This window comes from Flavobacterium aquidurense (assembly GCF_002217195.1).
Classification (GTDB): Bacteria; Bacteroidota; Bacteroidia; order Flavobacteriales; family Flavobacteriaceae; genus Flavobacterium; species Flavobacterium frigidimaris.
Map to the genome: position 1 here is coordinate 1 of NZ_MUGR01000060.1, position 57,671 is coordinate 57,671.

The following is a 57,671-nucleotide window of genomic DNA, read 5'->3' on the forward strand; positions in this document are numbered from 1 at the left end:
TTTAACTTTAAAAAAACACAATTTAAAAAAACAACTTCTTAACAATAGATATTTACAAAACAAAATCGGATTTTACCGAGCATATTATTAAAAACAAAAATATCTAATGCAAAAAAATTCATTATTTAAATCACATAAGAAAATTTAAGTAAAGCCTAAAAAAATCGCACAAAAACACGAAACCGCAAAGAGATATAAGAAAAACTTTGAGACGAGCTATTCTATAAATCTTTGCGGCTTCACGTCTTTTTGAGCAAAAAAAAACTTACGCACTTTTGTTAAAAAACAAAAAAACCGGGAAATCTAATTAAAGACCCCCGGTTTCAAAAACAGAAAACTAATTCAATTTAAAATCTGTCCCAAAATATTTTTGTTGTCATTGCATCTCCTCCAATAGCAGTAGCTGCTGCTTCATAATTATCTTTATTCAGCGTTTTATCAAAAAGTGAATAAATAACACGAACCGGCACCTTTCCCTGTGCCGCATCGACTGCGGTAGAAGGCGCTTTCAAAATAGGAAAATCTAATCTTCTGTATTCTGTCCAGGCTTCAAATCCTCTATTGTAGTACGCGATCCAGAGTTGGTAGGCAATTTTTTCTTTAGGTGTTCCGGTGGCTGTTGCAAAATCAACATCAGTTCTACTGGCATAAGTGTGCGCATCGGCATCGGCAATTCCCCAAAAATGCATACTTGCCAAAACTCCTTTTTTATAATACTCATCTGCAGTTCCTCCTACATTAAAACCTCTATTCGCGGCATCAGCCAATAAAAAACAAGTTTCTGTATAGTCAAAAATAACTCCCGGATTCGTTTTCTCCTTTAATCTTGGCCCTACATTAGAAAAATCATTATACGCTACCTGTTTCGCATAAGGAGCTCCTTTATAAACTCCTCCTTTTTTAGAAAGCGGATTAAAGAAAACATCACGCCTTGGATCTTCTTTGGCATTCAGTTCATTAACAAAAAATTCTGTAGGCACAGTCTGTTGTTCGTTTACCAAAGTATTGTACAAAGGATTCATATCCGTAATTGATGAAAAATACTGAAACAATGCAGTCTGGCTTTCATTTGTCATTACGCCTGAATTGTAGGCACTTTCTATTATGCTTTTGGCTTTTGCAGGCTCTACGTCAGCAAGATGCAATCCTAGTTTTAGTTTCACACTATTGGCTAGTGTTTTCCAGTTCGCTACATTTCCTTTGTATATCAAATCTGCTTTGCCAAAACTTTCCTGAGAACCATCCATATTTGCAATTGCAGCATCTAATCGGGATGCCAAATCCAGATAAATGGTTTTCGCATCATCATATTTAGGAAGCGGATGCCCTACAATGTCTAAGGCTTCGCTATACGGAACATCCCCAAACAAATCGACAAGCGTTTGATATGCCATAACAATCTGAACTTCAAGAATTGCAATTTTATTTTTCTTAATGGCGATATCAACCGCACCAAGTGCTTCTTTCTCCTTAATTTGCTTTTGCGCTTTTGTCAAATCCTGCAAAACATCTCTATACAATATAACCGAATGGGAGTTCCCTAAATTCCTTCTTTCCTGATTGTAATTCACCTCATCTGTATAGGTTGTGCTTGTCCAATATTGTGCATATCCTCTAAAATTGTTGTCATTTACAGAGGCATTCGTTAGGAAATAGGCATAATTTACCTGGGAACTCGTCATTAAAGCGCCGGGCAAAACAGTTGTATAGGCTTTTTTATCCTGATTTAACTCCTCTAAATTATCACACGAAGCAACAGAAAGTAAAATGGCTCCTGCAAAAAATATTGTTTTTACTATTTTCATCTTGTTTGTTTTTTAGAATTGAACTTTCATATTAAAGTTGTACTCTTTTGATGTAGGCAAAACTCCGGTTTGAAATCCCTGAAGATTTCCTGAAGACATTCCCGCTTCCGGATCTGCATAAGGTAAATTTTTACTAATGATCCATAAGTTAGATCCGTTTACGGCAAAAATTATACTGCTCATAAAAGTCTTTGAAAGGTATTTTGAAGGCAATCTGTAGCTCAATCCAACCTCACGTAATTTTACATAAGATGCATCGTATACATATTGCTGCTCCGGCATCGAGTCATAGAAAGAATATCCGTCAGCGCCTGTTACACTTACCACTTTATTATTTGGGGTTCCGTCTTCTTTTACACCCGGCAATAAAATTCCTCCGCCATCTGCCAGCGGATCTCTTTGCGGATTTCCTAAATGATTATTACTTACTGTACTTTCATATATTCCGGTAGTATGTCCATAACGTTGGTCTAATGAATACACATCTCCTCCTTTTTTAACATCGATTAAGAAATTAAATGTGAAGTTTTTATAGGTTAAAACGTTATTAACCCCACCAATCCAATCCGGATTTATGTCACCAATTGTCGCTCCGGCAGTTTGTAAATATTTTCCATTGGCACGAATCACTTTTTCTCCGTTTAAATATGTAAATCCTGAACCAATAAGCTGTCCAACCGGTTTTCCAACCTCAGCAACATAACCTACCCCCTGAAAAGATCCTAACGATATTCTGTCAGCTCCTCCTAATGAGATTACTTCATTTTTATTGGTAGACCAGTTTACTTTTGCTTCCCACGAGAAGTCTTTGGTTTTTACCGGAACTATTGTCATTGTTGCCTCAAATCCCTTATTCTGAACATCACCTGCATTGATATAAGCTCTCGTATATCCTGTTTGTGATGGTGTTTCGATAGAAAGAATTTGATTTGTAGTATTCGTTTTGTAGTAAGAAAAATCAAAACCTAATCTGTTTTTAAACAATTTTACCTCAATACCTGCCTCAATACCTTTTGTTAGCTCGCTTTTTAAATTAGCGTTACTTTTTTCATTTTCTGTAGAAAAACGAATTCCGTCAGGACCAAAATTATCATTCTTGGGATACGTTGCAATCGTTTTTCCAAAAGGTGCATCATTTCCTGTTTCTGCATAATTCAGACGCAGTTTTCCAAAAGACAACCAATCTGTTTTGATATGATTACTGAAGATATAAGTTCCCGTGATAGAAGGATACGAATAGGTATTATTATCTTCCGGCAATGTTGATGACTGATCTACACGGTAAGTTCCTTCTAAGAAATAAGTGTCTAAAAAGTTAAAACTTGCATTGGCATAGACACTATTTGTTCCTAAAGTTGTCTGAAACTCTTCAGGACTATTTATTTTATCAATCGAATTATTCAAAGCATAAATTCCCGGCACCACTAATCCTCCATTAGTTCTGGCGTATATAGAAGTGGCAATGGAGCGTCTTGAATTTCCTCCAATCATTCCGTTGAATTTGATTCCTTCTGTAATATCAGTTTTGAAATTCAAAATCAAATCAAAATTGACTTCTCTAAAATTTTTATCATATCTTGAGTATTGTCCAAGTGCATTTGGAGTTCTTTTTGATCCCACTGCAATGCGCTCTTCCTGCATCTGATGATAATAATCAACCGCGCCTTTACCAGTAATATCAAACCAGTCGTTTACTTGTGTAGTCAAAGCTACGTTTCCAAAAAAACGATCACGATTTAAACTGTTGTAGTTGTTGTATCTTTGAAAATAAGGATTATCGTGAAACTGTAATGTTAAATCAGTAGGTCCTGCCACACTCCAGGTTGTATTTGCTCCTGTCAGATTATAGGCATCTCTTAATTCCTTAAAATCTACGCTTGTTGAATACCATTGTCTGATACTACTTAAAAAATTATTTCCTCCATCACCATACCCTGTTTCATTCATTCCTTTTGCATTTGCCTTTAAGTAGTTGGCAGAAGCTGATATTTTGGTCTTAGGCTTCAGGTTGTAACTCGCTGAGAAATTAAAATTATCTTTACGATTCTCACTATTGGGTAAAATTCCCTGATCCTGGTTGTAATTGGTGTAGCCAAATCTCAAATCACCATTTTCATTAGATCCTGCAACTGCTACATTATTAACAAACGTTACACTATTCTGATAGAAACTATTTGGATTATTCTGCACGGCTTTCCATGGTGTTGCTTTTCCATAACCCGGTAATTCAGGATAAAATGAACTCCAATTGTAAACCAATAAATTAGGATCAAACTTTGGCCCCCATGAAGCATCATCAGTTGCAGCATAAGGATGCACGCCACTACCCAAATTTACCGTCCCGTAAAAATCACCGTATCCACCGCCATATTGATTTTGATATTCCGGTAATGTTTTTTTATCAACTACACCAATAGTTACTCCGGAGCTAAAAGTTACTCCCAAACCACCTTTAGATTTACTTCCTTTTTTTAGGGTTACTAAAATTACGCCGTTTGAAGCTCTTGAACCGTACAATGCTGAAGCCGCAGATCCTTTTAGAACGTTCATGGTTTCGATATCATCGGGATTAATATCTGCAGCAGCATTTCCGTAATCATACCCACCGGTGTTTCCTCCTCTTTTTTGATCATCACTATTGGTATTATCATTATTTAGCGGAATCCCGTCTACGATCCACAATGCCTGATTGTTTCCAGTTAGCGAAGTAGTACCACGAATAATCACATTGGTTGAACCTCCAATATTATTATTTCTTCTGATTTGAACACCGGCAATTTTACCCGAAATTGAGTTGGCTACATTACCTGTATTTACTTTTGTGAGATCCTCACCTTTTATTTCCTGAGTGGCATATCCAAGAGATCTCTTTTCTCTTTTAAGCCCTAAAGCCGTAACAACAACTTCTTTAAGATTTTCAGATTCTCCGGATAAAGCGACATCTAGAGTGTTTTTTACAGCTTTTATTTCCTGGGTTTTCATCCCGATATAATTAAAGACCAGTACAGCATTCGGATTTGCCTTAATAGAATATTTTCCGTCAAAATCTGTTTGAGTTCCTGTTTTGGTTCCTTTGATCAACACACTTGCACCCGGTAAAGGCACCCCCGCATTATCTTTAACAATTCCTGATACAATCCGCTCTTGTGCAAGCGCAAATTGTGCTAGCAGTACAAAAAAAAGTACTACCGTTTTTCTTTGAAAAAACTTGAGTTTCATAAAATGGTTTTATAATTAGTATTGGCAAATATTTTGCTTTTTTGATAATTTTTATGATAATATATTACCACAAAAACCGATTATATTACCCTTTAATTACATAATTATTATTTTTACATGTATTATCTTATCATTTAAAAACAACTCGTTTTTTTATTGAAATTTTCTTAATTCGAATACATTGCAAAACAAAAAAGGGAGGATTTCTTTTTACAGAAATTCTCCCTTTTTTTATCAGTATAAAAGTATTTTTATTTTGCTCCAGGCGGACATTTTTCTTCGATAAATTTTATAAATGTATCTATTAAATGCTTTCTTGTTCCTTCTCCTTCATAAATAGAATGAGAACGATTTGGGTAAACCATCAGATCAAACACTTTATCGTATTTTATAAATTCATTAATCAGGACTTCAGCGTTTTTGTAATGAACATTATCATCGCCAGTTCCGTGAATGTAGAGCAGGTTTCCCTTTAAATTCTTTGCATACGTTATGGGTGAAGCCTGAATATAGGCCGCTTCATTTTCATCTGGCAGCCCCATATAACGTTCTGTATAAATATTATCATAAAAGTGCTGATCTGTAACGGCCGCAATAGCTACGCCGGTTTTGTATATTTCAGGATACTGAAACATCAGGTTCAGGGTAACAGCACCGCCGCCGCTCCATCCGTGAACAGCAACTCTGTTGGTATCAATAAAATTCCATTTCAAAATTTCCTTTGCCGCCATCGCCTGGTCGCGGGTATTGATAATTCCTATATTTTTATAAATTGACTTTCGCCATTTGGTTCCTTTTAATACCGGCGTTCCCCTGTTGTCCATCGCAATTCCAATATATCCTTTTGGAATTAGCAAATCTATAAATCCGTTAAAATAAGGCATATCATTCGCTACGGAAGCCATTGGTTCTCCATAGACATAAAAAAATAACGGGTATTTTTTTGACGGATCAAAATCAAGAGGTTTTGCCATAATTCCATCCATTCCAACACCATCAATAGTCGTCACTTTAAACTTTTCCAAAGAAAAATTACGGGCAGGTTTCGTAAAAACATCTGCTTCTTTTGGCAGTATTTTTTTATGTCCGGACAGTAAAACTAAGCGCGTATTTAAATCCCTGTTGATATTAGAATTGGTATGCCTGGCATACGCACCGTCTGTAGAAAACTCATATTGATTAGTTCCTTCAAATATTTCAGGAGTTACTCTTTTTGTTTTACGGGAATTCAGATTTGTTTCATACAAATAGCGCTGCGTTGCATCTTTAGGACTTGCGATATAGTAAATTGATTTTGTTTTATCATTATAGGCTTTAAAATAAGCATCGAAATTTCCGGTTGTAACGAGTACTTTTTTCTTTCCGTCAAGGCTGATTTTATAAATCTGCATCCAGCCATCAGCATCAGAACTCCATAAAAAAGCTTTGCCATTGTCTACAAACTGACACGGAAAACCATCATAAACTCCTGAGGAAATATCAAAAACATCGATCCACTGAGCTGATTTTTCCTGATAAATCAAATTTGCTTTTCCCGTTTGTGCATTGCAATTGTAAATCGAAGCCTGATTTTGATGTCTGTTAAGCTGAATCACCATTACCGCATCTTTGGCAACCCACTCCATACGAACCAAATAATTATTATCAGGCTCTCCCGGAATATCCAGCCAATTTGTTTTTAAAGAACCAATATCAATAACCCCAATTTTTACAGATGACGGTTTTTCACCCGCTTTAGGATATTCTACAGGAACCACGAACGGATACAAAGCATCCGTGTTATTGATCATTAAATGAAATTTTGTCTCTGAAGCATCAACACGCCAATAGGCAATACTTTTTCCGTCAGGGCTCCAACGAAAACCGTCGCGAGCAGCAAGTTCTTCTTCATAAACCCAGTCAAAAGTTCCGTTGATTACCTTATCACTTCCATCTGTTGTCAAAGGAATTATTTTACCCGAAGCCAGATTCTCCAAATAAATATTGTGTTTAGAAACGTAAGCAACGTTTTCATTATCATTAGAAAATTTAGCAAACATTAATGAAGACTCTTCTAAATTTGCACCTAATTTTCTTCCTTTTCCTGTAGCTAAATCAAAAAACCAGTAATCACCTCTGGTATTGGCTCTCCATACTTTTTTTGAATTGGTGTAAACCAGCACTTTTGTCTTATCCTGATTCCATACCAAATTTTCAATTGCTCCGCTGAAACCTGAATTTTTCAATTGCTGACCGGTTAAAACGGTCCTGTTTTCATTTAATTTATCAACATCATAAACGAGTACATTCTGATCTGAATTTACCCAGAATGAATGTGAATTAGGCAGCCATTTTAATTCATTAATATCAATACCTGTTTGGGCAAATAGACTTGTACAAACAAAAAAGAGCAGTAAAAAGTGTTTTTTAATCATGGTTTATTACGTATTTATAAGCTGTTCTATTTCTATAATTTCGATTGGTATTTCTTCAGATAAATTGATATTTCCGTTTTCTGTCAGTAAATAATCATTTTCTAAACGGCAGCCAATTCCTTCTTCACGAATATAAATTCCGGGCTCACAAGTTAAGACCATTCCTTTTTCGAAAGGTTTTGAATACAAGCCAACATCGTGAACATCAAGCCCTAAATAATGTGCTGTTCCGTGCATGAAATATTTTTTGTAAGCCGGTTTTTCAGGATCCTGAGAAGCTATTTCTTCTAAAGTAATCAATTTCAGTTTAACCAATTCTGCCTCGATCAGATTGGCCATCTGCAATTCGTAATCTTTTGACAAAACGCCGGGTTTCAAAAACTTTGATCCTTCTTTTAAACAATACAAAACCGATTCGTAAACTTCTCTCTGACGTGCTGAGAATTTTCCGTTTACCGGAAGACAACGTGTGATATCTGAATTATAATTGGCATAACAAACACCAAAATCTACCAAAATCATTTCACCATCTTTACAAACAGAATCATTGGTATTATAATGAAGCGCACAGGCATTTTTTCCTGAAGCCACAATAGGTTTGAACGCATGGCGATTTCCTCCGTTTTTTATATATTGATACGCCAGTTCTGCTTCTAATTCATATTCTTTTACCTCCGGTTTTACCGCTTTCAAAAGTCCTTTGAATCCTTTTACACTTATCGAAATTGCTTTTCGAATCAAATCAACTTCTTCATCTGATTTTATTGGCCGTAAGTCTCGGGTAATTTTAGCCACACGCTCGTAGTGGTGCAATGGATATTTTTGTTTGCACCACTGAATCATTCGATCCTGACGCGTATTCATTTCTGAAGTTATTCTTTTGATGTGCTCGTTATGCCCTAAATAAATTGTATCTGCTTCAAAAGCAAAAAGCTGTATCGTCTTTTCGAATTCATGAATCCATTTGACATTTTTAATTCCAGAAATAGCCGAAACTTTTTCTTTGCTCAAAAAATCGCCATCCCAAATCAACGTTTGTTCACTAACTTCTTTTACAAATAAAATGGCCCGGTTTTCTTCTTTAAAAGCATCCGGATAAAGCACTAAAATCGTTTCATCCTGTTCAATTCCTGACAAATAAAACAAATCATTGTTTTGCGCAAAACCCATTACGTCATCTGCATTGTTAGGCATTACATCATTCGAAGTAAGGATTGCCAAACTGTTATTTTGCATTTTTGCTATAAACCGTTTTCGGTTATTTTCAAACAAAGAAACCGGAATTGAATCGTATCTCATATTTTATAATTGAAACATTTTAGTATCTACAGAAGTTGTTTTGCCTGAAATAATCTCCGTGATTATTTTTCCTGTTGCCGGCGCGAGGCTTAAACCCATCATGGCGTGTCCGGTGGCAAAAGTCAAATTTACAACTTTTTTCGATCGGGTAATAATGGGCATTCCGGAAGGCGTACAAGGCCGGAATCCAAACCAGGTTTCTTTTTCTTCGGGCATTCCAATTTCCAATTCCGGATAAAAATCGTTGATACTATTTACAATTCCCTGCAGTCTGTTTTTATTGATTTTAGTATCTCCGGTATGGGTGATTTCCATAGTGCCTCCAAAACGAATATCATTATTCATAGGGGTTACGGCAACTTTTCCTTCGCATAAAATAGACGGAATTGAAGGCTTATGGCTTTTATCTTTTAAAGTAAAACTGTATCCTTTTCCCGGTAAAATTGAAATCGAAATTCCAAGTTTTTTTGCCAGTGAAGGACTCCACGAACCGGCTGCCAAAATCACTTCGTCTGTGTCAAATGTACCTTTGTCCGTTATAATTTTTGTAATTTTATTGTGGTCAAAAACAAAATCCTGTACCGTTGTGGCCGAATGGATTGCGACTTTTAAGTGTTCTAATTCCTTTTTAATAAACTGAAGGAATTTTTGAGGATACAAATGCGCATCACTTTTATAATGAACAGCTCCAAGAACATCCGTTTTTGTCCCTTTCTCTAATTTAGAAACGTCCGCTGCTGAAAGATAATCGACTTTCAAACCCAGCTTTTCAGCTTCTCTTCCTTCAAGAAACATTTCATGTCCCACTTTTTCTGTTTTGTACAACATCAAAAGCCCTTTCTCTTCATAGAAAAAAGAATTATTTTCTTTTGCAAAATCCTGATACAATTCTTTACTTAATAAAGATAAATCTCTTAATGCAGGCATTGCTTTTTCTACATGTTTGGCATTCGCATGTTTATAGAACTGAAGCCCCCACTTGATTAAATCTGCATCTAATCTTGGTTTTACATAAAACGGACTTTGACTGTTAAACATCCATTTCATTCCCTGGGCAATCATTCCGGGTTGCGCCAGCGGAATAATATGCGACGGCACAATCATTCCGGCGTTTCCATAAGAACAGCCGTCATCCATCTCCGACTGATCGAAAATGGTCACCTCATATCCTTCTTTGGCAAGATAATAAGCTGAACACAATCCTATTATACCTCCTCCAATTATACTTACTTTTTTCATTGAGACAGAATTAAAAAATTCATTGAAGGAAATCTTATATTCCCCTTCAATGAATCTAAATTTTTAATAATTTTTAAATTACCTGAAAACCGTATGCATACGGATCATCAGTTTCATCGATCATAATGGTATTGTAGCCGTACACTTTTGCCCAGCCCTGAATGCTTGGTACAATTGCAGGAATTTCTCCAATACTGGTTTCTTCTACAGCTCTGCCAATAAATTTACTGCCAATATAACTTTCGTGAATAAAATCTTCACCTAATTTCAGTTTTCCTTTAGCGTGCAATTGGGCAATTCTTGCTGAAGTTCCGGTACCGCAAGGCGAACGATCTATGGCTTTGTCTCCATAAAAAACGGCATTTCTTCCTGATGACGACGGGTCTAAAGGTTCACCTGTCCATAACATATGTGTTACATCACGAATGGTATCATTTTGCGGATGGATAAAATAATCCGGATATTTTGCATTGATGCGCTTGCGGACTTCCTGACTGAACTGAATTATTTTGCTTGCAGTAAAATTATGAATTCCGGAGAAATTTTCCTGCGGATCTACAATCGCATAATAATTCCCGCCATACGCCACATCAAAAGTAATTTCGCCCAATTCAGGACAGTCAATAGTCAAACCTTCTGCTGCCAGATATGACTTTACATTGGTCAAACGTACCCAATCTACTTTTCCTAAAGTTTGTTGGTATTCGATATTAACCAAACCTGCCGGAGCTTCCATTTTTATTTTTCCGGGTATTTTTGGCGTTATCAAACCTTCTTCAATGGCAATTGTGATGGTGCCAATTGTTCCGTGACCACACATGGGCAGGCAACCGGAAGTTTCGATAAACAAAATTCCAAAATCATTCTCAGGATCGCTTGGCGGATACAGGATGCTCCCGCTCATCATATCATGACCGCGGGGCTCAAACATTAATCCTTTGCGAATCCAGTCAAATTCTTTTAAAAAATGCTGACGTTTTTCGCTCATATTAGCGCCTGTCAAATTGGGACCTCCGCCAGCCACAACTCTCACAGGATTTCCGCAAGTGTGTGCATCTACACAAAAAAAAGTTTTCTTTGCCATTATTTTACCTGAGATTTTGTTTGAATATTATTTAGCGTTCTTAAAATTTGCAGTGGATTTTCGTTTTGTAATTCCGCAGGCAACAACTCATTTGGCCAATTCTGGTAACTAAATGGCCGCACCCAACGATTAACAGCATGAATACCAACTGCAGTAAATCTTGAATCGGAAGAAGCCGGATAAGGACCTCCGTGAATCATTGCCGGACAAACTTCGACTCCTGTAGGAACGCCATTAAAAATCAAACGCCCTACCCGGTTTTGCATTGCCGCAATCAATTTATTGTATTGCTTTAATTCATTCAGTTCTCCGATAATCGTTCCTGTCAATTGTCCGTCTAATTGATTGATAATTTTCAGTAACTGCTCTTGATCGTCGCATTGTACCAGTATCGAAAATGGTCCAAAAACCTCATGACTTAATGTTTTATTCTCTAAAAAGCTTTTACCGTCTACAGTCAAAATTTTCTGCACTCCATAATTAGCAGGTGCTCCACCTTGATACTCTGCAATTTTCGAAACCCCTTTTTGAGCCATCATAGTTGCAGTTCCTTCTTCAAAACTATTTTTCATTGAAGGATGCAACATACAAAACGGTTCTATTTTTTCAATGGCTTTTGCTAATTCTTCTGCAAATTTATTTAACTCAGCCCCTTTGATTCCAATTAACAAACCCGGATTGGTACAAAACTGACCTGCACCAAGGGTAATTGATCCTGCGTAAGCAGTTGCCCATTTTTGACTATTCATTGCTAATGCTTTAGGCAAAAACACAACAGGATTTACACTTCCCATTTCAGCAAACACCGGAATTGGTTCAGGTCGTTGTGCAGCAAGATCGAATAAGGCTCTTCCGGCACGAATACTTCCTGTGAAACCAACCGCTTTTACCAAAGGATGTTTTACCAAACTAGTGCCAAGCGTTGTTCCGCCTCCTACAAGATTAGAGAAAACTCCTTCGGGCATATTTGTTTTTTGTGCTGCTTTAAGGATTGCCGAAGCAACCATCTCACCTGTACCCACATGCATCGAGTGACTTTTTACAATTACAGGACAACCCGCAGCCAAAGCCGAAGCTGTATCTCCGCCCGCTGTTGAAAATGCAAACGGAAAATTACTTGATCCAAAAACCACAACAGGTCCTAAGGGCACCAGCATTTTGCGTAAATCTTCTTTTGGAGCCGGAACTCTCTCCGGTATTGCAGTATCAATTGCAGCCTGAACCCAGCTCCCTTCGGCAAGCATTTGAGCAAATGAACGCAACTGACCAACCATTCTGCCGCGTTCCCCCTCTGACCGACCCATCGGGAATCCGGATTCACTGCAATACTGTACTAACAAATTATCTCCTAAAGCTAAAACTTCATCTGCAATAGCGTTCAAAAAATTAGCTTTTTCAAGGCCGGAACAATTTTTATAAGTTCCAAACGCCTGATGAGCCAACGTAACAGCCTCTTCTATTTCGTCCTGAGTTGCTTCTGTAAAGACCCAGGGATTTTCGATATCTAACTGCGGATTATATGTTTTGAATTTTTTTTCTCCTGCGGCTTTAAGTTTACTTCCCACATAATTTTTTCCTGTAATCATATTTTCTTTTTTGTTTTTTGAATCCATACTTTACCATTCTTAAAAGAAGAAAAATGCAAAAGCAATGCGATCCACCTGTGATTACAAATTTTTATAATCCGGCAATTCCGGTCTCGACTCTAATGATCTGGCAATAATTCCTAAAACATGTTCTCTTTCAGCTCCACGAAGCGGCAATCTTGGCGCACGAACATTTTCTGTTCCAATTCCTGTTGCTACTTCTGCAAGCTTGATATTCTGAACTAAAAAAGAAGTGATATCTAATTCTAACAAAGGCAAAAACCATCTGTATATTTTCAGCGCTTCATCAATTCGGCCTGCTTTGGCCAATTTGTAAATCGCAACGGTTTCTCTCGGAAAAGCATCTACCAAACCTGAAACCCATCCGTGAGATCCCATCAATAAACTTTCTAAAGCCAGTGTATCTACTCCTGATAATATCTTTAAACGATCTCCAAAACGGTTGATCATTCTTGTAACATTCGAGATATCCCTTGTCGATTCTTTTACGGCCTGAATATTATCGAATTTCAAAAGTTCTTCAAACATATCCAGCGAAACTTCAATTTTATAATCAACTGGATTATTGTAAACCATTATTGGAAGTGAAGTATTTTTAGCTACTTCAGAGAAAAAAGTGACTGTTTCATAATCAGAAGCTTTATAGCGCATTGGAGGCAGCATCATCAATCCTTTTGCTCCATCCTGTTCTGCTTTATTGGCTGCCAGGATTGCTCCGCGGGTAGTTTGTTCCGCAATATTCATTATCACCGGTACCCGATTGTTGACCATGCTAACAGTGCCTGTAACCAACTCTCTTTTTTCTTCTTCTAAAAGTGTGCTGGCTTCTCCCAAGGTTCCGCCAAGAATTATTCCTTCAACGCCTGCGTCTAATTGTGCTTTTAAATTTACCTCAAACATTCTGAAGTCTAATTTGTCATCTGCAGTAAATTTTGTCGTTACTGCCGGCATTACGCCTTTCCATTGAATACTCATAATATTGATTTTAATTATGACCAAAATTATTTATATTGAACAAAGCAGGAGACTTGTAAATTACCTTAAAATGATATTATTTTACCACATATATAACATTTACGCAAAAAATTAACCAATATATTACCATTTTCTTATTGAAATAAAATATATTTGAAGTAACTAACCCAACCAACCCATGAAAGTTTTTCCATTCAAAATCCCAAAATCGGGAGAAGATCCGCTTATATATCAAGAAGACAGAGAACTTGTTTTTTACGACAAACTTCACCAGCACGAAGAGATCCAGATCAGTTTTATAGAAAAAGGTGAAGGTGCTATTTTTGCAGGTGATGCCATTTCGCACTACAGAGAAGGCAACATATTAGTAATTGGAAGTAATTTACCGCATGTTTTCAGAAGTGAAGTCAGAGAAAATGAAGGATCAGTAATGCATACCTTATTTTTTACAACGAACTCTTTTGGAAAAGATTTTTTTAATTTGAGTACTTTCAAAAATATACATCCTTTTTTAGAGAACAGTAAAAATGGATTTATCATTCATAATGCCCCAAAAAAAATAACAAAGTCTTTTAAGAAATTAAAAGGAGCTGATAATTATGAGCGCTTCATTCTATTTTTAGAAATCATGAAGTGGCTTTCGAACAACGATAAAGAATACCTTTCGAATCATTTATACGATAAAAAAATCACCGATAATGAGGGGAAAAGGATGCAGACCGTTTTCGAGCACGTAATGACAAACTTTAGCAAAAACATAAATTTAGACGAAATTGCCTCGATCGCCAATATGACTAAAAATGCTTTTTGCCGGTATTTTAAAGTCCGGACGAACAAGTCTTTTTTTCAGTTTTTAATAGAAGTAAGAATTGAGCATGCTTCAAAGTTATTAGCCAATAACAGTGAACTTTCTGTTCTGGAAATTGCTGAATTGTGTGGTTTTAATAACATCTCAAATTTCAATAGAAAATTTAAAGAATTAAAGCAAAACTCTCCTTTACAATATCGAAAGTTAAACTTGTAAACTACCTCACGATTTTTACCGCAAAATACGTTAAGGTTTAATTTTACATTGTGTTTTATAAAAAGCTTGTATGAAAAGACTTTGCGCCGTTTTGCGGTTAAAAAACTATTCCATCGAAAGCCTTGTCATTATAGGATAATGATCTGAATTTTCGAAATCGGGAAAGCTTTCAAATTGCTTCACTTTCATTTTACTGTCTGTAAAAATATAGTCGATTCGCGCAGGATAATAACGAAACTTATAAGTTGCTCCAAAGCCTTCTCCTGCTTCTTCAAAAGCATCTTTTTGTTTTCCTTTTATACTTCTGTAAACGTATGAAAAAGGACTATTATTCATGTCTCCGCAAATAATAAATGGAGTTTTACATTTTTTAATATTTTCCTTAAAAATTTCAGCCTGTTCTTGCTGCTGTCTGAAACCTTTACTGATTCGGGTATAAATAAGCTGTGATTTTTCCTGATTGACATTATCAATATCATTGGAGATATCACTAACATCGGGTGAAATTTTAATCGATTGCAAGTGCATATTATACACCCTGATTACATCTTTCCCTCGCTTGATATCAGCATAAATTACGTTATTATCAGAATTCGGAAAAATGATTTTTCCTTCGAATATAATAGGGAATTTTGAAAAAATCGCCTGACCGGTTTTAATTTGTTTTCCGTCAATAAAAATATAACGGTGCGGATATACTTTTAAATCGATGTGTGCTGAATTTGAATATTCCTGAATACAGAGAATATCCGGATCTTTCTCATCGATAAAAGCCTTGATATTAGACGGAATATCGTCACGATCCAGCCATTTAAACACATTAAAAAGACGCACATTATAACTCATTACGGAGAAGTCTTTTTCATCGCGAACATATTCTTTAGCCGAAAATTTATAAAACTTACTGATAAATGTAATTCCGGTTAATAATACCAAACCAGACAATATAAGGCGTTTTTTAAACTGAATCGCCCAATAAATGAAGAACAATCCATTCAGTACAAAAAAAACGGGCATAAAGAGGGTAAGCACCGATAAAAGCGGAAAACTTTTAGGTGCAAGAAAAGGTAAAATATAGATACTAAAAGTCACTACAGTCAGTACTATATTCAAAAAGAACATTATTTTATTAAACCACGAAAGGTTTTTCATATTTTCTTGCTAAAAGGATTATTTTCCAGCTTTAAATAAAAACTCTTTTTCTTCTTTTGTCAGACAGTCATATCCGGACTGGCTAATTTTGTCTAAAATTTCATCGATTTGTTGCTGCGTTTTATCTTTCGTAACAATTCTTGACGTCACTTTTTCTGTAGGTTTTTGATAATTCTTATGAACTTTTGTAAAAGGGGTCTTAGGGGATTTTTTGAAAAGATTGGTAAAAAAATCCAGTGTTCTGGAAACTATTATACTCAGATCTGTACCATTTTGAAGCAATTTTATAAATATAAAACCAAAAAGGGCTCCCGCTAAATGCGAAATATGCCCGCCGGTATTCTCCAGTCTGAACTGCATCAGATCAAGAACAAGAATTACAGCTGTAATATGCCAAAGTTTAACATTACCAATAAGCAATAAACGAACACCCATTAAAGGCTGATAAGCCGTTACCGCAACTAAAATTGCCATTATCGCAGCCGAAGCACCAACAATAATACCCGGCATATCCAGAAAGTAAAAACTCAGAGAAAACACAACACCGGAGAAAACAGCTCCTAAAATATACAAGCCTAAATATTGTTTCTGAGTAAAAAAGGTCAGGAATAAATTGCTTGCAAAATTCAACACCATCATATTGAACAGCAAATGAAAAAAGGAGGAATGAAAAAACGCGTACGTCAAAAAAGTCCAGGGCTTAAACATAAACACATTTGGATCTGACGATAATGCCAGCCAGTCTGGATATGCAAAACCGCCACCGGAGTATTGATAAAAGAACACTAATGAGATCGCAAAACAGGCAACGTTCCAGTAAATAACACGCATTGCTATACCGCCTAATTTGTACTGTAGTTTTAAATCATCAAGAATATTCATACTGTCTCTTTTCGTTTTTATTTTTCGCTATTAAAATTAAAAATTAATTCCAACGATTACCATTAAACTGATTCTTTTTCCAGTACCACATGATTAAAAATCCAGTCAAAGCGCCTCCAACATGCGCAAAGTGAGCAATTCCGGTACCGCCGTTTCCAAACAAAGAATTTCCTTTGAATCCCAAAAATAAATCTATTGCTAAAATAACCGGAACAAAATACTTCGCCTTAATTGGAATTGGAATAAACATTAAAGCCAGCTCAGCTTTAGGAAACATAAAGGCAAATGCCGTTAACAATCCGTAAATAGCACCTGATGCACCAACAACTGTCCCGATATAAGCACTCGTAAAACTATTGAATTGAGAAACCGAAACTAAATCCTGCCATCTGGTATCTATTTTTCCTTCACTCAGAAGTTTCAGAATCTCCTCTTTATGATATCCGTTTGCCATTAAAGTACTTAATGTATCCTGAAAAGAATAGTAATTTACCAAAGTATGCAATAATGCAGAACCTAAACCACACGAAATATAAAAAAACAAGAACTTTTTACCTCCCCAGAAATGCTCTAAAGCTGATCCAAAAGAAACCATAGCAAACATATTGAAAGCAATATGCATAATACTGCCATGCATAAACATATGCGTGATAGGCTGCCATGCCTTGAAACTTGGATTTTCAGGAAAAAACATAGCAAAATACTCGTACGATACCGGCACTAATTGTGAACCAATAAAAAAGATGATATTGATTATCAATAATTGTTTTACAACGGGAGTCATATTCATCATAAGGCAAACTTTTTATCTATATCTTCAACACGCATAGTGATGAAAGTAGGTTTTTGAAAAGGTGAAATATTTGGATCTTTACAAGCAAACAAACCGTTTACCAGATTATCTTGTTCTTTCTCGGTTAAGTAAGATCCTGTTTTAACCGCTAAACTTTTAGCCATCGATTTCGCGATAGTATCATTCTGACTGTAACTGCTTGCCGGAATTCCGTCTTGCAAATCACTTAATAATTGTTCTATTACCATCGAAACTTCACTTTCTGTAATATTTACAGGAATTCCTGAAATCACGATATGATCTGTTTTTGCCTCTTCAAAAACAAAACCGGTTGTTTCTAATGAAGGTTTCAATTCTTCGATTAATGTCATTTCATCAGAAGAATAAAACAAATCCAAAGGAAATAACAATTGCTGACTTGAGGCCTGATTCACCGTCATATTCAATAAAAACTGCTCGTATAAAATGCGTTGATGCGCACGTTGCTGATCAACGATTACCATTCCTGATTTTATTGGCGAAACAATGTATTTTTTATGAATCTGGTACGTTCCCTGACTTGCCTGTTCAATCTCATTATCATTGAACAATGACGAAGTTACTTCTTCATTTTCAAATGTAAAAGGCGAACTTTCAATTGTATCTGTTTCTAAACCTACATACAAACTTTCCCAGGTTGCTGTTGGCTCTACTCTTTTATTATATCCGGAATAAGAACCGGAACCTGATCCGGAACTAAAATTAGAACCCGAAGTAAAACCTGAGCCCGATCCGGAACCTGATTTAGAATAATGCTGATTGGTTTTATCGTCTGTAAACGGATTAAAAGTTCCATCTACCTGAATTGTTGGCGTTTCTCCTTCTAAATCTTTATAATGATATGGCGTATCTAAATTAGCATCACGATCAAAATCAAGAACGGGTGCTACGTTAAACTGCCCTAAACTGTGTTTGATTGACGCTCTTAAAATAGCATACAAAGCTTGTTCGTCATCAAACTTAATTTCAGTTTTAGTAGGATGAATATTGATATCTATAGTATTTGGAGGAACTTGCAAATACAGGAAATAGCTGGGCTGTGAACCGTCTTTCAGAAGCCCGTCATAGGCAGCCATTACCGCATGATGCAGATAACCGCTTTTAATGAAACGATCATTTACAAAAAAGAACTGCTCTCCCCTGCTTTTCTTGGCAAATTCAGGTTTACAAACAAATCCCTGAACATTTATAATCTCCGTGTCTTCATTGACAGGGACTAATTTCTCATTGGTTTTACCGGACATAATCCCAACAATACGCTGACGCGAACCTGCAGCCGGCAGATTGTACATCTCGCTGCCGTTATGATAAAACGTAAAATGAATATTGGGGTGTGCCAAAGCTACACGCTGAAATTCATCCATAACATGACGAAATTCAACCGTATCTGACTTTAAGAAATTACGACGGGCGGGAATATTAAAAAACAGATTTTTAACCGCAAACGAAGTTCCCTTTGGCAAAACTGCTACTTCCTGAGAGATGAATTTACTTCCTTCGATTATAATATGCGTTCCCAGTTCTTCCTGATCCTGCTTGGTTTTCATTTCCATATGTGCAATTGCAGCAATAGAAGCCAATGCCTCACCACGAAAACCCTTGGTGTGTAACGAAAATAAATCTTCTGCCTTACGAATTTTAGACGTGGCATGACGTTCGAAACACAAACGGGCATCGGTAACGCTCATTCCTAAACCATTATCAATAACCTGAACTAATGATTTCCCTGCATCTTTAATAATCAATTTGATATCTGTTGCTTTTGCATCAACAGCATTTTCCAACAGTTCTTTTACGACTGAAGCCGGTCTTTGAACCACCTCTCCAGCGGCAATTTGGTTAGCAACATGATCAGGAAGTAATTGAATTATACTCGACATTAAGAAAAAATAATTAAAAGGTTAAGGTTTAAATTTTGAAACCAAGAAATACAAATTTAATGAATTTCTATTGGCTTTCAGAATAAGTGGTATCATAAAAAAAACAAAAAACCTATACTATTTATACACAGTATAGGTTTTAGTATTTTTAAAACAAATGTGTTTTATTCTTTATCAATTTTTATTGGAGTTTCTTCGATCTGGATCGCTCCTGAAGACAATAAAGGCTGATTAAATGGGTGCGACATTGAGGCTTGCTGACGGATATACGCCATTTTGATAGCAGCAATTGCAGCTTCAGTCCCTTTGTTTCCGTGAATCCCTCCACTTCTGTCAATTGACTGTTGTATATTATTATCTGTCAGAACGCAAAAAATAACCGGGATATCAGTCTGAACATTCAAATCTTTAATTCCCTGTGTTACGCCTTCGCACACAAAATCAAAATGTTTGGTTTGTCCCTGAATTACACATCCAATTACAATTACCGCATCAACATTTTGTGTCTGCAACATTTTTTTTGCACCATAGATCAACTCAAAACTCCCCGGAACATTCCAGCGAATAATTTGCTGCGCAGGAACTTCATTATCAATTAAGGCTTCAAAAGCGCCATTGTAAAGTCCTTCAGTTATAGTTTCATTCCATTCAGAAACAACAATCCCAAATCGAAAGTCTTTCGCATTTGGGATCGTGTTTTTATCGTATTCTGATAAATTTTTATTTTCGGTAGCCATTTTCTAGATTTTTAGATTCCTAGATCTTTAGATTGTTAGACTTTTAGACTTCGATCAGATTCAGAATCTAATAATCTAAAAATCTAACAATCTAACAATCTATATTAATTATTGCGCTAATCCTATCAATACATCTACAGAAGCAGCTTCCGGAGTTGCATCGTAGTTTTCTTTAATATCTGTTAAATATTTCAAGGCATCTTCTTTTTGACCTAAAGCCAAAGCAGTTTTACCAGCTTTTAACAAGAAACGAGGTGTTGTAAAATCATTTTTATTTGATTCAGCAGCTTTTACATAATACTCTAAAGCTTCTTTTTGTTGGTTCTTTTGAGAATAAGCATCTCCAATTGCACCAATTGCTAAAGCATTAACAATCGCTTCTTTTGATTTAAATTTACCTAAATACTTAATAGCATCATCAAATTTACCAATATTCAAAGAAGCAATACCTGCATAATAGTTTGCTAAATTTCCTGCATCAGTTCCAGAATATTCATCAGCAATTTTTACGAATCCAAATTTACCTTCAGAACCATTCAAAGCCAATTTATATAATGAATCGCTTGCTACACCATTCGTCGCTTTATCAAAGTTTTGCTGAGCAACAAACATTTCACTTGCAGCTTCGTCTTGCTTAGGAGCTTCGACAAATTTTTGGTAGGCCAAATATCCAATCGTAGCAACTGCAATACCGGCAACTAAACCAATAATGATTTTTTGATTTTTAGCAACCCAATCCTCTGTTTTCGAAGCAGTCTCATCTAATTTAGAAAAAACCTCAGCAGTTTTGCTGTTTTTTCCATCAAGAATTACTTGTTGTTCTTCATTCACAACTTCTTCTTTAACTTCCTTTTCCTTTGGTGCCTTATATCCTCTTTTATTGTAAGTAGCCATTTAAAATTTAATTTAGTGAACGGCAAAAATAAAATTTTTATTGAAACCAACGTAAAAAAAATCAATTTTATATCTATTTTAAAAAAATAATTTACTAAACAGTAACTTCTTTACTAATTTCTACAAAATAATTCATCTTGAAATCCGCCAAAAGCCTAATTATTTGGACATTCCTGACAGTTTTCATTTAATTACTTCCTACTTATTATTAAGTTGCAAATCTCCCAAAAAGTAATTTTTAACCACAGATTTCACAGATTCTCTCAGATTAAGAATTTATTAAATTAAATTTGCTGAACAAAATCCTTTTTAATCCTTTTATCTGTGGCAGAAAAAAACCTAATCTGCAGGAAAAAGTCATAATTTGGGAACGTTAATTCTTACCATTACAGTTTCAAACAAAAATGCATTTAAACAAAATTTCTTTATTCAATTATAAAAACTTCTCTGAAGCCAGTTTTGACTTCGACCTCAAGATCAATTGTTTTGTGGGTAAAAACGGTATTGGAAAAACGAATGTACTTGATGCCATTTATCATTTGGCTTACGGAAAAAGTTATTTCAATCCGTTAGCAGTACAAAATATTAAACACGGAGAAGAGTTCTTTGTAATTGATGCCGAATTAGAGAAAAACGACAGAACAGAACAAATTGTCTGCAGTTTAAAAAAAGGGCAAAAGAAAATCCTGAAAAGAAACGGAAAAGCATACGATAAATTCTCCGATCATATCGGGTTTATTCCTTTAGTAATTATTTCGCCGGCCGATCGCGATTTAATTGTAGAAGGAAGCGAAACACGCCGTAAATTCATGGACAGCGTAATCTCGCAATTAGATTCAACTTATTTGCATCAGCTTATTCAGTATCAAAAAGTAATTGTGCAGCGAAATGCTTTGCTAAAATATTTTGCACTGAACCATACTTTTGACAATGACACCTTATCTATATATAATGAGCAATTGAATAATTTCGGGCAATCGATTTTTGAAAAACGAAAAGAGTTCCTTGAGCAATTTATACCTATATTTAATACTCATCATAAAACCATAACAGGATCTGAAGAAACAGTACAACTGGTTTATGAAAGTCATTTGTTCGAAAAAGACTTATTGACTCTTTTACGGGAAAACATCAATAGAGATCGCGCACTGCACTATACAAGTGTCGGAATCCATAAAGACGATTTATCTTTTGAGATTGACTCGCATCCTATAAAAAAATTCGGATCACAAGGTCAGCAAAAATCTTTTTTAATTGCTTTGAAACTGGCTCAATTTGAATTCTTAAAAAAACAAAGCGGCGTAAAACCTCTTTTATTATTCGATGACATCTTTGACAAACTCGACGAAACGCGTGTTTCTAAAATTATCGAAATGGTAAACAGTGAAACTTTCGGACAGCTTTTTATATCTGATACACATCCGGAACGAACCGAGGCCATTGTAAAATCGACACATCAGAGTTATAAGATTTTCAATTTAGGGTAGTTTTTCCTGCCAGGAATCTGACTTTAACACACAACGGTTTGATAAAGCCCAAAATCTTTTCAAAGCTAAATACTAAGCGATATTTAAAATTCATAAAAATTGAGCTCTAACTTTTTATTTCACTTTCTGTTAAGAATTAAAAATTGAAAAATCATTACTTTAGCATTATTATTTTTAAAATTCAGCCTAATGAAATTCCCAAAAATCGTATTGTTAATTGTTTCAGTTCTTCTAATTTCCTGCAATGAAAAGAAAACCAATTCTTTTGAACCACTTCATCCGAAAGAATTTGCAGAAAAAATCAAAACAACAGAAAATCCTCAAATTTTAGATGTTCGAACTCCTGACGAATTTGAATCTGAACATATTGATAATGCCAAAAACGTAAATTGGAACAGTGACGATTTTGCAGCAAAAGCGGAATCATTTGATAAATCAAAACCTGTTTTTGTTTATTGTCTAAGCGGAGGAAGAAGTAAAAAAGCAGCTACCAAACTAAAAGAATTAGGTTTTACTACTGTCTATGAATTAGAAGGCGGTTTCCTAAACTGGAACGAAGAAGGATTTGGCAAAGCTTCGACCGGACAAGTTGGAATGACAATGAATGACTTTAATGATTTATTGAATACAGATAAAAAAGTTTTAATTGATTTTTACGCAGAATGGTGCGGACCATGTAAACAAATGGAACCGTATCTTTTGAAAATGCAAAAAGAAATGAGTGACAAAGTGGTTATTATCCGTATTGATGTTGACAAAAATAAAACCTTAGCAACTCAAATGAAAATTGACCAGTTACCAACAGTGGTTTTATACGACAACAAAGCTGTGCAATGGAAAAACACAGGATTTATCAGCGAGAAAGATTTAAAAAAACAACTGCAATAACATACTAAATATGCTAACGAAAGAATCATTGCAATTTTTAGACGATTTAAAAAAGAACAACAATAGAGACTGGTTTCAGGACAATAAAAAACGATACGAGATTTTCAAGAAAGATTATCAGCAATTAGTAAGTGATTTTCTGGATGTAATGAAACCTCTTGATCCATCGTTAGAATTGTTAGAAGTCAAAAACTGCACCTTCAGAATCAATCGTGACATTCGGTTTTCTAAAGACAAGTCACCTTATAAAGCACACTTAGGCATCTGGATGTCAGGCGGAACTAAAGGTTTGAATCGCGCAGGTTATTATGTACATATAGAAAAAGGAGCCAGTTTTATCGCGGGCGGATTTTATTCTCCGGAATCAGACGATCTGAAGAAAGTCCGTAAAGAAATTGCTTTTTTTTACGAAGATCTGGAAGCCATTATTGCAGATAAAAACTTCAAAAAAGAATTCGGGAGTTTAGATATAAATGAAAGCAATTCACTCAAAAACCCACCAAGAGGTTATGAAAAAGACCATCCTGCGATTGATTTATTAAAGCTAAAAAGCTTCACCGCTACTCAAAAATACGACATTACTGAAGTGACACAGAAAGATTTCGTTGCCAAGATGAGCAAAAAACTCATCGCTTTAAAACCTTTGAATGAATTCATCAATCGCGCTTTGGAAACAGAGGAAGGATTCTAGAAAAAATATTCCCCCGAGTTTCACAAATTTTCACTAATTAATTAGTGGAAATTCGTGACCCGGGCGATAGCAAGCAGCCGAAGCAAATTCGCGGCAAAAGAAACAAGCACTATAATTACAACTTCGCATTAAGGCAATAAACTTTCTTTTCACAAAAAACCAGCCTTTCACCTTTAACACTTATTTCCAATCATTTTATTATTGGTTATTTTCTATAAAATCTACTCAAATAAATTATAATCGTTACTTTTGAACTCAGAATTATCCCGCCATTTTGGGATTTAAAAAAGCCTTTTATTTATGGAAATCCAATCCAATTTTTCTTTAAAAAAACACAACACTTTTGGCATCGAAGCCAAAGCAAAACAATTTGTTGCCGTTCATTCAATTGATGAATTAAAAACCATTTTAAAAGAACACAAAAACGAGAAGAAATTCATTTTAGGAGGCGGAAGCAACATGTTATTGACGAAAGATATTGAGGCTTTAGTAATACATATTGATTTAAAAGGAAAGAAAATAATCCAAGAAGACGATGATTTTGTCTGGGTCGAAAGTCAGGCAGGCGAAACCTGGCACGAATTTGTACTTTGGACAATTGACAACAATTTTGGCGGTTTAGAAAACATGTCATTAATTCCCGGCAATGTTGGCACAACTCCGGTTCAGAACATTGGAGCTTACGGAACCGAAATAAAAGATACTTTTGTTTCCTGCGAAGCTATCAATATTGAAACTCAGGAAATAAAAACTTTTATAAATACTGAATGCAACTTTGGCTACAGAGAAAGTATTTTCAAAAATGAAGTAAAAGATCAATATATCATTACATCGGTAGTGTACAAACTAACGAAACGCCATCACAAAATCAATACCTCGTACGGAGATATTACGGCTGAACTGGCAAAAAACAACATCACAAATCCAACATTAAAAGATGTAAGTAACGCCGTAATTGCGATCAGACAAAGCAAATTACCGGATCCTAAAGAACTGGGAAATAGCGGAAGTTTCTTTAAAAATCCGATTTTACTGAAATCTGATTTCGAAAAAATCCATCAAAAGTTTCCTGAAATGAAATATTACGAAGTATCTGAAACTGAAGTAAAAGTTCCTGCGGGCTGGCTAATCGAGCAAGCCGGATTCAAAGGAAAACGTTTTGGTGACGCCGGAGTTCATAAAAATCAGGCTCTGGTTTTAGTGAATTACGGAAACGCAACCGGACAGGAAATTTTAGCGGTTTCGAGAGACGTTCAAAAAACTGTTTTCGAGAAATTCGGAATTCACATTGAAGCGGAAGTGAACGTGATTTAAAACACAAATTGCACTAATTACCAATATTGTCAGACTGAGTGGAGTCGAAGTCTTTGTAACACTAAAGCATCTCTCCCAAAATTTCCGGACGCCCGATGTGACAAAACCTGAAATCAATTATTTTTTTTAATAAATCAAAGAAATGCTTTCCATAAAAACGGCTGATCCAAATGATGAAAAAGTTTTAGCAATCACTGAAGAATTATCTAAAAATCTTTATCTTCGTTTTGGAAGCGACGGAAAGAATTCTTTTCAGGACTGGCAAAACGACAATTCAAAATTCGTGTTTGTTATTGCAGAACTTAACAATGAAATTGCAGGTTGCGGTGCCATTAGACCCATTGATCAAAATATTGGGGAAGTAAAAAGAATGTATTCTAAATATCCGGGAAAGAAAATCGGAACGACGATCTTAAAATTTCTGGAGGATAAAGCCATAACGCTGGGTTATACGGATCTGGTTTTAGAAACACGAGTAAAAAACGAAAGTGCAATTGCGTTTTACCAAAAACAAGGTTATAAAATAATTCCAAATTACGGAAAATATAAAGATCGTCCCGAAGCTATTTGCCTGGGAAAATCATTAAACCAAAATTCATAAAAATGTATACTCCAAAAATATACAAAGAAGAAGATCCGGAATTGATCAGAACTTTCCTGAAAGAAAACAGTTTTGGAATTCTGATCAATCAGACTCACGGAAAATTATGCGCCACTCATATTCCGATAGAACTTGAAATTAATGGTGAAGGTAAAGAAATACTCCAGGGACATCTTTCAAAACTGAATCCGCAAGCAGAAGGTTTTGCAGAAAACGATCAGGTATTGGCTGTTTTTACCGGCCCGCATACTTATATCTCGTCTTCCTGGTACAATCACGAAAATGTACCTACCTGGAATTACATAGCCGTACATGTTTACGGACGAATCAAGATTGTTGACGAAGCAACTTCAATAGAGCAACTTAAAAAATTAGTTGATAAATACGAAGTCAATTCAGCAAACCCTGTTCGGGTCGAAGATTTATCTACAAAAACAATGCGTGAAGCCAGAGGAATTTTTGGTTTTGAAATTGAAATTGACGAAATTCAGGCTACAAAAAAGCTATCGCAAAACCGGGACGACCATAATTATAAAAACATAATTTCGGAATTAGAAAAGACCGAAAACCCTCAGGCTATTGCCGTTGCGAAAGAAATGTCGAAATGCCGAAAGTAAATCGGCTTTAGCCATTGAAATTTAGTAATTCATAAGTACATTTGCACTCGCAAGATTCAGAAATTAAAAGACATTAAAATCAGATGCTTACATTCATTTTTTACTTTTTTATTGCTATTGTTGTCGTACAACTTTCTTATTATCTGGGTGTTTTTGGAAAATTTGCGTTTATTAAACCTCAAAACATCACTCCTAAAAGAATTCCGGTTTCAGTAATCGTCTGTGCGAAAAACGAAGAAGAAAACGTAAAAAAGTATATTCCGCTATTAGCCGAACAAAACTATCCTGATTTTGAAATTGTTTTAATTGATGATGCTTCAAGCGATGAAACCTTAGAAGTTTTTGAAGAATTCGAACAACAATACCCAAACGTTCGTCTTGTAAAAGTAAAAAACAATGAAGCTTTCTGGGGCAATAAAAAATACGCTTTAACATTAGGAATCAAAGCTTCAAAGAAAGAATATCTATTATTTACAGATGCCAATTGTTATCCAACTTCAAAAGAATGGATTACTTCAATGACTTCTCAATTCACAATGAACAAAACAATTGTGTTAGGATATGGCGGATACGAAAAAATAGAACGCTCTTTATTGAATAAAATTATTCGTTTCGAAACTGTTTTTACAGCTGTACAATATTTTTCCTGGACAAAATTAGGTTTTCCATATATGGGAGTCGGGCGAAATCTGGCCTATAAAAAAGAGGAATTCTTTAATGTAAATGGATTTATTGAGCACATTCAGGTTCGTTCAGGCGATGATGATTTGTTTATCAATCAGGCAGCAAACAAAAACAACACAACAATAGCATATACACCGGAAAGTTTCACCTATTCTAAACCAAAAGAAACCTACAAAGAATGGTTCCAGCAAAAAAGAAGACGTGTTTCTACTACACAGTATTATAAGTCTTTCGATAAAATACAGTTAGGTTTATTTTTTATTTCACAATTATTTTTCTTCATATTAGTGATTCTCTTACTGGCATTTCAATTTCAATGGATTGCTGTACTGGCTATTTTAGCAACACGTTATACTGTAGCGTGGACAGTAATTGGGTTTTCAGCAGGAAAATTAAAAGAAAATGACCTTAAAATTTGGTTTCCTATTGTAGAGATAGCGCTTATATTCACGCAAATTAATATCTTTATAACTAATATCTTTTCAAAACCTGTATATTGGAAATAAACTCTAAAATAGAAAAAGCAAAAAAGGGCGATCAAATCGCCTTTACTTTTTTATTAGATTATTTTTGGAATGAAGTGTATGGCTTTATGTTAAAGCGTACCGAAAACGAAACTACTGCCGAAGATATTACCATTGAAACTTTCTCTAAAGCTTTTGACAAAATCGCCTCTTACAACCCTGAATTTCAATTCAACACCTGGCTAATTGCGATTGCAAAAAACGTATATATTGATTTATTGCGTAAAAAGAAAACCAATCTTTTTATAGAAATCACAGATTCCGAAGACCAGCAGGCTTACAATATTGCAGACCCTACTCCGTCTGCCGAAGATGCTTTGATAAAAGAGCAAAATCTCTCACGCTTACTTCAATGCATCAAAGAATTAAAACCTCATTATCAGGAAGTAATCCAGTTACGCTATTTCCAGGAAATGAGCTATCACGAAATCGCGCTTAAAATTGACGAACCTTTAAGCAACGTAAAAGTAAAACTACTTCGCGCTAAAAAATTATTAGCTGAAATTATCGAACGTAACAGATAATTTACTATCTTTAGGTAAAGAATAACATATTATTCACTTTATTCTTAAAAAGATAAATTATCCACACACTAAAACTACAATAATCCTGTTGTAGTCAAACCCAAAACCTTACCGCTTATGATTTAAATGTTACTTAACCTTAAAATCCATAAACTATGTCTAAATCAAGTATCTACGAAGCAAGCTGGACCAATCTTGTTTTCGAAAACAAAAACAAAGAGTACGGGGCGTATCAATTACGCCAGGAAAATTCAAAAACTACCGTTACCGCTCTATTTATGGGTTTGCTATTATTAGCAGCTTTAGGAAGTGCATCAATGTTAATCAACAAATTCAGGACAGTAGACCCTGTGGAAACAATACCGGTAGATCCCGGACCGATGATTGTGACGCCTTATAAGCCCCAACCTATTGTTCCAAAAACAGAAGAAGCTGTTGCTCCTCCACAACAAGCTGCAGCAGCATCTGCCAGTACACAGTTATCACGTCCGGTTGTAAGCTCAGCAGCTGACGCCACTACAACTGTTATCGCTGCCAATACTGATAATTCACCAGCTGTTGACAATGCTAATACGGGAACAGGAATGCTGACTAATGCAATACCAACAACCGGAGGCGGAGGCGGTGTAGAAGTTGTTCCTGTTACCAACGAACCAGTAATTCCGGCACTTTTAGACAAATTACCTGAATTCCCTGGAGGAATGGCTAAGTTTTATACGTATGTGGGTAATAATTTTAACAGACCGGAACTGGATGCAGACAGAACATTAAAAGTGTATGTTTCGTTCGTGATCGAAAGAGACGGTTCTATTACTGATATTATGGTAAAAAACGATCCTGGTTACGGACTTGGAAAAGAAGCGATCAGAGTTTTAAAATCATTAAAAACAAAATGGATTCCAGGAGTATTAGACGGAAAACCAGTTAGAACTGCATATAACCTTCCGATTACAATAAAAACGGAAGCACAATAATAAAAATGAAAAAGCAGAATTTAGGTTCTGCTTTTTTTATGCTTTTAATTGAACTACAAAGAGATAAAGAAAAAAAATTTTTACAACATCGATTAATCGCGCAAAGCCACAAAGCTCCCTTTTTTTGTTTTGAACCTGACTCTCTTGGCTTTGATTCATTTATTTTTCAGGAAAGCAATCTCAATTTTTCTTAATCTCTTAATGGTTAGAAAATCGATATTATTTTTTATTTTAATTACTTTTACTGCACCTTAAAAGGGAAATCAAATCTACTAAAACTAAAAACTTAAAAATGGGAATATTTTCAGCTATTCTAGGCAACGCTGGTTCAGTAAGTCAGGAAGATCTACTTAAAAAATACGGACAACTTTTAACTGATAACGAAGAAATTGAAATGGGTTTTAAACTAATCCGCGATACTTTTATCTTTACGAATAAAAGACTTATCCTGGTTGATGTACAAGGAATAACCGGAAGCAAAACCGAATACAAATCAATTGCATACAAAAGCATTACTCGTTTCAGCGTAGAAACTGCCGGAACTTTTGATCTTGATGCCGAATTAAAAATTTGGGTTTCGAGCGAATTAAACCCAAGTATTGTTAAGCAATTCAACAAATCTGTAAATGTGTACGACGTACAAAAAGTATTGGCTTTTCACGTTTTAGGTTAATCTTAAAATAAAAAGCCCGATAAATTTCTAAGAAACGTATCGGGTTTTATTTTTCTACAAGAAATTATTATTTCTTCTTAGTAGTTGTTTTTTTCGTAGTTGTTGCTTTTTTGGCTGTTGTAGTTTTAGCAGCAACCGGAGCAGTATTTACAATTTTTTGTTGCACATAAGGCTTGTACAAACCATCTTTTTCTGCTCTTTTCTTAGCATCTTCTGCTCTTTGTTTTGAATCAGGATGCGAACTCATCATCTGATCAATAAAAGAAGCTTCAGTTCCTTCACTCATTTTAGCCAGAATTCTAAAAGCAGATTCTTCGGCATTCACATTATAACCATTCTTTTTCAGGAAATTATAGGAATACAAATCCGCTTCAGCCTCTTGTTTACGGCTAAATTTGCTGTCGATAATAGAACTTCCAATTTTTCCTAATTGACTATCTGTAACTGCTGCAAGTTTTGTCGATTGCGAAGCCGCCGCATCCATTAAGGCTTCTTTTTTATAAGCCGCTTTTATAGCATCTCTTGAATCGTTGTTCGCAACGTGACCAATTTCGTGACCAATTACTGCCAGTAACTCATTATCATCCATGATATCCATTAATCCGGAATACACACGAACACTTCCATCAGCAGTAGCAAAAGCATTTACCTCTTTTAATTTATAAACTTTATAATTTAAAGTATATCCATCACCAGCAGTATATTTTCCAAATACCCTGTTTAATCTTATAGCGTACGGATCTGTTGCAGCTGCAACTTCGTGCTCAGCATCCATTTTATCAACAGCAGCTTTAGATAAAGCAGCTGCATCAGCATTACTAAATGTAAAACCAGTTACACCTTTTTGAACAGCTCCAATAGCTTTATCGCCAAAATTAATCTGCGCATTCATTTTAGTAAAACCAAAAGTGGCAAACAAAACTCCCAATACAATAAATTTCTTTTTCATGTTTTATATTATTACAATTTAACAACAAATGTATTACAATGTTTATATATTTCTATTTCAATTAAATTCGTTTTTTAACAAATAAAGGTATAAATATTAAGCGAGTAAAAATCAGTTTAATATCATAATTATCAAACTTATTGAATTAAACAAATAAAAAACAGCGACTTAAGACAACTCTGTGATTTAAAAACAGTAATTTAACACATCAGAAAGATTATCATCAAAAAAGATTTTAAAAACTCCTCAGAGATGAATACCAAATTAAATGGTAAACGAATGACCAAATAAACTACATTCCTTATCTTTGTACTTTGAATTTTGATATATGGAAACAGTCATTGAAAATATACCAACCGGAAAACCAAAATGGTTAAAAGTTAAACTTCCAATTGGACAAAAATACACTGAACTTCGTGGTTTGGTTGATAAATATAGCCTGAACACCATTTGCACCTCAGGAAGTTGCCCAAATATGGGTGAATGTTGGGGCGAAGGAACGGCTACATTTATGATTTTAGGAAATGTTTGTACACGTTCGTGCGGATTTTGCGGTGTAAAAACCGGAAGACCTGAAACGGTAGATTGGGACGAACCTGAAAAAGTAGCGCGCTCTATAAAAATCATGAACATCAAACACGCTGTAATTACAAGTGTTGACAGAGATGATTTGAAAGACGGCGGATCTATTATCTGGATTGAAACCGTAAAGGCAATCCGAAGAATGAACCCGAATACTACTCTTGAAACTCTAATTCCTGATTTTCAGGGAATCGAAAGAAACCTGGACCGAATTGTAGAAGCCAATCCTGAAGTCGTATCGCATAATGTTGAAACAGTTCGCCGTTTGACCCGTGAAGTACGTATTCAGGCTAAATACGATCGTAGTTTAGAAGTTTTACGCTACCTGAAAGAAAAAGGGATCAACAGAACCAAATCCGGAATTATGTTAGGTCTTGGAGAAACGGAAGAAGAAGTTTTTCAGACAATGACAGATTTACGCAATGCAAATGTTGATGTTGTTACTATTGGGCAATATTTACAGCCAAGTAAAAAACATTTACCGGTAAAAGAATTCATCACGCCGGATCAATTTGCTAAATATGAGCAATTTGGTCTTGAACTAGGTTTCCGTCATGTTGAAAGCGGACCATTGGTTCGTTCTTCATACAAAGCACAAAAACATATTTTATAAAAAAGGTTATTCGTTCAATCGTTTATTTGTTTNNAAACAAATAAACGATTGAACAATTTAAACAAATAAATAAAGCACTTGAAAACAAGAATTGCTATTAACGGTTTCGGAAGGATTGGTAGAAATTTATTCCGTTTACTTTTAAACCATCCTGACATTGAAGTCGTTGCCATCAACGACATTGCCGATAATAAAACCATGGCGCATTTGATAAAATACGACAGTATTCACGGTGTTTTACCTTTTATTGTTAGCCATGACGAAAAAGGAATAATTGTAAACGAGAAACATTATCTGTTTTTTCATGAAAAAAGCATTTCAAAACTAGACTGGAAAAGCCATAATATTGATTTCGTAATAGAATCAACAGGAAAATATAAAACGCACGAAGAACTTAATGCCCATCTTGAAGCCGGAGCAAAAAAAGTAATTCTTTCAGCACCATCAGAAGTCGATACGATCAAAACAGTCGTTTTAGGCGTTAACGAAAATATTCTGGACGGAAGCGAAAACATCGTTTCAAATGCAAGCTGCACGACAAATAATGCTGCTCCGATGATAAAAATCATCGATGAATTGTGCGGAATTGAGCAAGCATACATCACAACGATTCATTCTTACACGACAGACCAAAGCCTTCACGACCAGCCACATAAGGACTTGCGACGTGCCAGAGGCGCAAGTCAGTCAATTGTTCCAACAACTACAGGTGCAGCTAAGGCATTAACAAAAATTTTTCCTAAATTGCATCAAAAAATCGGGGGTTGCGGAATTCGCGTTCCTGTTCCTGATGGTTCATTGACAGATATCACGTTTAATGTAAAACGTGCTGTTACTATTGAAGAAATAAATAAAGCATTTCAAGAAGCCTCAAAAACAAATTTAAAAGGAATATTAGATTATACAGAAGATCCTATTGTTTCTGTTGATGTAATTGGCAATACACATTCGTGTTTATTTGACGCGCAATTAACCTCCGTTATTGACAAAATGGTAAAAGTTGTGGGTTGGTACGATAATGAAATTGGCTATTCATCAAGATTAATTGATTTGATTTTGCTTATAAGAAAAACATAAGATTCATTGTAAAAGCATTGCAATACATGAAATACCATTATTTTATTCTTTTTTGTTTTTTTAATTCATTTTTGTATTCTCAAACTAAAAAGAATACGGATAGTGTCATCTATTACAACAAGTTAGTCAAAAGCAATCTTAACAATAAAAAGTACGATCAGGCAGTTTTTTACACTAAAAAATCAATCCATTTTTGTGAAGCAAATCATGAATCTGAAAGTTTAGCCAATCAGACTTTCAAACTGGGCAAGATTTACTACAATCAGAAAAAATATGAAGAAGCCCTAAAAAGCTTCCATAAAAGTATTTCCTTATTCAGTACTTTAAAACCTACTTGCACAAAAGTACTAGCCTTGCATTATATAGGCACAACCAATACGGCTAAAGGCGATTATAAAACTGCTGAGATTTATTATAAAAAAGCAGATGACCTTCTTAAGGAATTAAAAATCGTTGATCAGGCTCAGGTTCTTAATTACCAGAAAGCAATTGCTTTAAAAACCAATAAAGATTTACCATTAGCCGCCAAAACTTTCCTCGAAATCACAAAGAAACCGGATAATCCTTCGCTTTCAAAAACAAAAACCAATTCTTACTATCAACTTGGATTAATTGAGACGCAGCTCAAACGAAATGATTCTGCGATCATTTATTTTGACAACGCTTTGGACTACAGCAATAAAAACAATGATCTGAAGCAAAAGTCAAAAATTATTTTAGCGATAAGCAAATACTACAAACAAAATAAAAATTTTGATCTCGCCTACTCTTACTTAGACGAACATTATCAGATCGAAAATTATATCCTGAAATTAAAAAATGCCAAACTGGATTTTAATGAATTTCAAAAATTCAAAAAGAATCAATCCTTAAACAACACAATTAAACGGGAAAGCGAAGAAAAAATTCAATTAAAAACGTATCGTTACTCAAAGTTGGTGAGCATTCTGGCGATCGCCCTTATTTCGATTTTATCCCTTTTGAGTCTGGCATTGTATAAAAATAATATTATCCGAAATCAAAATAATTTACTTTTAAGAGAAAAAAACAAAGAACTTATTTTAGCCAAAAACAAAGCTGAAAAAGCATCAAAAGCCAGATCAGAATTTCTATCTACTGTAAGCCACGAACTTCGTACACCATTAAACGCCATTAACGGAATCACACATTTATTGCTCGAAGACAATCCTAAGAAGACACAATTAAAATATTTAGAATCGTTAAAATTCTCGGGAAACTATCTGACTACTTTTATCAATGAGATTCTTGAAATCAATAAAATAGACTCAACTAAAGTCGAAATAGAGAACATTACATTTAACCTTAAAGAGTTATTATTCAACATTCAAAGTTCATTAAAAGAACTAGCGACAGCCAATAAAAATTATTTCAACCTTGAAATAGACAAAGCTATTCCGGATAACTTAATTGGAGATCCCACTAAAATATCGCAGATCATCCTTAATTTGATTAATAATGCATTAAAATTTACACAGAACGGAAATGTAAATGTAATTGCAAAACTATATGCTATAACAGAAGAGAATGCTACGGTTTATTTTGAAATTGTAGATACAGGAATCGGCATACCCGAAGACAAACTACAAACTGTTTTTGAAAGCTTTTCGCAAGGATCAATAGAAGTAAATCGAAAATATGGCGGAACCGGTCTGGGGCTTACAATTGTAAAGAAACTAATTGAACTTTTAGGCGGGGAAATAAAACTAAAAAGTGAAGTGGGTAAAGGCTCTACTTTTACCTTTAAATTAGATTTTAAAATTAACAAAGAACCTCTTGAAACAGTGGAAGAAAAAAAACCATACAACGACAATCAACTAAAGCATAAATCTATTTTATTGATTGAAGACAATAAAATCAATCAAATGATTACCCGAAAAATGCTTGAGAACAAGGCAATTTCCTGCGAGATCATCGATAATGGCGAAGATGCTGTTGAGCTTTTGAAAATAAAACGCTTTGATATGATTTTAATGGATGTTCACTTACCCGGAATCAACGGGACAACTGCGACAAAGCTAATCAGGGAGTTTGACAAAACCACTCCTATAATTGCATTAACAGCTATTTCGCTTGACGAAAACAGAGATATGCTTTTGTCTTACGGAATGAACGATGTAATTACAAAACCATTTGTTCCGGACGAATTTTATAGTACAATTGCCAAATTTTTTGATTAGGTCTTAAGATTCTGATTGTCCTTTTATATACTCTAAAACTGTCGCATCAAAATTTTGCTGATGGTTGATAAACGTACTTTTTATTGGTAAATAATACAAGTGCGAAATCAATTTTGAATCCTTCAAACGCACGTAATCTTTCTCTGTTGTAATAATCTTTTTGTTTTGTGCTTTATTCAGAATCGTTTCTAAATCTGCATCAGAAAAATGATGGTGATCCGGAAAAGTCAGGCATTCGTCATTTTCATTTTTCAAATAATCAAAAAACGGCGTTGGTTTTGCAATTCCTGCCAGAAGCAATTTCGATTCATTTTTTATTTCATTCACAGCAATTTTACCCTCTTTACTATATATAAAATCATCATAATCGATATAAGTAAAATAGATTTGCTGCGAACAGGTAAGTTTTAACTTCAGGCGGATTTGTTCTTGTTCTTCACTGGATAAATCCTTTGGACATTTTGTAACTATAATAATATTTGCTCTGTTTGCCCCACTTCTGCTTTCACGCAAATTTCCTGTTGGCAACATAAAATCGTCGGCATACAGATCATCATAAGAACTTAATAAAATATAAAAACCTGCTTTTACTTTTCGGTGTTGATAGGCATCATCCAATAAAACAACCTGAGGTTTTTCGTTTTGCGAAAGCAATTGTATAATTCCGTTTGTTCTGTCGGCATCAACTGCTACCTGAATATTAGGAAATTTTTGATAAAACTGAAAAGGCTCATCACCCACAATCTCAGCATTTGAAGTAGCACTGGCCAAAACAAAACCTTCAGACTTTCGTTTATAACCACGGCTTAGAGTCGCCACTTTATAGCGATCCGATAATAACCTGATTAAATATTCTATTTGAGGTGTTTTGCCGGTTCCGCCAACACTCAGATTTCCAACAGCAATAACCGGAATGTCAAATGATGTTGATTTCAGTATTCCTTTATCAAAAAGAAAATTTCTGATTGAGGTAATGAATCCGTATAAAATAGCAAACGGGAAAAGTAGTATTCGAAGTAATTTCATAAAGTTATTTATCGGAATAATGTCCCATTGCAGAGATTACAAAAACGGTTACAACTTCATCATCTACACGATAAATCAACCGATCTTTTTGATTAATTTTTCTTGACCAGAATCCTGAATATTCATATTTTAAAGGCTCAGGATTTCCAAAACCTTCATATGGATTATCAGTAAGATCTATTAAAATTTTAACAATATTTTTAATAGAAATTTTATTTCCTGATTTTTTATGTTTTTCAATATCCTGATTTGCACTTTTAGTTACTTCAACCCTAAACTTCCCCATATATCATTTGGATCTAGCGTTGTAGTCTCGCCATTTTTAATATTTTCTTCTGCTTTTTTTACTTTTTCAATAAATTCAGAGCTATAAATACTTGGCTCTTCATTAACCTGTCCATAAACTGGCTCAACGATCTCAATACCTTCGACACCTTTAAAAAAAGCTTCAAACATCGCCATAAATGCTTTTCCTGTCTTCGTTTGCTCGTTAATTTTTATTGTAGTCATAACTTTAGATTTTGAAACACAAAGATACAAAATTAGTATTACTCGTATTATCAGTATTACTCGTATTGCCAATTTACACAAACAATATTATTTAAATATTTTAAAATTGACAGGTTTATTCGTTAATTTGTTTCAGGTCTTAAGTTTCAAGTTTCTATATAAAACCTGAAACAAATTAAACCTGAAACCTGAAACAAAAAACAATGAAGATCAAAGAAATATTAACGGTTCTCGAAGAAATGGCACCTTTGGCTTACGCCGAAGATTTTGACAATGTTGGACTTTTAGTTGGCGATGCTGAAACCGAAAGTACCGGAGTTTTAGTTTGTCACGATGCTTTGGAAAATGTAATTGAAGAAGCCATCAGTAAAAACTGCAATCTGGTAGTTTGTTTTCACCCGATTTTATTCTCCGGAATTAAAAAAATTACAGGCAAAAATTATGTGGAGCGGGCAATTCTAAAAGCAATTAAAAACGACATCGCCATTTATGCCGTTCACACCGCGCTGGACAATCATTCTGCAGGCGTTAATAAAATATTTTGCGATGCTTTAGGCTTAACCAATACAAAGGTTTTGATTCCGAAACAGAATTTTATTCAAAAATTAGTTACTTATACCACTCCGGATAACTCTGATAAAGTTCGAAATGCTATGTTTGAAGCTGGGGCCGGAACGATTGGGAATTATGACAACTGCAGTTTTAATACCGAAGGCTTTTTTACTTTTCAGGGAAACGAAGACAGTAATCCTGTAATTGGAGAGAGAGGAAAATTACATACCGGAACCGAAATAAAAATCGAAGTTATCTTTGAAAAACATTTACAGTCTAAAATCCTGAAAGCACTTTTTACAAATCATATTTACGAAGAAGTCGCTTATGAGGTTTATAATCTTGAGAATTCACATCAGAATATCGGACTGGGAATGATTGGTGAATTTGAAACTGATATGGACGAAAAAGATTTTCTGCTTTTTGTAAAAGAAAAAATGATCGCTGACGGAATTCGCCATTCTTCTTTTTTAGGAAAAAAAATCAAGAAAGTTGCCGTTTTAGGCGGTTCTGGAAGTTTTGCCATAAAAAATGCAATTATGGCCGGAGCCGATGCTTTTTTGACTGCTGATTTAAAATACCATCAATTTTACGAAGCAGAAAACCGACTTCTTTTAGCCGATATTGGTCATTTTGAGAGCGAACGCTATACAAAAAACTATATTGTTGATTATCTTCGAAAAAAAATCCTTAATTTTGCCATCATTTTATCAGAAGAAAATACAAATCCAGTTAAGTACTTATAGAATATGGCGAATACGAAAGAATTAAGTGTTGAGGACAAGTTAAGAGCAATATACGATTTACAGCTTATTGACTCTAGAATTGACGAAATCAGAAACGTGAGAGGTGAACTTCCTTTAGAAGTGGAAGATCTTGAAGATGAAGTTGCAGGGTTAAGCACGCGTTCAGAAAAACTGAAAAGTGAACTTGAGGTTATTGAAGATCTTATCAAATCGAAGAAAAACGCGATTGATGAGCACAAAGAGGTTATCAAAAAATACACAAAACAACAAGAATCAGTTCGTAATAACAGAGAATTTAATTCTTTGACTAAAGAGGTTGAATTTCAGGAATTAGAAATTCAATTGGCTGAAAAGCAAATCAAAGAAATGAAAGCTTCTATCGAACATAAAAAAGAAGTTACTTCTAATTTAAAAGAAAAACTTGACGCTAAAAGTTCGCACTTAAAACATAAAAAATCTGAATTGGATGCTATTATGGCTGAAACTCAAAAAGAAGAAATCTTCTTATCTGAGAAATCAGCTGAGTTTTCTGCTCAGATTGAAGAAAGATTATTAGCTGCTTATACAAGAATCAGAACTAGTGTTCGTAATGGTTTGGCTGTTGTATCTATCGAAAGAGGTGCGTCTGCAGGGTCATTCTTCACTATTCCGCCACAGACTCAGGTCGAAATCGCTTCCAGAAAGAAAATCATTACTGATGAGCACTCTGGAAGAATTTTAGTTGACAGCGCACTAGCTGAAGAAGAAAAAGAAAAAATGGAACAATTGTTCTCTAAATTCTAAATACGAGTCCCGATTTTATCGGGACTTTTTTTTACAAGTATTTTTTTGCCACAAATTTCACGAATTAGTACAAATTAATTAGTGTGAATCTGTGAAATTCGTGGCGAAACTTTTTACTAATCCGTGAAAATCATTTTAATCTGTGGCAAAACATTTTTTATCTTTATAAAAAAATAAGTTTTGGGAATTAAAAAAGGAATTCGTTTCATTACACTAAAATCAGTTGGATCATACATTAACATCTTAAGTTATGTGCGTCCGCAAAAAGCTGTCGAACTTTCTTATGCTCTTTTTAGCCAACCCCGAATTGGAAGATTGCAAAAAGAAAACTTACCCAAAATATTAAAAAACACAGAAACGGAAACGTTTCACCATAACGAACATCATTTTCAAACTTATATCTGGAAAGGAAACGAAACTAAAATCCTGCTGGTTCACGGATGGGAAAGTAATGCTGCACGCTGGAAAAAAACATTACCTCATCTTCAGAAATCAGGAAGTACTATTATTGCTATTGATGCTCCGGCTCACGGACAAAGCAGCGGTAAAGAATTCAATATTCCGCTTTATGCTGAATTTATAAACAAAGCGGTCGAAAAGTACCAACCCTCAATTATTATCGGACATTCTATTGGTGGCGCAGCTTGTGTGTATCATCAATACTTATTCCCAAATACCAGTATTAATAAAATGGTGATTCTTGGAGCGCCATCAGATTTAAAAACTTTGATAGACAATTATATTGCGATGCTGAGTCTGAACACTAAGATGTTTTCGCTTTTAGAAACTAAATTTATTAGTCGTTTCAATTTTAAAATAAGCGACTTCTCTGCGCAAAAATTTGCATCTGAGTTTAATGTTGACGGCTTTATTGCGCATGATACTTCAGATAAAATTGTTTCTTTTCAGGAAGGTCAAAAAATTGCGAGTAATTGGAAAAACAGTCGGTTTATCGAAACTAAAGGTTTAGGCCACGGAATGCATGACGATGAATTGTATGAGAAGGTAATTGAGTTTTTGTTTTCTGAAGGTTCTAAGCCACTAAGTCGCTAAGACACTAATTTTTTGGCAACTATTTTAGGTTGTAAAAAAATCTAAAATTTTAAACAACAATTTTAAAATTTTTCAACATTTCTTTTTCTCCTTTTCCTGTTATTATAATTGCCCTTGAATCTTTTGTTCTTCTGATCCAGTCTTGCTCCAGCATTTTATTCAACAGCAAAGTTCCTACTGAACCTGCGATATGATATCTTCTTTCACTCCAGTCGAGGCAAGGTTTTAAGAATATTCTTTTTTGTTTTTTGGCGTCTCCGATATTAACCCCAAAATCTGAGAACCATTTTTCTCCTTCAGGACTAATTTCGAAAGTATTATTCTTTTCGATAATTATTTTTTGTTCCAATAAGCTATCAGCTAAAGCCACACCTATTTTCCCGGCCAAATGATCGTAACACGTTCGGCAATATTTTACGGGAGGGTAATTCTCTATTTTCTTTTTTGAAGAAATCTCCGGCTTGGGAATAAGATTTGCCATTGCTTCAACAACATATGCTACTTCTTTACTCGAAAATCTATAATATTTATGTCGGCCTTGTTTTTCTACACTAAGTAAATTCGCTTCAAGAAGTTTTCCCAAATGCATACTAATGTTTTGAGGAGATGTATTTACAGCAATCGAAAGTTCTGTAGCTGTAAAAGCCCTTCCGTCCAGCAATGTCCACATGATGGCAGCACGCGTAGCATCACCAATTAATCCTGCAGCTTTTATAAATTGATCTTCCATTAGATTTTCATAGTTAAATATAGAATGAACTATTGATCTGTAAAGTTAAATAACTTTGCTAAAAACAATCTACATGACCTCTACTTTATTTCTTCTGTCCCATGTTCAGGATCCTTATTCGATATATAAATTTATGATGGATAAAAACCCAATTCATTGGGATGACGAGAACAAAATCTGGGCAATTTATTCTTATGAATATTGTATTGAAGTTTTAAAAAATCCTAATGCTTTTATTCCGGTTATAAACCTGAATAACGAACAGCAACTGAGCAAACATGCTCTAGACATTCTGACTAACCTTACGAGATTGTCAAATGGGACTGAGCATACGATAAATCGTGAAATTGCCAGTTTACTGTTTTCGAACCTAAAATCTGTAGTTATCAATACCATTATTTCTCAATTGATAAAGGATGATTTAATCGAAAATAAAATAGATTGGGTAAATGCGGTTTGTAAAAAACTACCAGTTTTAGTTGTTTTAAAAAGTTTCGGTTTTACAGATAATGATTGTGAATTTGTTTTGGATAAAATTGAAACTTTGGTCAAAATAATGCTTCCGGATAAAACAGAAGAACAAGTAAAATTGATCAATGAAATTGCTGAAGAGATCTTTTCTATGGTAGAAAAACAACTTTCGCGACTAGATTTCTACAATCCTTTATTAAATAAAATATCCGAGTCAGAAGTTCTTTCGATTGGCGAAATAAAAATAAAAGCTATTAGTAATTTAATCGGATTATTGATTCAGAGTTATGATGCTGGTCGCGGAATCTTGAGTAATTCATTATTACAGATTATCAAACACAAAACTTTTGCTGATAGAACAACAATAGAAAAATCGGTGATCGAAACTTTGAGATTTGATCCGCCAATTCATAATACAAGGCGAATTGCAAATGCAGATATTGCTTTAGGAGAAACCATAATTAAAAAAGGCGAAAAAATATTCGTCGTTCTTGCTGCAGCCAATAGGGATTCTGAAAAATTCGAAAACGAATCAAATTTTGATATAGAACGTTTTAATAATAATGAGAATTTGACTTTCGGGGTTGGCGGCCATCAATGTCTGGCCAAATATTTTTCGATTAACCTGACGACTGATGCTTTATGGTTTTTATTTAATGAATATAAAACGGTTACACTTTTAGACCATAATATAGAATACGAACCAATGATAAACGCCAGATTACCAAAAAGTATCTGGATTTTGGCACAATAATAAAACAAAAATATGATAGCAGTAATTTTTGAAGTAATCCCTAATGAAGGGAAAAAAGAAGAATATCTGGATATCGCGGCAAGTCTGCGACCTGAATTAGATCATATCGAAGGATTTATATCGATAGAACGTTTTCAGAGTTTTAGCAATCCCGATAAAGTTTTGTCATTATCTTTCTGGAAAGATGAAGCAAGTATCCAGCAATGGCGCAATCTAGAAATGCATCGCCACGCTCAGGCAAAAGGCAGAAATGAAGTTTTTAAGGATTATCATTTAAGGACTGCCACTGTTGTTCGTGATTATGGAATGTTTGAACGAAAGGAAACTCCGGAAGATAGCACTTCTTATCATAAATAAAGGTTCAAAGCTGCGGAGACTCAAAGGGGCAAAGGTTTTTCTTTTGATTGAGGAAAATCTAAAATCTGAAATCTGAAATTCTAAGAAGTCTAACAATCTAAAGATCTAAAATCTAAGAAGTCTAAATTTTGCTTACTTTTGCAGTATGGAAGAGAATTTAAAACGTCTGAATAAATTTATTGGTGAAACAGGATACTGTTCCCGCCGTGAAGCCGATAAACTTATTGAAGAAGGACGCGTAACAATAAATGGTATTGTGCCGGAAATGGGAACCAAAGTTTCGCAAAACGACGAAGTACGTATTGACGGAAAACTGATTGTTGAGAAACACGAAAAACTTGTTTACCTGGCTTTCAACAAACCTGTTGGAATTGAATGTACAACGAATCTGGAAGTTCGAAATAATATTGTGGATTATATCAATTACCCTAAGCGTATTTTCCCAATCGGGCGATTGGACAAAGCGAGTGAAGGATTAATTTTTATGACTAATGACGGCGATATCGTAAACAAGATTTTGCGCGCCAGAAACAATCACGAAAAAGAATATACCGTAACGGTAAACAAACCTATCACGGAACGTTTTATACAACGTATGGGAAATGGTGTTCCGATTTTAGATACTGTTACTAAAAAATGTAAAGTCGAACAAATTAGTCAATTTACTTTTAAAATCATTTTAACACAGGGTTTAAACCGTCAAATTCGTAGAATGACGGAATATCTGGGTTATGACGTAACGGCGCTTAAACGTATCAGAATCATCAATATTTCGCTTGATGTTCCGGTTGGGCGTTATCGCGATTTGACAGATGACGAAATCAAAGAGTTAAATCATTTAATTGAACCGTCAAGTAAAACGGAAGAAGCGAGTTTACCAAAACCAGAAGCTCCAAGACGAAGAACCGATTTTTTATCAAAAGAGGATGTTCCAAAACGAAGAACGGATTTTATATCAAAGGATGATCCGAGATTTAAGAAAAAAGGAGACTATTAATTTCATAAAAAAAATCCATTCGTTGCAACGAATGGATTTTTTTTACATACTTTTTAAATCTTATTAATCAGAACCATCTTCTTCTTTTAAATAAAAATGCTCCAACAGAAGACAAAATAACGGAGACGAAAAGAAGAATCCAAAAACCATATTTACTTTCTTCTAAGCCATTCGGGACATTCATTCCGTACAAACTCGCAATTAAGGTAGGAATCATTAAAATAATAGAGATCGAAGTCATTTGCTTCATTATATTATTCATATTGTTTGAAATTACCGAAGCATAGGCGTCCATCATTCCGGTCAGGATATTGCTGTAGATATTGGCCGTGTCCTGCGCCTGGCCTAATTCGATATCAACATCTTCCAGCAAATCAGGATCGAAGTGTTCTCTGTGGGCTTTTAAATTTTTAATTCGGTGAAACAAAACATGGTTTCCTTTTAGGGAAGTAATAAAAAACACGAGACATTTTTCTATTTGCAAAAGTGCCTGCAATTCTTCATTTTTGATCGATTTCTCTAAATTATCTTCGGCCAGTTTTATCTTTTGGTTGATTTGCTTCAGGTATTTTAAATACCAAACACTAGATGACAATAATAATCTTAAAACCAGATCGAAGTTGTCTTTTATATGAATATTTTTTCGCTTGGTGTATTGTACAAAATCGGCAATAATTTCTGTTCTGTAAAAGCTGATCGTAACACAAACATCTCCTTTGAAAATTAAACCCATCGGGATGGTCTGAAAAGGCAGTTTAACATCGTCACTTTTTATAGGAACACGCATAATAATCAGCGCCCAGCCATCTTCTATTTCAATACGGGGTCTTTCATCGATATCTTCGATATCATTATAAAAAGCTTCCGGAATCTGAAGTTCTTCAAGTAAATATTTTTTTTCTGATGCTGAAGGAGATTCAATATTGATCCAGCAATTTGGAGTCCATTCTTTTGTCTCTATTAATCCGTTGTTGTTATTGTAAAAAGCTTTCATTTCAAAATTGCAGGGTTTTATCATAGCATTTTGAGATGATTCAAAAGCTATTTTAATTTAATACTAACGAATAATAATCGTCCATTGGAGAAGTAGTTTTTTAAAGTGCTGCAAAAGTATCCTTTATTTTTAAAACCCAAAACTTTAAAGCAATAATTAGACATTAAAAAACCGTCTTAACAATTGAGTAAGACGGTTTTTAGAATTATTATTATTTCTTCAGAAATTCATAATACAACGCTTTTGATAAAAAAGTTTTATTTTGATATTCATCAATTTGTTCTTCTCTATTCATTTCAATTATTTGCCCTTCTAAATGAAGCTTTGAAAAATATGCTCTTCGGGCTTCATCATTAAAATTCAAACCGCTCAAAAATATTGGCTCTACACATTTATTCACTGCGATATTATAAGTAGTAATCAGATTTCCCCAATTTATAAAACTGCACAATAAAACCGTTCCATAAAAATACCAGACCATTTGGTTGGCCAGATAAGCATTTGTTTTTTGCTTTGTGATTTTAAAAAAGACAAAAACCAAACCTATAATGGCCAGGATCAGAAAAGCATAAACTCCCAATCGTTTGTACGTTAATCCGAAAACCGAAATATACTCTGAGTTTTTAATAATGGTACTTACGATTAAAAGTCCATTTAAGACAATCCAGATTTTAGCCAGTTTTTTAAGCCAGACTGCTTTTTTATCAAAATTGAATCCGCCCTTGAAATAGAACATGATTACACCAACAGCCATTATTATTGAGAAAATTACAGAATTGACTCTTTCGTGTGTATCGGCACTTAAGTTTGATTTTTCTATTACTTCAAAAAACTGTTCGTAATTGTAGGTTACAATAAATACTAAAAGCATAATGTTTAGCAGTACTAAAGTGATTTCACCACTTTTTCTCTCGAAGTCAATATCTAAAAACGAAAATGTACTTTGATTTTTAATTTCGGCTATATTCTTAAAATCATTGTCTAATAATTCGTTTTTTTCATAACAAACTTCGGGTACCCAGTAATTCCAGAAACTGAATGAAATATAAAACCCTAAAACGCCAATTAAGATAACTTCGACAATATCGATATCTAAAGTATAATCTGTCAGCAAAGATGAGAAATGAGTACTTCCGAAAGAATAGGCTGTAAAAAATACTATTAGAAAAACAGTGGGAATAATAAAATAGGCCACCAGCTTTTTAGCAAAATTATTGTGAATCTTTCTCTCCGGAAGCCACTGGCTGAACATAAAAATACGGCCAATTGAAGCAAAGGCATTTAGAAATACAAGCGGAAAAACCTGTACTATTTTAAGCTTCGAATCCTGGGTCTTAAACTGTAAAAAAAGAATTGACAGTGCCAAAGCCAGAAAGGACACAAAATCGCCGTACCAGGCAAAAGCCAGACAAGATAAAACCGAAGTAACGACCAGGATCAGATGTGACCTGTCAGTAAACCGATCCTGAAAGAAATAACAGATTGAACCGGTTAACAATAGTCCGAAAATAGCGAGGTTCACTCCTATTGACTCGTTGTAAAAAAGCAGTGTAAATACTATACTGCAAGCTAGAATGATTTGATGTTTTTTCATATTTGTTGAATTTATTTATTAGAGGTCAAATATGTTATCGCCTTTTTTTTATAGGTTTTGTTTTTTTAGTGGCGATTTCATTGTTTTAATTTTTAAAAGTACTTTGCTTTTCAAAGTATTTAGATAAAAAAATATAGTTATTACGATTTCATTAATTTTTCAAGGTAAGAAAGGTGTTCTTTAAAGGCCGCACGTCCCCTGGGAGTTACCTGATAAGAGGTTTTGGGCTTTTTGCCTACAAACTCTTTTTTAACTTCAATATATTCAGATTTTTCAAGCGCTGAAGAGTGACTGGCTAAATTACCATCTGTAATGTTCAGAAGATTTTTCATCTCAGTAAAATCAACCCATTCATTGACCATCAGAACGGACATAATACCCAATCTGACACGGCTTTCAAAATCTTTATTTAGTTTATCAATAATTCCCATTGCGTGGATTATTTATATTTTTTGAACATTATTAATCCGTACAAGATATGCAAAATACCAAATCCAATGATCCAAAAAACTAAACCATATCCAATAAAAAAGAGAGAAATAAATCCTAAGCCTAACTCACAAAACCCTAAGTATTTAATATCTGAAAAAGTATATTTTTCAGCGTTTATAAGGGCTAAACCATAGAATATTAAAGTTGCAGGCGCTACTAAACCATAAATTTCATGGTATAAAAGTGCTAAACAAAATATACCTCCGGCCAAAAGTGGAATGGCTAAATTAAAAAGCATTTTTTTAGTCGCAGATGTCCAGATTGGCAAATCGTATTTCCTGCTCTTTCTGATGGTAAAAGTCAGTCCAAAAATGAAAGCAAAAGCTAAAATGACTAAACCAGTATAAAACAATTGTGATACTAAACTGTAAGGAATGGTAATTTGCTCTCCTCCAAAATATTCAATTCCGTTTGCTTTGAACAATTGATAAACGTACAATCCACCAATCAATGCTGACAGACCGGCAAAAACGCCTGAGAGTCCGCTTAAGGATATAAATCTTGAAGAGCGCTCCATCATGGAACGAATGTGTGCTAAATCTTCTTGGTGCTGCTGATTCATAAATAAAGTACTTTGTACTGCAAAGTTATATATTATTTTGAATTGACAAGTAAAAAAGGTGATTTTTTTATTAGACCGAATGAATTGTAAATTTTTATATACCACCCTGATAGGTTTCTGAAAAACAAAATTCATAGATATCTATAAATATATCGTCCCGCTGGCACTCTATTATAAATTTGGATAATCCCTAAACATCTATAATTTGTATGGGATTTCATGAATGAACACAAAGCTGCGTGAGGGATAGCAATAAGCTACCGAAGTAGCGTGGATAGCCCAACCCTATTTGCGAAAGGCGCGCATAAGCGGTATGTTAAGTAGCACCTTTTGTAAATACGGTCACGCTCAAAGTATATAAAACAACAAAGCCTACTCGATTTAGAATAGGCTTTGTTTATTTTATTTGAAAAGAATTATTTTTTGGCGCTTCGCATTTTTCTTGCTAAAAGTGTGTTTTTAAGCAACATTGCAATTGTCATTGGTCCTACTCCACCCGGAACCGGTGTGATATAAGATGCTTTTTTACTTACTTGATCAAAATCAACGTCACCTTTTATAACATAACCTTTTGAGTTTGATGCATCGTCTACACGGGTAATTCCAACGTCTATGATTACAACTCCGTCTTTGACCATGTCTCCTTTTAAGAATTCAGGAACTCCTAATGCTGTAATAATAATATCGGCATTTTTAGTAAATTCGGATAAGTTCTTAGTTCTGCTGTGGGTTAAGGTTACTGTAGAGTCTCCAGGCGTTCCTTTACGGCTCATCAAAATACTCATTGGTCGGCCTACGATGTTGCTTCTTCCAATTACTACAGTATGTTTTCCGGCAGTTTCTACCTTGTAACGCTCCAGTAATTGCATGATTCCAAATGGTGTCGCAGGAATAAAGCTTTCCATCTCTAACGCCATTTTTCCAAAGTTTGTTGGATGAAAACCATCAACATCTTTATCAGGATCAATTGCCATTAAAATCTTTTGCTCGTCGATATGTTTTGGTAACGGCAACTGAACGATAAAACCATCAAGATCGTCATCTTCATTCAGTTCTTTAATTTTATCCAGTAATTCAGCTTCCGTAATTGTTTCAGGCAAACTCACTAAAGTGGAATCAAAACCAATTTGCTGGCAAGATTTTACTTTACTTCCTACGTAAGTTAAACTTGCTCCGTTTGTCCCAACGATTACGGCTGCCAAATGAGGTACTTTTCCTCCGGCATCTTTTATCGATTGAACTTCGGCTGCAATTTCGTTTTTGATGTCTTCAGCTGTTTTTTTACCGTCTAGTAGTTGCATTATTGTGTAGTTAAAATGTTTTAGATTTAATTTTTTAGTTTCAGGTTTCAAGTTTCAGGTTTCTCCTTAAAACGAAACTATATTTATTTTAATCAAAAAAGTTTCAAGTTTTAGTCTCGAACATGAAACTTTAAACTTGAAACTTTTTTCTTATTTTTTTTTATCTCGGCATTCCGCCTGGCATTCCTTTCATGCCTCCCATCATTTTCATCAGGTTTTTTCCGCCCGGACCTTGCATCATCTTCATCATTTTGCTCATTTGGTCGAACTGCTTCATTAACTGATTTACTTGCTCGACTTTGGTTCCTGAACCTTTAGCGATTCTGGCTTTTCTTTTTACGTCGATTATGGCCGGTTTACTTCTTTCGATTGGTGTCATCGAGTGAATAATAGCTTCGATATGTTTGAAAGCATCATCTTCTATTTCTACATCTTTCATTGCTTTTGAAGCACCAGGTATCATTCCGACTAAGTCTTTCATGTTACCCATTTTCTTTACTTGTTGAATTTGAGTCAGGAAGTCATCAAAACCGAATTCATTTTTAGCGATTTTCTTTTGAAGTTTTCTGGCTTCTTCTTCGTCAAATTGCTCTTGCGCTCTTTCTACAAGAGACACAACATCCCCCATACCTAAGATACGCTCGGCCATACGATCCGGATAAAAAACATCAATTGCTTCCATCTTCTCGCCTGTACCTACAAATTTGATTGGTTTGTTTACAACCGTTTTAATCGAAATTGCAGCTCCACCACGGGTATCACCATCTAATTTGGTTAAGATAACTCCATCAAAGTTCAGGATATCATTGAAGGCTTTTGCTGTGTTTACAGCATCTTGTCCAGTCATCGCATCTACAACAAACAACGTTTCCTGTGGCTCAATTGCTTTATGAACACGGGCAATTTCGTCCATCATTTCTTTGTCTACTGCCAAACGACCAGCCGTATCGACAATTACAACATTGAAACCGTTTGCTTTAGCATGTTTGATTGCGTTTTGGGCAATCTCAACAGGATTTTTATTTTCCGGTTCTGAGTATACCTCAACGCCTATTTGATCCCCAACAACATGCAACTGATTGATCGCCGCAGGACGGTAGATATCACACGCTACAAGAAGTGGTTTTTTATTTTTCTTCGTTTTTAAAAAGTTGGCAAGCTTACCAGAGAAAGTCGTTTTACCTGACCCCTGAAGTCCTGACATTAAAATAATGCTTGGATTACCTGAAAGGTTAATTCCGGCAACATCGCCACCCATTAATTCTGTTAGTTCGTCTTTTACTAACTTCACCAATAATTGACCAGGCTGCAGTGTTGTCAAAACGTCCTGACCTATCGCTTTTTCTTTTACTTTGGTGGTAAAATCTTTAGCAATTTTAAAGTTAACATCGGCATCAAGTAACGCACGACGAACTTCTTTTAAGGTATCGGCTACGTTTACTTCTGTAATTTTACCGTGCCCTTTTAATATATGGAAGGCTTTATCTAACTTATCACTTAAATTATCAAACATAATTTTTTCTTTATTTGAAGTGCAAAGATAATCTAATTAGGTATTTCAGGCAATTTTTATTTAACTGCAATTTTCTGCCACGAAGTTTAGTTTTGCCACGAAGACTCGAAGACATAAAGTTTGCTTTTTTTTAATTTCTTTGAGCAAAAAATATAAAAAAGGCACAAAGAAAAAATAATCTTTGCGCCTTTGTGCCTTTGTGGCTATGAACCTTTGAACCTTTTTTTAAAATTGGAAATAAATAAACGGTTGTGATCCTGCAACAGCTGTAGCGTAAACAATCCAATAAACGAAACCAAGGATAATTGCTTTTCCTATTAATGGTGTTTTATCGAAAACAAATTTCATTTTTGATGTGATCACTTCCGGTAAAAAGTGCCAAACGTATCCAAAAAGCATTAATAAAAATACATTTTTATATCCTGATACAATTGTTTGCCATTGCTCCGGCTCAAAAGTCAGCTGACCAATATTATTGATAACCTGCAAAGCTGTTTCGAAATCTCTGGCGCGGAAAAAGATCCAGCAGAAAACAACGAAATGAAACGTAATAACGATCGAGAAAAACGTCCATAAGAAATTTGAACCATTACCTTCTTTTTTGGAAGGGAAAAATTCCATGAACATCTTGTGAACTGCTAATGCTAATCCGTGCAATGCTCCCCAAACAATAAACTGAGCTCCCGCCCCATGCCATAATCCACCTAAAAGCATTGTGGTAAACAAGTTAAAATTCGTTACCAAGGTTTGGTGTCTCTTTTTAGAAAGTAAAAATGTTAAACTAAAAAGAACAATTGCGCCAAAAGCAATACCTAACGGAATGAAACTCTCATTTACGTTTGAAATCCCCCAAAGCAATAATCCGAAGAAGAATAAACTTGGGAATAAAAACCCTGCAAATGTTCCTTCTCTGTTTCCTCCAATAGAAATATATAAGAAATCTTTTAACCAGGTCGATAACGAAATATGCCATCTTCTCCAGAAATCTGTGATCGAAGTTGATTTATATGGCGTTCTAAAGTTAGCCGGTAATTTGAATCCTAACAACAATGCAATACCGATTGCCATATCTGAATATCCTGAAAAATCACAATAAATCTGAATGGCATATCCGTAAGACGCCATTAAATTTTCGAATGCCGTATAGTTCATTGGCGTGTCAAAAACCCGATCAACGAAGTTTATGGAGATATAATTTGAAATTACTGTTTTCTTGATTAATCCGCCAATGATCAAAAACAATGCATTGTTTACGTCTTGCTTGGTCAGGTTTAACTTTTGATAAATCTGTGGCAAGAAATCTTTGGCCCTAACAATTGGTCCCGCAACCAACTGTGGAAAAAATGAAACGAAAAATAAATATTCGATGTAGTTTTTTGTGGGCTTGATCTCTTCACGATAAATCTCAATAATATAACTCATCGACTGAAAGGTATAAAACGAAATCCCGACAGGCAGAAAAATATCATGAAGCTGGTAATTACCATGAAACATATCATTGAATGTTACGATCATGAAATTCATATACTTGAAATAACCCAGTAATCCCAAATTCAGGATGACACTTATAACAAGGTAAATTTTCTTCCGACTGTCTTTTGCTTCTCTGTAAATGATCTGGCTTAAACCATAATCGACCACTGAAGAGAGTAATAACAGTAAAAAGTAAATTCCGCTTGACTTATAGTAAAAGAAAAGTGAAAAGAGAATAACGTATGTTAATCGCAAATAAAATGTTTTGCGTAAAAAAGCATACACAAAATAAAAAACAAGAAATAATCCTAAGAATAAACCGGTATTAAATAATAGTTTTTCTTCAGGATTGTATATAAACCAACTTTTTGCCTGTTCTAAAGTAACTTCGCCAAAATTCTGAACAAACCAATTATTTATGCTATCAATTGTAATCAACTTAATTTTTTAATTTAAAATTATCGTATGTTTTTATAAATGCCTCTGTAAACAAATCCCCTTGTTTTTCGTATCCGGGTTTAGAATAATGAACCCAATCGGGACCAATTAATCCTGTAGCTTTTAAATTTCGGATTCCGTCCATTCCTCCAAATTCGTCATATAAATCCCAAACTGCAAAACCATCTGTCTTCGCTGTTTCAATAATGCTTTTTGCATAATCACGAACGTAAACGTTAGGTCTTCTGGCTTTAAGCAATGAAGGCGGCGGCGTCATAACAATGATAGGAGCATCAATATTCTGATCTTTTATATTTTTTATAAACAGACGTAATTCTGCTATATAAGCCTGTGCTTCCATGTGATCATAACTTTCATTTGTTCCTAACGAAAAAATCAACAAATCGGGATGCAGTGCTTTTAGCTGCTCAAAGAATAAGGGATATTTATTATAATCTGAAAATTTAGCTCCGTTTACTCCAATGCTGCTGTAAATTAAACCTGGATTGTCTTTTTCTAAAACCAATCCGTTCAGTTCATATTTTGAAGCCTCTTTATTCGGAATCAGAAAGATTTTATTCAGCTCTTTTTCTGAATGATAATAATGAGTGAATGCATCAGATTCAAGGTTCAAAGGCAAAAATTCTGAGCTTGTAATATTCTTAGGTCTTGTTTCATTTGTCAGGATTTTTAACGTTCTTCCGGCACGAATGTTATTAGACTTCAGGTGGTTTTCTCTTTTGATATCGGCGATTGAAATTTTGTATTTATCAGCGATAGTCGAAATAGCCTCTCCTTTTTTTATTTTATGTGTGATTATCCTGCGTTCTGTAGACTGAATCGTTTTGGTCTGAGAGGAGATCGCCAGGTCAAACATATGTTGATTCTGAGGTGTAATAACCTTAATTGAGTTGAACTTATAAGCCGTGTCTTTTATATTCAGTTCGACCGCAAAACCACCGGTATCTCTCCACAACGCTATTCCGCTTAAACCAACAGAAAGATTCTTGAAAGGATGAATGTTTCGATAACTTTCCCAGCCTCTGTTAGAATAAAAACGCTCATTATAAGAACCATTTGTTTTTGCCAATTGATAAGGAAAAACCAATCCTCGTCCGGCATTTCCAAACTTTTGCTGAAGGTTTTTTCTAATCTCATTGGTCATTAAATCACTCTGAATATGAGAATCACCAATATGCACAACATTTATCTTCTGATTATTATGGCTTTCGTTTTCCTTTAATTTCAGAAAAAAACGCTCTAAGACTTTTGCATTATAGATTCTGTCCTCAGGAAAAGAATCAATTGCTGCTTTATTGACTTTATGAATCATATTTTTTGTTATTGGCTTTGAATCTGTTTCTTTTGTTGTGTCATTTGTTGTAAAAAAAAGACAACAAAAGAAAATAATAAGTCTACTCATCTACACTATCTTTTGTTACAGATACGGAATCTGTATTTGTTTTCCTGACTGTCTTCCGTTTATTGACATCAGTTGATCTGTTTTCGCGTAATACTTTGTACTGTTCGTAACCTTTATTTAACTGATCGTATAGTAACTTACCTATGGCTTTTGCACCACGTTGGTTAAAGTGCGTATAATCTTTATTGGCTTTCGCCGGTGATTCGTCGACCCATTTTACCATAGATCCGTCGCCCCCCATTAAGGTATATAAATTTACAAATCCGGATTCAGTATCCAAAGCATATCTTTTTTGTGATTTCATTAAAGGAACTACGGCAGAATCACTCTTCATTTCCATATTGTATTTCGTCGATTTATCTGCTGTTGAAATAATCAAAACAGAAACTCCGGGAAAGGATTCCTTTATTTTATTAACCACTTTTGTCATTCCTTTTTCATACCATGAATAATTTTTGGTTCCGTAGTTCAAAACGTTGGTTCCGTAATGCAGAATAATCAAATCGTACTTTAAATTATTATTAAAACCTTGCATTACATTGGCATTAAACATAGAGATTGGCAATCCTGAATTTCCCCTTTGAGAGAAATTATCAACATGAACCCCACTTCCGTTATCAAAATTGAAGCCATAAATTGGAATTGAATCTGAATTGATGAAATTGGCCTTAAATGATTTGATACTTCCCGAAGTCACTTTCAGCGTATTAACAAGATTACCCGGAACAAGGCTTTTACGCAATGTATCTTTTCCAATAATGAAATTTACATTTCCTTTTCTGGTTGATCTTCCATAAAACAAGGTAGGATTCTCTAATGTTGTAGCATATTTATTTAGCCCTGCCTCATATTGAACCCAGGTTGTGTTTGCTTTATTATTGGCAAAAAACACATGTCCATTTACTCCAAAAGGGCTAGCCGGATTTTTGACATTTAAGTACGATTGTGTTTTCCAGTTTTTAGAATAAGTAGATTTCACCGATGCTCTAGATGCGGCAGACTCTGAAGTAATTGGAACAAAACCAACACCGCTACCGCCAAAACGTTCCTGATAATTAGAACGAACATCCTGCACGATTAAATCGCCATCTGTCATCGAATCTCCATAATAAGCAATCCTTACTTTGGCTTGCGGATTCTTTTCTAATTCATATAATTTATCATAAAAAGAAATCAGGTATTGATATCCTTTATAGTTCTCGAAAGTTTCAGACGGAAATTCAATTCCCTCTGAAGCATTAAAAGTAATTTTCTCTCCCGCTTCCTTTTTTTCATTTTCAGAAACGTTACCGCCCTTTAGTGCCAAAGAATCGTTTGCTACAGATTCTAAAAGCAGACTATCTATAAGTACATTTTTAGAATCTACTTTACTATCCGGGAAAATTTTATCAGGTAAGATTTGTTTAAATCCAATGAAAGCTACAAATGCTAAAGCTACAATTGCAAAAGACTGAAAAAAATAAGATTTTGTGTTCACTAGTAATTATAAATTTGAAGAAAGGTTTCGTTAAAATTTTTATTCAAAATTCCTGTTAATTCCTTATAAAAAGTTGCGCAAAGATAGAATTAAACATTAATTTATGAATTGTTTTTAACATTAAAAATAAAACAAAAAAAGAGGTTAGATAAATCTAACCTCTTTATCAAAAAAAAAAATAAAAAAACAAAGCTAATGATTAACTGAATTTTAATCGGATATATTTATAATCAGTAAAGAAATAATCTAATTAATAAAAGATTATTTCTTTACTGCTGTTTTTTTTATTTCAAGATCGCATACTCTAAAGTAACATAACCTCTTTCTCCTGCATCATTTGTCATAGTAAGGAATTTAACTTTATAATAGTTTCCTGCTGCATCTTTCACTACATAAAAACGATCTGTTCTTATACTTGGTAATGAACCATTTTGTCCTCCGCCATTTCTCCAGTTGGCACCAATCATTCTTTGATCTGTAAGAGAAGCTTTAAAGCTATCTTCAACAACTTTTGCTTTAGTAAAATCTGCATAAGAGCCTCCGGTAGCAACTAAAACTTGATACACTTGTGTACCACCTTTTGAGTTTGAAGTAATAAAATCAGAGTAACCGTATGTAACATCACCACTACCCATATTTAAATAATTTGTAAATACGGTGAAATTCAAATCCCATTTTGTTTTTGCTGGTTCAACTGAAACAGTATTTCCTGAAGTCAAACTAAAAAATGAGAAATTAAAATCTGCATCTTTTGAAATTACCTTCTCTGTAAAAGTTGTTGAAGTTAAATCGGCATACTGAATTTTATATCCATTTCCACTTCTTAAAATTCTAACTTTTTTCCATCCTCTGGCAGCTCCGTCAACTTCAACACCACCTACTGCTGGTTTTACATTACTAACAGCAAATCCTAAATTCACTAAGTATACTTTATTATCAGCATCTGTTGCAGAAATTTCAGCAATTGCAGTTCCAACACCTGCTCCGGCACCAGCCAAAACACCTGTAGGATTGTCAACATATCCATTTGATGCTGCAGTTTCTCCTCCACCTGCTATAACTTTTATATCAATTACTTGTGGTAACGTAATATCAGATGTCTCCAATTTTTTTACTGCCATTTTTACAGATCCATTGATGATCACTCTAAAATCTGCTGCGCTCGAGAAACCAAAATCCCAAGAAGCTCTATTAACTGATTTTGACTCTCCTGCGCTTAAATCTAAATAAAGCTGATTAGGTTGATTTTGACCTCCTACTGATGCTGACAGAGTTGATCCTACTGAAGGCACTTCAGGTACAGGCGTATTGTCGTCATCACTTGAGCATGCTGCTAGTGATAATAAGGCTATTGATAAAAATAATAGTTTTTTCATTGTATTTCTGATTTATATTAAAGATTAAGATTATATGCTAATTTTAAAAAGTAGGAACGTCCGTAAGCCAGCATTACATCTCCTGAAGAAGCGTGAACTGCATTTGGATTTGTTCCCGTTTGATTTACATTTTTTATATCAAGAATATTTCTTACCCCAATGGTAACCTCAAAATGATCTTTGAAAAAGTTTTGTCGAATAGTAGCATCTAGCCAATTACTTGGATCAATTGTTGAAAGGACATAAGATGAAGCCCCTTCAATAAATTGCTGTGTTCTGCCATTGTATTTGTAATAACCTGAAAGAATGGTTTTCCATTTTGGAAGTTTGTATGAAACACTCGCATTTAAATTGAAAGAGTAAAGAAACTTATCATCTGAAGTAAATACCTCATTTTTTATTTCCTGAGAAACTCCAATTAATGCAGCACCAAAGTTAAAAGTTAGATTATCTTTTCTGAATTGGTTCATTGTAGAGAAATTCCACATTCTGTATTTACTAATATTCATATATTGATACTCCGGATTTCCTGTATCGGGATTAAATCTTACAAGTGCCATATCAATTCTATCATTAACATCTAAGTAACTTCCCGCAAATGTGTTTGAAAGCTGTGCTCCCGAAAAAAATGTAGTCGATTTTTTAAGACTGGCCTCATAAGACGTACTGGTTTCAGGAATAAGATTCTCATTACCAACGAAAAAGTGTCCGTCAAATATTTGTTTTGAATACAACTCCTCAAAAGTTGGTGTTCTAAAGGAGTTACCATAAGAACCGCGAAGTTCAATTCCTTTATCAAATAAATATCTTAGACCAAGAGACGAAGCATATTGATTATCAAACTGAGACTGAGCAGAAAATCTAATTCCCGGTTTTATAGACAATCGCTCACTCGCCATAATTTCTGACGAAACAAAGAAATCATAGTTTTCCAAAGTTTTACGAACAGGCGCCAAAATATTACTTGCCTCCTGAACTAATGCATATCCTCGATTATTTACGAATTCATAACCCAATTGCAAATCAACCGTTTTGCTTGAAAAAAAGTTATTTAAGGTTCCTGTAGAATAAAGAACTTCCATTGACTGATCTTTGACTGTAACATTATTAGCCTCTGACTTAGTAAATAGATAATATCTAAAACTCTCAACATCACGTGCTTGTTTCTGATGAGAAAGCGAAACATTATAATTCAATTGAGAGAACAGTTTACCAGTAACATTTAAGTTATGAAAATACCTGTTGGTTAAATATCTTTTATCATCTCCATAACGATAAGAGCCTAAAGTGGTATTGAAACCAGATTGTACTATACTGTTATAATAATCTACGTTTTCATCTAAATATTCGAATTTATAGAAAAAACGAAAATTATCTTTGTGATATGCTATCAAAGCCGTACCATTTAACTGGTCTTTTGGCAACCATCGATAACCACGTGTGCCATCATTTTCAGCATAATCAACCCCATTTTTATCGCTTAAATATCCCTGAAAATCATTTCGGTTTGCACCAAAAGAAACAAACCAGTTTTTATTGAATGTATGAGAAACTTTTAATGACTGAATATGGCGTCCCTGATCAAAAAGTGAATATTCTTTGTTCACGGT

51 protein-coding genes (1 of these 51 running past the window's edge) are annotated in these 57,671 nt (G+C 34.6%); 21 read left to right on the plus strand and 30 right to left on the minus strand.

The features are described 5' to 3' along the window. Window positions 1-347: 347 nt before the first annotated feature. The 8 genes from B0A67_RS23045 to B0A67_RS23080 form a co-directional block, all read right to left on the minus strand. The gene (locus B0A67_RS23045; RefSeq protein ID WP_072964846.1) at window positions 348-1,805 is read right to left on the minus strand and encodes a SusD/RagB family nutrient-binding outer membrane lipoprotein; all 1,458 of its coding nucleotides are present in this window, start codon (window positions 1,803-1,805) and stop codon (window positions 348-350) included. 12 nt (window positions 1,806-1,817) lie between these two features. Continuing rightward, a complete protein-coding gene (locus B0A67_RS23050) occupies window positions 1,818-5,024 on the minus strand; it encodes a SusC/RagA family TonB-linked outer membrane protein (protein ID WP_072964847.1) in 3,207 nt (1,068 codons plus the stop codon). A 251-nt stretch (window positions 5,025-5,275) separates the two neighbouring features. Beyond that, the gene (locus B0A67_RS23055) at window positions 5,276-7,438 is read right to left on the minus strand and encodes a S9 family peptidase (RefSeq protein WP_072964848.1); all 2,163 of its coding nucleotides are present in this window, start codon (window positions 7,436-7,438) and stop codon (window positions 5,276-5,278) included. 6 nt (window positions 7,439-7,444) lie between these two features. Then, window positions 7,445-8,737, minus strand: a complete 1,293-nt coding sequence (locus tag B0A67_RS23060) for an aminopeptidase P family protein (protein WP_072964849.1) — start codon at window positions 8,735-8,737, stop codon at window positions 7,445-7,447. Between the two features lie 3 nt (window positions 8,738-8,740). Beyond that, window positions 8,741-9,976 carry an NAD(P)/FAD-dependent oxidoreductase gene (locus B0A67_RS23065; RefSeq protein ID WP_072964850.1) on the minus strand — a complete coding sequence of 412 codons (1,236 nt, stop codon included), beginning with the start codon at window positions 9,974-9,976 and terminating at the stop codon, window positions 8,741-8,743. Window positions 9,977-10,049: 73 nt separating this feature from the next. Continuing rightward, window positions 10,050-11,060 (minus strand): 4-hydroxyproline epimerase, encoded by a 1,011-nt coding sequence (locus tag B0A67_RS23070; RefSeq protein WP_072964851.1) that lies wholly within the window; start codon window positions 11,058-11,060, stop codon window positions 10,050-10,052. Then, entirely contained in the window at window positions 11,060-12,646 is a 1,587-nt protein-coding gene (locus B0A67_RS23075; protein WP_072964894.1) for an aldehyde dehydrogenase (NADP(+)), read from the minus strand. The genes B0A67_RS23070 and B0A67_RS23075 overlap by 1 nt, the downstream gene beginning before the upstream one ends. An 81-nt stretch (window positions 12,647-12,727) precedes the next feature. Continuing rightward, window positions 12,728-13,642, minus strand: a complete 915-nt coding sequence (locus B0A67_RS23080) for a dihydrodipicolinate synthase family protein (RefSeq protein ID WP_072964852.1) — start codon at window positions 13,640-13,642, stop codon at window positions 12,728-12,730. 178 nt (window positions 13,643-13,820) lie between these two features. On the opposite strand from B0A67_RS23080, the gene B0A67_RS23085 reads away from it, so the two are divergent. Beyond that, window positions 13,821-14,666, plus strand: a complete 846-nt coding sequence (locus B0A67_RS23085) for an AraC family transcriptional regulator (protein ID WP_072964853.1) — start codon at window positions 13,821-13,823, stop codon at window positions 14,664-14,666. A 105-nt stretch (window positions 14,667-14,771) separates the two neighbouring features. Here the strand turns inward: B0A67_RS23085 and B0A67_RS23090 are convergent, their stop codons facing one another. The 6 genes from B0A67_RS23090 to B0A67_RS23115 all read right to left on the minus strand — a co-directional run bounded on the left by B0A67_RS23090 (window position 14,772) and on the right by B0A67_RS23115 (window position 21,043). Then, the gene (locus B0A67_RS23090) at window positions 14,772-15,788 is read right to left on the minus strand and encodes an endonuclease/exonuclease/phosphatase family protein (protein ID WP_089069580.1); all 1,017 of its coding nucleotides are present in this window, start codon (window positions 15,786-15,788) and stop codon (window positions 14,772-14,774) included. A 48-nt stretch (window positions 15,789-15,836) separates the two neighbouring features. Beyond that, window positions 15,837-16,700, minus strand: coding sequence for a rhomboid family intramembrane serine protease (locus tag B0A67_RS23095; protein WP_072964855.1), 864 nt, complete (start codon window positions 16,698-16,700; stop codon window positions 15,837-15,839). A gap of 43 nt (window positions 16,701-16,743) precedes the next feature. After that, window positions 16,744-17,493 carry a rhomboid family intramembrane serine protease gene (locus B0A67_RS23100; protein WP_084074664.1) on the minus strand — a complete coding sequence of 250 codons (750 nt, stop codon included), beginning with the start codon at window positions 17,491-17,493 and terminating at the stop codon, window positions 16,744-16,746. After that, entirely contained in the window at window positions 17,490-19,412 is a 1,923-nt protein-coding gene (gene mutL / locus B0A67_RS23105; protein ID WP_072964856.1) for a DNA mismatch repair endonuclease MutL, read from the minus strand. The genes B0A67_RS23100 and mutL overlap by 4 nt, the downstream gene beginning before the upstream one ends. Before the next feature lie 164 nt (window positions 19,413-19,576). After that, window positions 19,577-20,149 (minus strand): 6,7-dimethyl-8-ribityllumazine synthase, encoded by a 573-nt coding sequence (ribH, locus tag B0A67_RS23110; protein ID WP_072964857.1) that lies wholly within the window; start codon window positions 20,147-20,149, stop codon window positions 19,577-19,579. 108 nt (window positions 20,150-20,257) lie between these two features. After that, window positions 20,258-21,043 carry a tetratricopeptide repeat protein gene (locus B0A67_RS23115; protein ID WP_072964858.1) on the minus strand — a complete coding sequence of 262 codons (786 nt, stop codon included), beginning with the start codon at window positions 21,041-21,043 and terminating at the stop codon, window positions 20,258-20,260. Between the two features lie 404 nt (window positions 21,044-21,447). Here B0A67_RS23115 and recF point away from each other — a divergent pair, with 404 nt between their 5' ends. The 11 genes from recF (at window position 21,448) to B0A67_RS23170 (ending at window position 30,020) form a co-directional block, all read left to right on the plus strand. Further along, the gene (recF, locus tag B0A67_RS23120; protein ID WP_072964859.1) at window positions 21,448-22,530 is read left to right on the plus strand and encodes a DNA replication/repair protein RecF; all 1,083 of its coding nucleotides are present in this window, start codon (window positions 21,448-21,450) and stop codon (window positions 22,528-22,530) included. Window positions 22,531-22,719: 189 nt separating this feature from the next. Further along, window positions 22,720-23,418 carry a thioredoxin domain-containing protein gene (locus B0A67_RS23125; RefSeq protein ID WP_072964860.1) on the plus strand — a complete coding sequence of 233 codons (699 nt, stop codon included), beginning with the start codon at window positions 22,720-22,722 and terminating at the stop codon, window positions 23,416-23,418. 10 nt (window positions 23,419-23,428) lie between these two features. After that, the gene (locus B0A67_RS23130; protein ID WP_072964861.1) at window positions 23,429-24,109 is read left to right on the plus strand and encodes a DUF2461 domain-containing protein; all 681 of its coding nucleotides are present in this window, start codon (window positions 23,429-23,431) and stop codon (window positions 24,107-24,109) included. Between the two features lie 300 nt (window positions 24,110-24,409). Continuing rightward, window positions 24,410-25,423: a UDP-N-acetylmuramate dehydrogenase gene (gene murB, locus B0A67_RS23135; protein ID WP_072964862.1), complete on the plus strand. Its 1,014-nt coding sequence runs from the start codon at window positions 24,410-24,412 to the stop codon at window positions 25,421-25,423. A 142-nt stretch (window positions 25,424-25,565) separates the two neighbouring features. Beyond that, entirely contained in the window at window positions 25,566-26,024 is a 459-nt protein-coding gene (locus B0A67_RS23140; protein WP_072964863.1) for a GNAT family N-acetyltransferase, read from the plus strand. Window positions 26,025-26,026: 2 nt separating this feature from the next. Next, entirely contained in the window at window positions 26,027-26,641 is a 615-nt protein-coding gene (locus tag B0A67_RS23145) for an FMN-binding negative transcriptional regulator (RefSeq protein ID WP_072964864.1), read from the plus strand. Window positions 26,642-26,724: 83 nt separating this feature from the next. After that, window positions 26,725-27,831, plus strand: a complete 1,107-nt coding sequence (locus B0A67_RS23150; RefSeq protein ID WP_072964865.1) for a glycosyltransferase — start codon at window positions 26,725-26,727, stop codon at window positions 27,829-27,831. After that, window positions 27,822-28,373: an RNA polymerase sigma factor gene (locus B0A67_RS23155; protein WP_072964866.1), complete on the plus strand. Its 552-nt coding sequence runs from the start codon at window positions 27,822-27,824 to the stop codon at window positions 28,371-28,373. Before B0A67_RS23150 ends, B0A67_RS23155 begins: the two co-directional genes overlap by 10 nt. A gap of 155 nt (window positions 28,374-28,528) precedes the next feature. Continuing rightward, complete coding sequence (locus B0A67_RS23160) at window positions 28,529-29,347, plus strand: energy transducer TonB (RefSeq protein WP_072964867.1); 819 nt, start codon at window positions 28,529-28,531, stop codon at window positions 29,345-29,347. 5 nt (window positions 29,348-29,352) lie between these two features. Then, window positions 29,353-29,541 carry a hypothetical protein gene (locus B0A67_RS23165; protein WP_072964868.1) on the plus strand — a complete coding sequence of 63 codons (189 nt, stop codon included), beginning with the start codon at window positions 29,353-29,355 and terminating at the stop codon, window positions 29,539-29,541. A 98-nt stretch (window positions 29,542-29,639) separates the two neighbouring features. Next, a complete protein-coding gene (locus B0A67_RS23170; RefSeq protein WP_072964869.1) occupies window positions 29,640-30,020 on the plus strand; it encodes a PH domain-containing protein in 381 nt (126 codons plus the stop codon). Window positions 30,021-30,087: 67 nt separating this feature from the next. Here B0A67_RS23170 and B0A67_RS23175 read toward each other — a convergent pair whose 3' ends face one another. Beyond that, window positions 30,088-30,969, minus strand: a complete 882-nt coding sequence (locus B0A67_RS23175) for a M48 family metalloprotease (protein WP_072964870.1) — start codon at window positions 30,967-30,969, stop codon at window positions 30,088-30,090. Window positions 30,970-31,297: 328 nt separating this feature from the next. Here B0A67_RS23175 and lipA point away from each other — a divergent pair, with 328 nt between their 5' ends. The 3 genes from lipA (at window position 31,298) to B0A67_RS23190 (ending at window position 35,439) form a co-directional block, all read left to right on the plus strand. Further along, window positions 31,298-32,164, plus strand: a complete 867-nt coding sequence (gene lipA / locus B0A67_RS23180) for a lipoyl synthase (RefSeq protein ID WP_072964871.1) — start codon at window positions 31,298-31,300, stop codon at window positions 32,162-32,164. 78 nt (window positions 32,165-32,242) lie between these two features. Next, a complete protein-coding gene (gap, locus tag B0A67_RS23185; RefSeq protein WP_072964872.1) occupies window positions 32,243-33,241 on the plus strand; it encodes a type I glyceraldehyde-3-phosphate dehydrogenase in 999 nt (332 codons plus the stop codon). 26 nt (window positions 33,242-33,267) lie between these two features. Then, window positions 33,268-35,439, plus strand: coding sequence for a tetratricopeptide repeat-containing hybrid sensor histidine kinase/response regulator (locus B0A67_RS23190; RefSeq protein ID WP_072964873.1), 2,172 nt, complete (start codon window positions 33,268-33,270; stop codon window positions 35,437-35,439). 3 nt (window positions 35,440-35,442) lie between these two features. Here B0A67_RS23190 and lpxK read toward each other — a convergent pair whose 3' ends face one another. Genes lpxK through B0A67_RS23205 form a run of 3 tightly spaced genes read right to left on the minus strand, consistent with a single transcriptional unit; the run spans window position 35,443 to window position 36,975 of the window. Further along, entirely contained in the window at window positions 35,443-36,465 is a 1,023-nt protein-coding gene (gene lpxK / locus B0A67_RS23195; RefSeq protein WP_072964874.1) for a tetraacyldisaccharide 4'-kinase, read from the minus strand. 4 nt (window positions 36,466-36,469) lie between these two features. After that, window positions 36,470-36,751 (minus strand): Txe/YoeB family addiction module toxin, encoded by a 282-nt coding sequence (locus tag B0A67_RS23200; RefSeq protein ID WP_072964875.1) that lies wholly within the window; start codon window positions 36,749-36,751, stop codon window positions 36,470-36,472. After that, window positions 36,727-36,975, minus strand: coding sequence for a DUF2683 family protein (locus B0A67_RS23205; RefSeq protein WP_072964876.1), 249 nt, complete (start codon window positions 36,973-36,975; stop codon window positions 36,727-36,729). The genes B0A67_RS23200 and B0A67_RS23205 overlap by 25 nt, the downstream gene beginning before the upstream one ends. Before the next feature lie 203 nt (window positions 36,976-37,178). On the opposite strand from B0A67_RS23205, the gene B0A67_RS23210 reads away from it, so the two are divergent. From B0A67_RS23210 to B0A67_RS23220, 3 genes are all read left to right on the plus strand, one after another. Continuing rightward, a complete protein-coding gene (locus B0A67_RS23210) occupies window positions 37,179-38,273 on the plus strand; it encodes a Nif3-like dinuclear metal center hexameric protein (protein ID WP_072964877.1) in 1,095 nt (364 codons plus the stop codon). A gap of 3 nt (window positions 38,274-38,276) precedes the next feature. After that, window positions 38,277-39,056, plus strand: a complete 780-nt coding sequence (locus B0A67_RS23215; RefSeq protein WP_072964878.1) for a zinc ribbon domain-containing protein — start codon at window positions 38,277-38,279, stop codon at window positions 39,054-39,056. A gap of 180 nt (window positions 39,057-39,236) precedes the next feature. Then, window positions 39,237-40,109 (plus strand): alpha/beta fold hydrolase, encoded by an 873-nt coding sequence (locus B0A67_RS23220; RefSeq protein ID WP_072964879.1) that lies wholly within the window; start codon window positions 39,237-39,239, stop codon window positions 40,107-40,109. A 49-nt stretch (window positions 40,110-40,158) separates the two neighbouring features. Here the strand turns inward: B0A67_RS23220 and B0A67_RS23225 are convergent, their stop codons facing one another. Continuing rightward, window positions 40,159-40,839, minus strand: coding sequence for an ArsR/SmtB family transcription factor (locus B0A67_RS23225; protein ID WP_072964880.1), 681 nt, complete (start codon window positions 40,837-40,839; stop codon window positions 40,159-40,161). Window positions 40,840-40,912: 73 nt separating this feature from the next. On the opposite strand from B0A67_RS23225, the gene B0A67_RS23230 reads away from it, so the two are divergent. From B0A67_RS23230 to rluF, 3 genes are all read left to right on the plus strand, one after another. Continuing rightward, window positions 40,913-42,064, plus strand: a complete 1,152-nt coding sequence (locus B0A67_RS23230) for a cytochrome P450 (RefSeq protein ID WP_072964881.1) — start codon at window positions 40,913-40,915, stop codon at window positions 42,062-42,064. Between the two features lie 12 nt (window positions 42,065-42,076). Beyond that, window positions 42,077-42,421: an antibiotic biosynthesis monooxygenase family protein gene (locus B0A67_RS23235; RefSeq protein WP_072964882.1), complete on the plus strand. Its 345-nt coding sequence runs from the start codon at window positions 42,077-42,079 to the stop codon at window positions 42,419-42,421. Between the two features lie 145 nt (window positions 42,422-42,566). Further along, on the plus strand, window positions 42,567-43,418 hold the full coding sequence (gene rluF, locus B0A67_RS23240; RefSeq protein ID WP_072964883.1) for a 23S rRNA pseudouridine(2604) synthase RluF: 852 nt from the start codon (window positions 42,567-42,569) through the stop codon (window positions 43,416-43,418). A 67-nt stretch (window positions 43,419-43,485) separates the two neighbouring features. On the opposite strand, the gene B0A67_RS23245 is transcribed toward rluF, so the two are convergent. From B0A67_RS23245 to B0A67_RS23295, 11 genes are all read right to left on the minus strand, one after another. After that, complete coding sequence (locus tag B0A67_RS23245; RefSeq protein ID WP_242671012.1) at window positions 43,486-44,436, minus strand: magnesium transporter CorA family protein; 951 nt, start codon at window positions 44,434-44,436, stop codon at window positions 43,486-43,488. A gap of 187 nt (window positions 44,437-44,623) precedes the next feature. After that, a complete protein-coding gene (locus tag B0A67_RS23250) occupies window positions 44,624-46,006 on the minus strand; it encodes a DUF4153 domain-containing protein (protein ID WP_072964884.1) in 1,383 nt (460 codons plus the stop codon). A gap of 140 nt (window positions 46,007-46,146) precedes the next feature. Beyond that, window positions 46,147-46,437 carry a winged helix-turn-helix domain-containing protein gene (locus tag B0A67_RS23255; RefSeq protein ID WP_055093284.1) on the minus strand — a complete coding sequence of 97 codons (291 nt, stop codon included), beginning with the start codon at window positions 46,435-46,437 and terminating at the stop codon, window positions 46,147-46,149. Window positions 46,438-46,445: 8 nt separating this feature from the next. Then, on the minus strand, window positions 46,446-47,060 hold the full coding sequence (locus B0A67_RS23260) for a hypothetical protein (RefSeq protein WP_072964885.1): 615 nt from the start codon (window positions 47,058-47,060) through the stop codon (window positions 46,446-46,448). A 416-nt stretch (window positions 47,061-47,476) separates the two neighbouring features. After that, window positions 47,477-48,361, minus strand: a complete 885-nt coding sequence (locus B0A67_RS23265; RefSeq protein ID WP_072964886.1) for a bifunctional 5,10-methylenetetrahydrofolate dehydrogenase/5,10-methenyltetrahydrofolate cyclohydrolase — start codon at window positions 48,359-48,361, stop codon at window positions 47,477-47,479. A 160-nt stretch (window positions 48,362-48,521) separates the two neighbouring features. Further along, window positions 48,522-49,874: a signal recognition particle protein gene (ffh, locus tag B0A67_RS23270; RefSeq protein ID WP_072964887.1), complete on the minus strand. Its 1,353-nt coding sequence runs from the start codon at window positions 49,872-49,874 to the stop codon at window positions 48,522-48,524. Window positions 49,875-50,099: 225 nt separating this feature from the next. Beyond that, entirely contained in the window at window positions 50,100-51,785 is a 1,686-nt protein-coding gene (locus B0A67_RS23275; protein WP_072964888.1) for an MBOAT family O-acyltransferase, read from the minus strand. 1 nt (window position 51,786) lies between these two features. Beyond that, on the minus strand, window positions 51,787-53,118 hold the full coding sequence (locus B0A67_RS23280) for a GDSL-type esterase/lipase family protein (RefSeq protein WP_242671013.1): 1,332 nt from the start codon (window positions 53,116-53,118) through the stop codon (window positions 51,787-51,789). Window positions 53,119-53,200: 82 nt separating this feature from the next. Next, window positions 53,201-54,685, minus strand: a complete 1,485-nt coding sequence (locus B0A67_RS23285; protein ID WP_072964890.1) for an SGNH/GDSL hydrolase family protein — start codon at window positions 54,683-54,685, stop codon at window positions 53,201-53,203. Window positions 54,686-54,969: 284 nt separating this feature from the next. Then, window positions 54,970-56,061, minus strand: a complete 1,092-nt coding sequence (locus tag B0A67_RS23290) for an HmuY family protein (protein WP_072964891.1) — start codon at window positions 56,059-56,061, stop codon at window positions 54,970-54,972. 17 nt (window positions 56,062-56,078) lie between these two features. Continuing rightward, window positions 56,079-57,671: the 3' portion of a TonB-dependent receptor plug domain-containing protein gene (locus tag B0A67_RS23295; protein WP_072964892.1), read on the minus strand. It continues 519 nt past the right edge of the window; only the last 1,593 of its 2,112 coding nucleotides appear in the window; its start codon lies off the right edge, out of view — the gene reads right to left on this strand; its stop codon occupies window positions 56,079-56,081.

Excerpts from the sequence above, each read along its gene's own strand:
- B0A67_RS23045 (WP_072964846.1), bottom strand. The coding sequence starts at position 1,805 with ATGAAAATAGTAAAAACAATATTTTTTGCAGGAGCCATTTTACTTTCT.
- B0A67_RS23050 (WP_072964847.1), bottom strand. The coding sequence starts at position 5,024 with ATGAAACTCAAGTTTTTTCAAAGAAAAACGGTAGTACTTTTTTTTGTA.
- B0A67_RS23055 (WP_072964848.1), bottom strand. The coding sequence starts at position 7,438 with ATGATTAAAAAACACTTTTTACTGCTCTTTTTTGTTTGTACAAGTCTA.
- B0A67_RS23060 (WP_072964849.1), bottom strand. The coding sequence starts at position 8,737 with ATGAGATACGATTCAATTCCGGTTTCTTTGTTTGAAAATAACCGAAAA.
- B0A67_RS23065 (WP_072964850.1), bottom strand. The coding sequence starts at position 9,976 with ATGAAAAAAGTAAGTATAATTGGAGGAGGTATAATAGGATTGTGTTCA.
- B0A67_RS23070 (WP_072964851.1), bottom strand. The coding sequence starts at position 11,060 with ATGGCAAAGAAAACTTTTTTTTGTGTAGATGCACACACTTGCGGAAAT.
- B0A67_RS23075 (WP_072964894.1), bottom strand. The coding sequence starts at position 12,646 with ATGATTACAGGAAAAAATTATGTGGGAAGTAAACTTAAAGCCGCAGGA.
- B0A67_RS23080 (WP_072964852.1), bottom strand. The coding sequence starts at position 13,642 with ATGAGTATTCAATGGAAAGGCGTAATGCCGGCAGTAACGACAAAATTT.
- B0A67_RS23085 (WP_072964853.1), top strand. The coding sequence starts at position 13,821 with ATGAAAGTTTTTCCATTCAAAATCCCAAAATCGGGAGAAGATCCGCTT.
- B0A67_RS23090 (WP_089069580.1), bottom strand. The coding sequence starts at position 15,788 with ATGTTCTTTTTGAATATAGTACTGACTGTAGTGACTTTTAGTATCTAT.
- B0A67_RS23095 (WP_072964855.1), bottom strand. The coding sequence starts at position 16,700 with ATGAATATTCTTGATGATTTAAAACTACAGTACAAATTAGGCGGTATA.
- B0A67_RS23100 (WP_084074664.1), bottom strand. The coding sequence starts at position 17,493 with ATGATGAATATGACTCCCGTTGTAAAACAATTATTGATAATCAATATC.
- mutL (WP_072964856.1), bottom strand. The coding sequence starts at position 19,412 with ATGTCGAGTATAATTCAATTACTTCCTGATCATGTTGCTAACCAAATT.
- ribH (WP_072964857.1), bottom strand. The coding sequence starts at position 20,149 with ATGGCTACCGAAAATAAAAATTTATCAGAATACGATAAAAACACGATC.
- B0A67_RS23115 (WP_072964858.1), bottom strand. The coding sequence starts at position 21,043 with ATGGCTACTTACAATAAAAGAGGATATAAGGCACCAAAGGAAAAGGAA.
- recF (WP_072964859.1), top strand. The coding sequence starts at position 21,448 with ATGCATTTAAACAAAATTTCTTTATTCAATTATAAAAACTTCTCTGAA.
- B0A67_RS23125 (WP_072964860.1), top strand. The coding sequence starts at position 22,720 with ATGAAATTCCCAAAAATCGTATTGTTAATTGTTTCAGTTCTTCTAATT.
- B0A67_RS23130 (WP_072964861.1), top strand. The coding sequence starts at position 23,429 with ATGCTAACGAAAGAATCATTGCAATTTTTAGACGATTTAAAAAAGAAC.
- murB (WP_072964862.1), top strand. The coding sequence starts at position 24,410 with ATGGAAATCCAATCCAATTTTTCTTTAAAAAAACACAACACTTTTGGC.
- B0A67_RS23140 (WP_072964863.1), top strand. The coding sequence starts at position 25,566 with ATGCTTTCCATAAAAACGGCTGATCCAAATGATGAAAAAGTTTTAGCA.
- B0A67_RS23145 (WP_072964864.1), top strand. The coding sequence starts at position 26,027 with ATGTATACTCCAAAAATATACAAAGAAGAAGATCCGGAATTGATCAGA.
- B0A67_RS23150 (WP_072964865.1), top strand. The coding sequence starts at position 26,725 with ATGCTTACATTCATTTTTTACTTTTTTATTGCTATTGTTGTCGTACAA.
- B0A67_RS23160 (WP_072964867.1), top strand. The coding sequence starts at position 28,529 with ATGTCTAAATCAAGTATCTACGAAGCAAGCTGGACCAATCTTGTTTTC.
- B0A67_RS23165 (WP_072964868.1), top strand. The coding sequence starts at position 29,353 with ATGAAAAAGCAGAATTTAGGTTCTGCTTTTTTTATGCTTTTAATTGAA.
- B0A67_RS23170 (WP_072964869.1), top strand. The coding sequence starts at position 29,640 with ATGGGAATATTTTCAGCTATTCTAGGCAACGCTGGTTCAGTAAGTCAG.
- B0A67_RS23175 (WP_072964870.1), bottom strand. The coding sequence starts at position 30,969 with ATGAAAAAGAAATTTATTGTATTGGGAGTTTTGTTTGCCACTTTTGGT.
- lipA (WP_072964871.1), top strand. The coding sequence starts at position 31,298 with ATGGAAACAGTCATTGAAAATATACCAACCGGAAAACCAAAATGGTTA.
- B0A67_RS23190 (WP_072964873.1), top strand. The coding sequence starts at position 33,268 with ATGAAATACCATTATTTTATTCTTTTTTGTTTTTTTAATTCATTTTTG.
- lpxK (WP_072964874.1), bottom strand. The coding sequence starts at position 36,465 with ATGAAATTACTTCGAATACTACTTTTCCCGTTTGCTATTTTATACGGA.
- B0A67_RS23200 (WP_072964875.1), bottom strand. The coding sequence starts at position 36,751 with ATGGGGAAGTTTAGGGTTGAAGTAACTAAAAGTGCAAATCAGGATATT.
- B0A67_RS23205 (WP_072964876.1), bottom strand. The coding sequence starts at position 36,975 with ATGACTACAATAAAAATTAACGAGCAAACGAAGACAGGAAAAGCATTT.
- B0A67_RS23210 (WP_072964877.1), top strand. The coding sequence starts at position 37,179 with ATGAAGATCAAAGAAATATTAACGGTTCTCGAAGAAATGGCACCTTTG.
- B0A67_RS23215 (WP_072964878.1), top strand. The coding sequence starts at position 38,277 with ATGGCGAATACGAAAGAATTAAGTGTTGAGGACAAGTTAAGAGCAATA.
- B0A67_RS23225 (WP_072964880.1), bottom strand. The coding sequence starts at position 40,839 with ATGGAAGATCAATTTATAAAAGCTGCAGGATTAATTGGTGATGCTACG.
- B0A67_RS23230 (WP_072964881.1), top strand. The coding sequence starts at position 40,913 with ATGACCTCTACTTTATTTCTTCTGTCCCATGTTCAGGATCCTTATTCG.
- B0A67_RS23235 (WP_072964882.1), top strand. The coding sequence starts at position 42,077 with ATGATAGCAGTAATTTTTGAAGTAATCCCTAATGAAGGGAAAAAAGAA.
- rluF (WP_072964883.1), top strand. The coding sequence starts at position 42,567 with ATGGAAGAGAATTTAAAACGTCTGAATAAATTTATTGGTGAAACAGGA.
- B0A67_RS23245 (WP_242671012.1), bottom strand. The coding sequence starts at position 44,436 with ATGATAAAACCCTGCAATTTTGAAATGAAAGCTTTTTACAATAACAAC.
- B0A67_RS23250 (WP_072964884.1), bottom strand. The coding sequence starts at position 46,006 with ATGAAAAAACATCAAATCATTCTAGCTTGCAGTATAGTATTTACACTG.
- B0A67_RS23255 (WP_055093284.1), bottom strand. The coding sequence starts at position 46,437 with ATGGGAATTATTGATAAACTAAATAAAGATTTTGAAAGCCGTGTCAGA.
- B0A67_RS23260 (WP_072964885.1), bottom strand. The coding sequence starts at position 47,060 with ATGAATCAGCAGCACCAAGAAGATTTAGCACACATTCGTTCCATGATG.
- B0A67_RS23265 (WP_072964886.1), bottom strand. The coding sequence starts at position 48,361 with ATGCAACTACTAGACGGTAAAAAAACAGCTGAAGACATCAAAAACGAA.
- ffh (WP_072964887.1), bottom strand. The coding sequence starts at position 49,874 with ATGTTTGATAATTTAAGTGATAAGTTAGATAAAGCCTTCCATATATTA.
- B0A67_RS23280 (WP_242671013.1), bottom strand. The coding sequence starts at position 53,118 with ATGATTCATAAAGTCAATAAAGCAGCAATTGATTCTTTTCCTGAGGAC.
- B0A67_RS23290 (WP_072964891.1), bottom strand. The coding sequence starts at position 56,061 with ATGAAAAAACTATTATTTTTATCAATAGCCTTATTATCACTAGCAGCA.